The 57671-nt window shown below is 71.6% G+C and carries 44 protein-coding genes (1 of these 44 cut by a window edge); 27 read left to right on the top strand and 17 right to left on the bottom strand.

Annotated elements, in window-relative coordinates; all coding sequences use genetic code 11:
* Positions 1-192: 192 nt before the first annotated feature.
* From ACIP79_RS12525 to ACIP79_RS12500, 6 genes are all read left to right on the top strand, one after another.
* Entirely contained in the window at positions 193-666 is a 474-nt protein-coding gene (locus ACIP79_RS12525) for a hypothetical protein (RefSeq protein WP_383689879.1), read from the top strand.
* Positions 667-944: 278 nt separating this feature from the next.
* Positions 945-2279: an ergothioneine biosynthesis glutamate--cysteine ligase EgtA gene (egtA, locus tag ACIP79_RS12520; RefSeq protein ID WP_401222457.1), complete on the top strand. Its 1335-nt coding sequence runs from the start codon at positions 945-947 to the stop codon at positions 2277-2279.
* Complete coding sequence (egtB, locus tag ACIP79_RS12515) at positions 2276-3616, top strand: ergothioneine biosynthesis protein EgtB (RefSeq protein ID WP_401222456.1); 1341 nt, start codon at positions 2276-2278, stop codon at positions 3614-3616. Before egtA ends, egtB begins: the two co-directional genes overlap by 4 nt.
* Positions 3616-4407 (top strand): ergothioneine biosynthesis protein EgtC, encoded by a 792-nt coding sequence (gene egtC, locus ACIP79_RS12510; RefSeq protein ID WP_387178329.1) that lies wholly within the window; start codon positions 3616-3618, stop codon positions 4405-4407. Before egtB ends, egtC begins: the two co-directional genes overlap by 1 nt.
* The gene (gene egtD, locus ACIP79_RS12505; RefSeq protein ID WP_401222454.1) at positions 4404-5366 is read left to right on the top strand and encodes an L-histidine N(alpha)-methyltransferase; all 963 of its coding nucleotides are present in this window, start codon (positions 4404-4406) and stop codon (positions 5364-5366) included. Before egtC ends, egtD begins: the two co-directional genes overlap by 4 nt.
* 113 nt (positions 5367-5479) lie before the next feature.
* Positions 5480-5695: a dodecin gene (locus ACIP79_RS12500; RefSeq protein WP_401222453.1), complete on the top strand. Its 216-nt coding sequence runs from the start codon at positions 5480-5482 to the stop codon at positions 5693-5695.
* A gap of 243 nt (positions 5696-5938) precedes the next feature.
* On the opposite strand, the gene ACIP79_RS12495 is transcribed toward ACIP79_RS12500, so the two are convergent.
* A complete protein-coding gene (locus ACIP79_RS12495) occupies positions 5939-6430 on the bottom strand; it encodes a hypothetical protein (protein ID WP_401222451.1) in 492 nt (163 codons plus the stop codon).
* 236 nt (positions 6431-6666) lie between these two features.
* On the opposite strand from ACIP79_RS12495, the gene ACIP79_RS12490 reads away from it, so the two are divergent.
* Genes ACIP79_RS12490 through ACIP79_RS12480 form a run of 3 tightly spaced genes read left to right on the top strand, consistent with a single transcriptional unit; the run spans position 6667 to position 10856 of the window.
* Positions 6667-8070 carry a glycoside hydrolase family 43 protein gene (locus ACIP79_RS12490; RefSeq protein ID WP_401222449.1) on the top strand — a complete coding sequence of 468 codons (1404 nt, stop codon included), beginning with the start codon at positions 6667-6669 and terminating at the stop codon, positions 8068-8070.
* A gap of 26 nt (positions 8071-8096) precedes the next feature.
* Positions 8097-9473: a glycoside hydrolase family 43 protein gene (locus ACIP79_RS12485; protein ID WP_401222447.1), complete on the top strand. Its 1377-nt coding sequence runs from the start codon at positions 8097-8099 to the stop codon at positions 9471-9473.
* A 33-nt stretch (positions 9474-9506) separates the two neighbouring features.
* Positions 9507-10856 (top strand): jacalin-like lectin, encoded by a 1350-nt coding sequence (locus ACIP79_RS12480; protein WP_401222445.1) that lies wholly within the window; start codon positions 9507-9509, stop codon positions 10854-10856.
* 34 nt (positions 10857-10890) lie between these two features.
* Here the strand turns inward: ACIP79_RS12480 and ACIP79_RS12475 are convergent, their stop codons facing one another.
* Complete coding sequence (locus ACIP79_RS12475; protein WP_401222444.1) at positions 10891-11442, bottom strand: RNA polymerase sigma factor; 552 nt, start codon at positions 11440-11442, stop codon at positions 10891-10893.
* Positions 11443-11645: 203 nt separating this feature from the next.
* Here ACIP79_RS12475 and ACIP79_RS12470 point away from each other — a divergent pair, with 203 nt between their 5' ends.
* Complete coding sequence (locus tag ACIP79_RS12470) at positions 11646-12362, top strand: PH domain-containing protein (protein ID WP_401222442.1); 717 nt, start codon at positions 11646-11648, stop codon at positions 12360-12362.
* Positions 12363-12392: 30 nt separating this feature from the next.
* On the opposite strand, the gene ACIP79_RS12465 is transcribed toward ACIP79_RS12470, so the two are convergent.
* Positions 12393-12758, bottom strand: coding sequence for a DoxX family protein (locus ACIP79_RS12465; RefSeq protein WP_401222440.1), 366 nt, complete (start codon positions 12756-12758; stop codon positions 12393-12395).
* 106 nt (positions 12759-12864) lie between these two features.
* On the opposite strand from ACIP79_RS12465, the gene ACIP79_RS12460 reads away from it, so the two are divergent.
* A complete protein-coding gene (locus tag ACIP79_RS12460) occupies positions 12865-13242 on the top strand; it encodes a winged helix-turn-helix transcriptional regulator (RefSeq protein ID WP_387178354.1) in 378 nt (125 codons plus the stop codon).
* Between the two features lie 8 nt (positions 13243-13250).
* Here the strand turns inward: ACIP79_RS12460 and ACIP79_RS12455 are convergent, their stop codons facing one another.
* On the bottom strand, positions 13251-14153 hold the full coding sequence (locus ACIP79_RS12455) for an expansin EXLX1 family cellulose-binding protein (RefSeq protein WP_401222439.1): 903 nt from the start codon (positions 14151-14153) through the stop codon (positions 13251-13253).
* Between the two features lie 388 nt (positions 14154-14541).
* On the opposite strand from ACIP79_RS12455, the gene ACIP79_RS12450 reads away from it, so the two are divergent.
* The gene (locus tag ACIP79_RS12450; protein ID WP_401222437.1) at positions 14542-15936 is read left to right on the top strand and encodes a serine/threonine-protein kinase; all 1395 of its coding nucleotides are present in this window, start codon (positions 14542-14544) and stop codon (positions 15934-15936) included.
* Positions 15937-16059: 123 nt separating this feature from the next.
* A complete protein-coding gene (locus tag ACIP79_RS12445) occupies positions 16060-16917 on the top strand; it encodes a DUF4232 domain-containing protein (protein ID WP_401222435.1) in 858 nt (285 codons plus the stop codon).
* A 4-nt stretch (positions 16918-16921) separates the two neighbouring features.
* Here ACIP79_RS12445 and ACIP79_RS12440 read toward each other — a convergent pair whose 3' ends face one another.
* Together ACIP79_RS12440 and ACIP79_RS12435 are read right to left on the bottom strand one after the other, a co-directional pair.
* Complete coding sequence (locus tag ACIP79_RS12440; protein WP_401222735.1) at positions 16922-18865, bottom strand: ricin-type beta-trefoil lectin domain protein; 1944 nt, start codon at positions 18863-18865, stop codon at positions 16922-16924.
* Positions 18866-19423: 558 nt separating this feature from the next.
* Positions 19424-20392, bottom strand: a complete 969-nt coding sequence (locus tag ACIP79_RS12435; RefSeq protein WP_401222433.1) for an aldo/keto reductase — start codon at positions 20390-20392, stop codon at positions 19424-19426.
* Positions 20393-20763: 371 nt separating this feature from the next.
* On the opposite strand from ACIP79_RS12435, the gene ACIP79_RS12430 reads away from it, so the two are divergent.
* The 9 genes from ACIP79_RS12430 (at position 20764) to ACIP79_RS12390 (ending at position 41862) form a co-directional block, all read left to right on the top strand.
* Positions 20764-21489 (top strand): dienelactone hydrolase family protein, encoded by a 726-nt coding sequence (locus tag ACIP79_RS12430; RefSeq protein ID WP_401222733.1) that lies wholly within the window; start codon positions 20764-20766, stop codon positions 21487-21489.
* 584 nt (positions 21490-22073) lie between these two features.
* Positions 22074-29153 carry an SDR family oxidoreductase gene (locus tag ACIP79_RS12425; protein ID WP_401222431.1) on the top strand — a complete coding sequence of 2360 codons (7080 nt, stop codon included), beginning with the start codon at positions 22074-22076 and terminating at the stop codon, positions 29151-29153.
* Positions 29154-29158: 5 nt separating this feature from the next.
* A complete protein-coding gene (locus ACIP79_RS12420; RefSeq protein ID WP_401222429.1) occupies positions 29159-33796 on the top strand; it encodes a beta-ketoacyl synthase N-terminal-like domain-containing protein in 4638 nt (1545 codons plus the stop codon).
* A complete protein-coding gene (locus ACIP79_RS12415) occupies positions 33786-34124 on the top strand; it encodes a phosphopantetheine-binding protein (RefSeq protein WP_401222427.1) in 339 nt (112 codons plus the stop codon). The genes ACIP79_RS12420 and ACIP79_RS12415 overlap by 11 nt, the downstream gene beginning before the upstream one ends.
* A 2-nt stretch (positions 34125-34126) precedes the next feature.
* A complete protein-coding gene (locus ACIP79_RS12410; protein WP_401222425.1) occupies positions 34127-34924 on the top strand; it encodes an alpha/beta fold hydrolase in 798 nt (265 codons plus the stop codon).
* Positions 34925-36118, top strand: coding sequence for a glycosyltransferase (locus ACIP79_RS12405; RefSeq protein WP_401222423.1), 1194 nt, complete (start codon positions 34925-34927; stop codon positions 36116-36118). It begins immediately after the preceding gene.
* On the top strand, positions 36115-38346 hold the full coding sequence (locus ACIP79_RS12400; RefSeq protein ID WP_401222421.1) for an ABC transporter transmembrane domain-containing protein: 2232 nt from the start codon (positions 36115-36117) through the stop codon (positions 38344-38346). The genes ACIP79_RS12405 and ACIP79_RS12400 overlap by 4 nt, the downstream gene beginning before the upstream one ends.
* A gap of 83 nt (positions 38347-38429) precedes the next feature.
* Positions 38430-39473 (top strand): LLM class flavin-dependent oxidoreductase, encoded by a 1044-nt coding sequence (locus ACIP79_RS12395; protein ID WP_401222419.1) that lies wholly within the window; start codon positions 38430-38432, stop codon positions 39471-39473.
* A gap of 40 nt (positions 39474-39513) precedes the next feature.
* The gene (locus tag ACIP79_RS12390) at positions 39514-41862 is read left to right on the top strand and encodes an ATP-binding cassette domain-containing protein (RefSeq protein ID WP_401222417.1); all 2349 of its coding nucleotides are present in this window, start codon (positions 39514-39516) and stop codon (positions 41860-41862) included.
* On the opposite strand, the gene ACIP79_RS12385 is transcribed toward ACIP79_RS12390, so the two are convergent.
* The 5 genes from ACIP79_RS12385 to ACIP79_RS12365 form a co-directional block, all read right to left on the bottom strand.
* A complete protein-coding gene (locus tag ACIP79_RS12385) occupies positions 41850-42656 on the bottom strand; it encodes a lysophospholipid acyltransferase family protein (RefSeq protein WP_401222731.1) in 807 nt (268 codons plus the stop codon). The genes ACIP79_RS12390 and ACIP79_RS12385 overlap by 13 nt on opposite strands.
* Before the next feature lie 248 nt (positions 42657-42904).
* Entirely contained in the window at positions 42905-43675 is a 771-nt protein-coding gene (locus ACIP79_RS12380; RefSeq protein ID WP_383685428.1) for a GNAT family N-acetyltransferase, read from the bottom strand.
* Between the two features lie 261 nt (positions 43676-43936).
* On the bottom strand, positions 43937-44686 hold the full coding sequence (locus tag ACIP79_RS12375; protein WP_401222415.1) for a succinate dehydrogenase/fumarate reductase iron-sulfur subunit: 750 nt from the start codon (positions 44684-44686) through the stop codon (positions 43937-43939).
* Positions 44683-46632: a fumarate reductase/succinate dehydrogenase flavoprotein subunit gene (locus tag ACIP79_RS12370; protein ID WP_401222414.1), complete on the bottom strand. Its 1950-nt coding sequence runs from the start codon at positions 46630-46632 to the stop codon at positions 44683-44685. Before ACIP79_RS12370 ends, ACIP79_RS12375 begins: the two co-directional genes overlap by 4 nt.
* A 2-nt stretch (positions 46633-46634) precedes the next feature.
* On the bottom strand, positions 46635-47306 hold the full coding sequence (locus ACIP79_RS12365; RefSeq protein ID WP_401222412.1) for a succinate dehydrogenase: 672 nt from the start codon (positions 47304-47306) through the stop codon (positions 46635-46637).
* A 120-nt stretch (positions 47307-47426) separates the two neighbouring features.
* Between ACIP79_RS12365 and ACIP79_RS12360 the strand changes: the two genes are divergently transcribed.
* Entirely contained in the window at positions 47427-48311 is an 885-nt protein-coding gene (locus ACIP79_RS12360) for a LysR family transcriptional regulator (protein WP_401222410.1), read from the top strand.
* A gap of 81 nt (positions 48312-48392) precedes the next feature.
* On the opposite strand, the gene ACIP79_RS12355 is transcribed toward ACIP79_RS12360, so the two are convergent.
* The 4 genes from ACIP79_RS12355 to ACIP79_RS12340 form a co-directional block, all read right to left on the bottom strand.
* Entirely contained in the window at positions 48393-49256 is an 864-nt protein-coding gene (locus ACIP79_RS12355) for an SDR family oxidoreductase (RefSeq protein ID WP_401222729.1), read from the bottom strand.
* Positions 49253-51388, bottom strand: a complete 2136-nt coding sequence (locus tag ACIP79_RS12350; RefSeq protein WP_401222409.1) for a putative bifunctional diguanylate cyclase/phosphodiesterase — start codon at positions 51386-51388, stop codon at positions 49253-49255. The genes ACIP79_RS12355 and ACIP79_RS12350 overlap by 4 nt, the downstream gene beginning before the upstream one ends.
* Entirely contained in the window at positions 51385-52197 is an 813-nt protein-coding gene (locus ACIP79_RS12345; protein ID WP_401222407.1) for an SAM-dependent methyltransferase, read from the bottom strand. The genes ACIP79_RS12350 and ACIP79_RS12345 overlap by 4 nt, the downstream gene beginning before the upstream one ends.
* Before the next feature lie 409 nt (positions 52198-52606).
* Positions 52607-53542 carry an SCO0930 family lipoprotein gene (locus ACIP79_RS12340; RefSeq protein WP_383685416.1) on the bottom strand — a complete coding sequence of 312 codons (936 nt, stop codon included), beginning with the start codon at positions 53540-53542 and terminating at the stop codon, positions 52607-52609.
* 281 nt (positions 53543-53823) lie between these two features.
* On the opposite strand from ACIP79_RS12340, the gene ACIP79_RS12335 reads away from it, so the two are divergent.
* From ACIP79_RS12335 to ACIP79_RS12325, 3 genes are all read left to right on the top strand, one after another.
* Positions 53824-54417, top strand: coding sequence for a hypothetical protein (locus ACIP79_RS12335; RefSeq protein WP_401222405.1), 594 nt, complete (start codon positions 53824-53826; stop codon positions 54415-54417).
* 15 nt (positions 54418-54432) lie between these two features.
* A complete protein-coding gene (locus tag ACIP79_RS12330) occupies positions 54433-55197 on the top strand; it encodes a hypothetical protein (RefSeq protein ID WP_401222403.1) in 765 nt (254 codons plus the stop codon).
* A gap of 237 nt (positions 55198-55434) precedes the next feature.
* Positions 55435-55968, top strand: coding sequence for a hypothetical protein (locus ACIP79_RS12325; RefSeq protein WP_401222401.1), 534 nt, complete (start codon positions 55435-55437; stop codon positions 55966-55968).
* An 87-nt stretch (positions 55969-56055) separates the two neighbouring features.
* Here ACIP79_RS12325 and ACIP79_RS12320 read toward each other — a convergent pair whose 3' ends face one another.
* Positions 56056-56544: a hypothetical protein gene (locus ACIP79_RS12320; protein WP_401222399.1), complete on the bottom strand. Its 489-nt coding sequence runs from the start codon at positions 56542-56544 to the stop codon at positions 56056-56058.
* A 332-nt stretch (positions 56545-56876) separates the two neighbouring features.
* Between ACIP79_RS12320 and ACIP79_RS12315 the strand changes: the two genes are divergently transcribed.
* On the top strand, positions 56877-57542 hold the full coding sequence (locus tag ACIP79_RS12315) for a class F sortase (protein ID WP_401222397.1): 666 nt from the start codon (positions 56877-56879) through the stop codon (positions 57540-57542).
* Positions 57543-57582: 40 nt separating this feature from the next.
* Here the strand turns inward: ACIP79_RS12315 and ACIP79_RS12310 are convergent, their stop codons facing one another.
* Positions 57583-57671, bottom strand: partial view of a polysaccharide deacetylase family protein gene (locus tag ACIP79_RS12310; RefSeq protein WP_401222396.1) — the 3' end only. 757 nt of this gene lie beyond the right edge of the window; 89 of the gene's 846 nt are visible here — the last part of the coding sequence; the start codon falls outside the window, past its right edge — the gene reads right to left on this strand; the stop codon is at positions 57583-57585.

Here is a 57671-nt window from a genome sequence, read left to right as displayed (position 1 = left end):
CCGCAACGGGGGCGACCGGGGACGGCGGTCACGGGCCCGAGGGCCGTGGACGTGCCGCTGTCCGGGACGGTCCGGTGTCGTGATCCAGCGGAGATTTCGTGAAATGCCGGAGGTGGGCGTCCGCGTGAGCGGAGCATGTCACGTGCGGCCCTCCCTGGGCCGTTTGGTGGCATCTCACCGCAGGAGTCGCGAATGAAGCGTTTGAGGAGAACACAGCTGCTGGGCCTCGGCGTCATGGCGCTGATGGCCGGCCTGGTCGCAGCCCCCACCGCGTACGCGGCACCGGGCGAGGCAGCCGCCGCTCCCGCGGCCGACGAGTGCAGCGGTACCTGGGACAACAAGACGTACTGGGCCAAGAGCCCTTCGGGGCAGAGCGGGGGCGGCTACGCGCGCACCTACTGGAACAACTCCACCAAGCACAACTGCGTGAAGTTCTGGTCCAGCCCCTACGACGGCCTGGCGTCGAACATCAAGCTCTACCTCTTCGACGAGGGCGGCGACTACTCGGCCGACCCGCCGCAGGAGCACCCGCAGAACTACCACTACTACGCCGGGCCGCTCTCCACCTGGTACGACTCCACCGGCCAGTGCATCCGCGTGAGCGGCTCGCTGGTCCGGGGCGGTGTGACCTACCGGCTCGACACCGGCAGTATCCGCTGCGGCTGATCCGGGCGGACCCGCGCCCAGGGCGTCACCCCCGTACACGCCCTGGGCGCACCCCCGCGGTCTCCCCCGTCGTGCCCGTGAACGCATCGTGAGCGATGCTGGTCCTGCGACGCAACAGAGTTTCCAGGGCTTGCAAAAGGTGTTTCCCGGTCCGGAAGCCGACGTTTTGCACCCTTGTGCGAACAGGTGTACGTGGTCTTGGGTAGGACGAGCACGACCGGTCCGGCCCAACAGAAGCCCGGGCCGGCGGCATGGTGAGATCTCAGGAGGATCCTGACATGTCCGATTCGGTGAGTGACTGTACGGAGCACCGCTCCGCCGTCACCGAGGCCGAGGTGGAGGCGCTGGTCCGAGGCATCTGCTTCAAGACCGGCCCGCCCCGTTATCTCGGCGTAGAAGTGGAATGGCTCGTCCACGAGCTGCGGCGACCGCGGCTCCCGGTGACACCGGAACGACTGGAAGCGGCCTACGCCGCACTGCGCGACCTGCCCCTGCGTTCGGCGCTCACGGTCGAACCCGGCGGACAGCTGGAGCTCAGCTCCCTCCCCGCCACCTCCCTGATGGAGTGCATCGGGACCGTGTCGGCCGACCTCGATGCCGTACGCGCGGTACTGCGCGAGGCGGGTCTCGGCCTCAGCGGCTACGGCCAGGACCCCTGGAACCCCCCGACCCGGTTCCTCCATGAGCCGCGCTACGACGCCATGGAGCGCTGCCTCGACCGCGCGGGTCCCGAGGGCCGCGCCATGATGTGCACCTCCGCCTCCGTCCAGGTCTGCCTGGACGCCGGTTACGAGGAGCCGGGCCCGCTCGGGCACGGGCGCCGCTGGTGGATGGCACACCAACTGGGCGCGGTCCTGGTGGCCGCGTTCGCGCACTCGCCCATGGCCAAGGGTCAGCACACCGGCTGGCGCTCCACCCGGCAGTCCCTGTGGACCGCCATGGACCCGGGACGGTCCAACGCGCCCGACCTCGGGACCGAGCCCCGCGCCGCCTGGGCCCGGCGGGTGCTGGACGCGCCGGTGATGTGCGTACGGGCGCCCAGCGGGCCGTGGGACGTGCCGGAGGGTCTGAGTTTCCGGGCGTGGACGCGCTCCGACAACCCGCCCGACCGCACCGACCTCGACTACCACCTGACGACCCTGTTCCCGCCGGTGCGCCCACGCGGCCACCTGGAGCTCCGCATGATCGACGCGCAGCCGGGCGACGACGGATGGATCGTCCCGCTCGCCGTCACGGCGGCCCTGTTCGACGACGCGGAGGCGGCCGAGGTCGCCTACCGGACCGTCAAGCCCCTCGCGGAGCGCGCGGGTTCGCGGCCCGCACCACGCAATCCGCTGTGGCGGGCCGCCGCGCAGCACGGCCTGGACGACCCCGAGCTGCACGAGGCGGCCGTCATCTGTTTCGACGCGGCGGCCGAGGCGCTGCCCCGGCTCGGCGCCACCACCGAGGTCCGCGACGCCGTCGCGGAGTACATCGACCGCTTCGTGGCCCGGGGCCGCTGCCCCGCCGACGATCTGCTCACCCAACTCCAGGGCCGGTCGGAGGATCAGCTCCGCGATCAGGCCCACGGCCGGCTCAACGGTCAGTTCCACGGGAAGGACACCGGCTCATGACCGCCCCCGAATCCGTCACGGAATCCGCGCCACCCACGGACCCGGAGTCGCTCAGGGAGCGCGCCCTCGACGCGCTGACCACGGCCCGTGCCCGCACCGCGCTCCTCACCTCGTGCGTCGAGGAGCCGGACCTCACCGCCCAGCACTCACCGCTGATGTCCCCACTGGTCTGGGACCTGGCGCACATCGGCAACCAGGAGGAACTGTGGCTGCTGCGGGCGGTCGCGGGGCGTGCGGCGATGCGGCCCGAGATCGACGGCCTCTACGACGCGTTCGAGCATCCGCGCGCCGAGCGGCCCTCGCTCCCGCTGCTTCCGCCGGGTGAGGCCCGCCAGTACGCCGCCGAGGTGCGCGGGCGGGCGCTGGACATCCTGGAGAGCACCGCGTTCGGCTCCGACCGGCTGACCGAGGCGGGCTTCGCCTTCGGGATGATCGCGCAGCACGAACAGCAGCACGACGAGACGATGCTGATCACCCATCAGCTCCGCAGGGGACCCGCGGCCCTGACGGCGCCGGACCCGGCGCCCGTGCCGCGGTTCACCGGCCCCGCCGAAGTCCTCGTCCCGGGCGGCCCGTTCACCATGGGCACGTCCACCGAGCCGTGGGCGCTGGACAACGAGAGGCCCGCGCACCAGCGGGACGTCCCGTCGTTCTTCATCGACACGACACCGGTGACCAACGGCGCCTATCAGGAATTCATCGCCGACGGCGGTTACGGCAACGCCCGTTGGTGGGCCCCGGAGGGCTGGGACCACATCCGGAAGCACGGCATCGAGGCGCCGCTGTTCTGGCGCCGTGAAGCCGGGCAGTGGCTGCGCCGCCGCTTCGGCGTCACCGAGATCGTGCCGGCCGACGAACCGGTGCTGCACGCCAGCTGGTACGAGGCCGACGCGTACGCCCGCTGGGCGGGGCGGCGGCTGCCCACCGAGGTCGAGTGGGAGAAGGCGGCCCGCCACGACCCGGAGTCCGGCCGCTCCAGGCGCTACCCCTGGGGCGACGCCGACCCGGGCCCCGAGCACGCCAACCTGGGCCAGCGCCACCTGCGCCCGGCCCCGGCCGGCAGCTACCCGGCCGGTGAATCACCGTTCGGCGTACGGCAGTTGATCGGCGACGTGTGGGAGTGGACGTCGAGCGAGCTGTCGCCCTATCCCGGGTTCGCGGCCTTCCCGTACAAGGAGTACTCGGAGGTGTTCTTCGGCCCCGAGCACAAGATCCTGCGCGGTGGTTCGTTCGCGGTGGACGCGGTGGCCTGCCGGGGGACGTTCCGCAACTGGGACTACCCGATCCGGCGGCAGATCTTCTCCGGATTCCGCACGGCCCGTTCGGGGGACGCCTGATGTGCCGTCATCTGGCCTACCTGGGCCCCTCGGAGGCGATGGGCAGCCTGCTCGTGGAACCGGCGCACAGTCTGTTCCGGCAGTCCTGGGCGCCCCGCCGCCAGCGGCACGGCACGGTCAACGCCGATGGTTTCGGGGTGGGTTGGTACGCGGAGGGCGACCCGGTGCCGGCCCGCTACCGCCGTAGCGGACCCATCTGGGGCGACCAGTCGTTCGCCGACCTGGCCCGTGTCGTCAGAACCACCTCGTTGCTCGCGGCGGTCCGGGACGCGACCGTCGCGGGCGCCGACGGGGAGGCCGCGGCGGCGCCGTTCGCCGCGGGCCCCTGGCTCTTCAGCCACAACGGCGCCGTGCTCGGGTGGCCGCGGTCCCTGGCCCCCCTGGTCCCTAGCCTGCCCGTCGTGGAACTGCTGTCGCTGGAGTCGCGCTCCGACTCGGCGCTGGTCTGGGCACTGCTCCTGCAACGGCTGCGCGAGGGCGACGACGAGAGCCAGGCGCTGGCCGACACGGTCGTCGAGGTGGCCGAGGCCGCGCCCGGGTCCCGGCTCAACCTGCTCCTCACCAACGGCGACTCGATCACCGCGACGGCGTGGGGCGACACCCTCTGGTACCTCACCGAGCCCGGCCGGGGCACGGTGGTGGCCTCCGAGCCGTACGACGAGAACCCCCACTGGCGGGAGGTGCCGGATCGCACGCTGCTCTCCGCGACCCGCGAGGACGTCCTGCTCAGCCCGCTGAAGGACCCGCACGACCAGCCTGCATCCGCACCTCCGAAGGAGCTCCGCACGTGAGTCCGTTCCTTCTCACCCGCACCCTGGCCGAGGACGCCACGGAGGCCGCCCTGCGCGCCGACGTGCTGCACGGTCTGACCCACACCCCGAAGACCCTGCCGCCGAAGTGGTTCTACGACGCGCACGGCAGCGAGCTCTTCGAGAAGATCACCGAGCTGCCCGAGTACTACCCCACCAGGGCGGAGCGCGAGATCCTGATCGCCCGGGCCGCCGAGATCGCCGGGGCCACCGGCGCGCGCACCCTCGTCGAGCTGGGTTCCGGATCGTCGGAGAAGACGCGCCACCTGCTCGACGCGCTGCCCGGCCTGCACACGTACGTGCCCGTCGACGTCAGCGAGTCCGCCCTCACCCAGGCCGGGCACGCCCTGATCGCCGAGCACCCGGATCTCAGCGTGCACGCGCTGATCGCCGACTTCACCGGCGGTCTCGCGCTCCCCGGCACCCCGGGACCGCGGCTCGTCGCGTTCCTCGGCGGCACGATCGGCAACCTGCTGCCCGCCGAACGCGCGGCGTTCCTGGCCTCCGTACGAACCCTGCTGTCACCCGGGGACGCGCTGCTGCTCGGCACGGACCTGGTCAAGGACGAGTCGGTGCTCGTCGCGGCGTACGACGACGCGGCCGGGGTGACCGCCGCGTTCAACAAGAACGTGCTGAACGTCGTCAACCGCGAACTCGGCGCCGACTTCGATCCCGACGCCTTCGACCACGTCGCCCTCTGGGACGCCGAGAACGAGTGGATCGAGATGCGGCTGCGGTCGCGCGCCGAGCAGACCGTGAAGCTCCCCTCCCTGGACCTCACCGTCGACTTCGCGGACGGCGAGGAACTGCGCACCGAGATCTCGGCGAAGTTCCGCCAGGAGGGCGTACGCGGCGAACTGGCCGCCGCGGGCTTCGAGTTGGCCCACTGGTGGACGGACGAGGAGGGCCGTTTCGCACTGTCGCTGAGCACCGCCGGATAGCGGCGGGCGCCCGTGTCATCCACGGTGCGCTCCCACACCTCGCGGTCCGCCGCGCCGTGGGGCACCGTGGAATGACGCGTGGCACACCCGCCACGGCCGAGAGGAGCACCCGCATGTCCGACCACACGTACCGGGTCACCGAGATCGTCGGCACCTCCCACGAGGGCATCGACCAGGCCATTCGCAACGGCGTCGCCCGCGCCTCGCAGACCCTGCGCAACCTGGACTGGTTCGAGGTCACCCAGGTCAGGGGCCAGATCGCGAACGGCCAGGTGGAGCACTACCAGGTCGGCCTCAAGGTCGGCTTCCGCCTGGAGGACGGCGACTGACCGACGCGCCCCGGCCACCGGGTGGGACCAGCGAGGCGCGCCCCACGCATCGGAGAGTGACCGCGCGCCCTTGACCACACAGGGCGTGCGTCCCTCGGCCCCTTGGCCACAAAGGGCGCCCCTCGGCTGCCAGGGGGAAAGCCCTGCGGCAGGACGCCGCCCTCTGACACTCCTGGAAAACGCCGGTCCAGGAACCCGCCGGCCACCAGGGCAGGCCCTCCGGTCCGGGAGCCGGCGGACACCTCAGGTCCGCCCCTCCCGCTCCTGCGCGTCCCGCAGCGCCGCCGACGCGCCGGTCCACCGTGCCCGTACGACCCTGAAGCCCGCCCGTTCCGCGTCCTCGCAGACGAGTTCGTCGTCGTCCACGAGGACGCGGATCTCGTGGTCGCGGGCGAGCCGGCGGAGGATCTCCAGCTTGGTGCGGCGGGCCGGTCTGCGGTCGTCGTCACGGCGCATCCAGAGGCGGCCCTCGGGGAGGCCCTGTGCGGCCAGCCAGCCGAGCGTGTCGCGGCGGCAGCGCTCGGGCCGCCCGGTGAGGTAGACCACCTCGCACTCCGCCGCGCTCTCCAGCACCAGCGCGACTCCCTCGGTGAGCGGCGGGTCCCGCGGCGCGGCCGCGAAGAACGCGTCCCAGTCCCGCGGCCTGCGCTCCAGGAACCGCTGCCGGTGCGCCGAGTCCGCGAGGGTGCCGTCGAGGTCGAACACGGCGAGTGGTCTGCTGCTCTTCTGCGTCACGCGGACCAGCCTAGGCAGGGCCGGCGGCGCCCGTCGCGCCATGGCTGCCGACACCGCAGGTGAACACGGCCAACTTCCGCCCCCGCGGGCCCTGTTCACATCAGCAGCAAGCCCTTACCGTAATGCCTCGCACAGCATGTCGCACAGCATTCGGTATTTCGAACAGTCGGAGTGAGTGACGGGACACCACCGCTCCGGCACTCCGGCATGCGGAGATCATCGTGAAGGAGCCGCACATGATCACTTCAGACACGCCCGCGCAGCCCGTCCCGCCGTCCCGGCGGAGCCTGTTGCGGGCCATGGCCGCCCTGCCCGCCACCGCACTGGTCCTCGGCGCCCTGCCCGGAACGCTCGGCACCGCCGCCGCGGCGGCCCCCGCCCGGGGCTACGCCACCCGCTACACCATCGTGCCGTTCCTCAACAGCAACGACGGCACCGTCAACGTCTACGAGTCCGACGACGCGACCGACTTCAGACTCCTCAAGGCATCCGCGTACACCCCGCCCAGCAACCGGATCCGGGACGCCAGCGTCTTCCGGCACACCGACGGCTACTACTACGTCACCTACACCACGCACACCTGGCAGGACACCAGCACCACCATCGGCTTCGCCCGCAGCTCCGACCGGCTCAACTGGACCTTCCTGTACGACTACCCGGTCCCCGTCGCCAACCTCTCCCGCGCGTGGGCGCCCGAGTGGTTCGTCGACAGCGACGGCAGCGTGAACGTCATCGTGTCCTGCTCGATCACCAGCAACGAGTGGAACTTCACGCCGTATCTGCTGCGGGCGACCAACTCGGCGCTCACCTCGTGGAGTTCGCCCGTCGCGCTGGCCGGTATCGGCGCCAACCACATCGACACGTTCATCGTGAAGCTCGGTTCGACCTATCACGCGTTCACGAAGAACGAGACGACCAAGTACATCGAGTACGCCACCGCCTCCAGTCTCACCGGCACGTACACCATCCGCAGGACCGGCGACTGGGCCGGCTGGGGCGGTACCCGTGAGGGCGCCGCCCTGGTCCAGCTCGACAACGGCGGCTGGCGGATCTTCTTCGACGGCTACGGCGACGGCAGTTACTACTTCAGTGACAGCTACGACACGTTCGCCACCTGGAGCGCCCCGAGGAAGCTGCCGGTCGTCTCCGGCACCGCCCGGCACTTCACCGTCCTCAGGGAGACGGTCGCCGGTGGCGTGACCCTGCCGACCGCCGTCAGCCGCTCCCTCCGGTCGGGCAACTACACCACCCGCTACTGGCAGGAGCAGTCCGCCCTGCTCAACCTGCCCGTGGTGACCGGCTCAAGCACCACCGCGGAGAAGCAGGCAGCCACCTTCACGATCGTGGCGGGCCTCGCCGACGCGAACGGCTACTCCTTCCGCGACGCGGCCGGCAACTACCTGCGGCACTGGGACTTCCGCGCCCGCTTCGACGCGAACGACGGCACGTCGACGTTCGCCAGGGACGCCACGTTCATCGCCAGGACCGGCGCGTCGACCGGCTCCGTCCGCCTGGAGTCGTACAACTACCCGGGCCACTACCTGCGCCACTACAACTACCAGCTCCGCGTGGACCTGACGGCCGGCACCGACCTGTTCCGCCAGGACAGCTCCTTCGTCTCCGCGGCGGCCTGGGCATGACCGGCCCGGCGAGAGAGAGGACCCGGATGAACAACAGCCTGAACCCGTCCCGCCGCGGTGTGCTGGGAGCGATGGCCGCCGTCACCGGCAGCCTGGTCACAGGTGCCCCTACGGCCCGCGCGGCCACCGGACCCGCTTACGTCATGGGCTACTTCACCGAGTCCCCGGACTGGCTCGGCGCCGACTACGGCCTCCATCTGGCCGTCAGCACCGACTCGCTCCGGTGGACCCCGCTGAACCAGAACAATCCCGTCGTGACACCGACCGCGGGCACCGGCGGTCTGCGTGACCCGTTCATCATGCGCAAGCAGAACGGCACCTTCGTGGTGATCGCGACCGACCTCAAGGGCACCGACTGGAGCCTGCAGAGCCAGTACATCCACGTCTGGGACTCGGCCGACCTGCGTTCCTTCACCGGCTACCGACGGCTGAAGCTGCACGACATGGCCACCCACAGCTGGGCTCCCGAGGCCTTCTGGGACGCGGGGCGCGGCCAGTACGGAATCATCTACTCGGCCGTCAACTCCAGCGGCCACAACGTGATCATGGTGAACTACACCGCCGACTTCGTCACGGCGACCGCCGCGCAGGTCTTCTTCGACCCCGGCTACGACGTGATCGACGGCGACCTGGCCGTCGGCGTGAACGGCGTCAACTACCTCTACTTCAAGAGGGACCAGACGCTGGTGGGCGCGAGATCCGCCTCCCTGAACCCGGGCAGCTTCACCGTGTTCAGCACACCGGTCTCGCACGGCGGCACCGAGGCCCCCACCCTCGTGCGGTCCCAGACGTCGGGCGACTGGTTCCTCTGGGGCGACACCTACACACCCAACGGCGTCTTCTACGCGTGGCGGTCCGGCAACCTCGCGGCCGGCACCTGGACGCCCGTCGACCAGCGCCTCTACACGCAGCCCCTGAACTCCAAGCACTGCACCGTGGAGGAGATCACGGGGACCGAGTACGACAACCTCGTCACCCGGTACGGGACACCGGCCTGGAACCGGCTGAAGTCCTACAACTACCCGGACCGGTACGTGCGTCACTCCAACTACGTGGGCCGGATCGACGCGTACCCCTTCGACCCGTACACCGACTCGCTGTGGAAGCTGGCACCCGGTCTCGCCGACGGCTCCGGGGTCTCCTTCCAGTCGGTCAGCCACCCGACCCGCTATCTGCGGCACGTGAACTACCAGCTCCAACTGGCCGTGGACGACGGGACGTCGGCGTTCGCCCAGGACGCCACCTTCATCCGGACCGCGGGGCTGGCCGACACCGCATGGTCATCCTTCCGCTCCTGGAACTACCCGGACCGTTACCTCAGGCACGGGAACTTCGTCCTGCGCATCGATCCGATCTCCACCGCCACCGAGCGGTCCGACGCCACGTTCTCGGTCGGCCACTGACGTCCCCCCTCACCCCCAGGAGACACCCCGACCATGCCTCCCCTCCGCAGAGCCCTCGCCCTCACGGCGGCGACCGCCGCCGTCCTCGGCGGGCTCACCACCACGGCCACCCCCGCGGCCGCGGCCGACTCGGGCACCTTCACCGTCCTCACGTACAACGTCTCCGGCCTCCCGGCGATCATCAACAGCGCGCCGACACCCCGCGAGTCCGCCACCACGGCGATCGGGCAGCGGATCGCCTCGTACGACATCGTGCACGCGCAGGAGGACTTCAACTACCACTCGTACCTCTACGCCGCCGACACCGCGCACGCCCACCGCACCGCCACGAGCGGCGGCGCCGGCATCGGCAGCGGTCTCAACACGCTGTCGAAGATCTCCTACGACGCCGACGACTTCGAGCGGGTCGGCTGGAACTCCTGCCAGATCGACTCGGGCGACTGCCTGACCCCCAAGGGCTTCACCTTCATGCGGGAGCGCCTCGCCGAGGGGGTCTACGTCGACTTCTACAACCTGCACACCGACGCCGGTGTCAGCGACGGCGATCTGGCGGCCCGGGCGGACAACCTCAACCAGCTGACGGCGTTCGTCCGGAGCCACTCCAAGGGCAACGCCGTGGTGGTCATGGGCGACACCAACACCCGCTACACCCGGTCCGGCGACACCATCGCCGAGTTCGCCGCCGCCAACGGCCTCACCGACACCTGGGTGCAGCTGGTCCGCGGCGGCACCCCGCCCGCGAAGGGCAGCGACGCGCTGGTCTGCGACCAGACCGGCGCGACCGTGCCCAACTCCTGCGAGGTCGTCGACAAGATCCTCTACCGGGGCAGCAAGCTCGTCTCCCTCAACGCCACCCGCTACAACAACGAGCACGCGAACTTCCTGTCCTCCGACGGGCTGATGCTCTCCGACCACGACCCGATCACCGCCGGCTTCAGCTGGTCGCGCAACGCCGCCTTCCAGTCGAGCGACCAGTTCGGCGGGCCGCACGGCGAGCACTTCAACGACATCGACAGCGTGCCGGCCGGCGCCCGCGTCACCAGCGTCTCGCTGCGCGGCGGTTCGCGCGTCGACCAGTTGTCGCTGACGCTGGACAACGGCACGACGCCGGCGCACGGCGGCACGGGCGGCACCCTGTCCTCCCTCACCCTCGGCAGCGGCGAGTACCTCACCTCGGCGCAGCTGTGCCAGGGCGTGAAGGACGGCCGGACCAGGATCTTCTCCACCAGGTTCACCACCAGCCTCGGCCGCACCCTGGCCGGCGGCACGACCACCTCCGACTGCGTGACCCGTACCGCGCCCGCGGGATGGCAGATCGCCGGCTTCCACGGACGTACGGGCACCGAGGTCGACAAGATCGGCTTCCTCTACACCCGACGCTGACCGTCCTCCGGCTCCGTGGGCGTGGGCCGGTCCTTCACGAGGCGTCCGCGAGCCAGGGCCTGACCTGCTTGCGGGCCTCGTGGAGGCGTGACTTGAGGGTGCCCAGCGGGACGCCGACGCGCTCGGCGATGTCGGCGTAGTCCAGCTGGCAGATGTCCCGGTAGACCAACGGCGCCACCAGGTGCGGGTGTTCGCGCTCCAGGCGTTCCAGTGCCTCCAGGAGGTCCACGCGGGAGCCCGCGATCACGCTCGTGGTACGCGGATCGACCTGCTGGGCGGCGTCGATCTCCACCGGCTGTTCGGCCGCGCGGCGCTTCAGCTCGCGGTACTTCTGGCGGGCGCAGTTGGCGACGACCGTGCAGAGCCAGGTGCTGAAGCGGCTGCGGCCCTCGAAGGTGGTGATCTTGCACGCCACCTGGAGGAGGACGTCCTGCGCCGCCTCCTCGGCGTCCTCGCGGCACGGCAGGAAACGGCCGCAGCGCCTTACGACCTCGGGCCGCAGCTCCCGGAGCAGCGCGTCGAGCGCCTCCTCGTCACCGGCTGCCGCGTGCCGGGCCAGTTCCTCGGTGTCCGCCGCGTCCTGCACCGCGTGCTCCCCTCGGGGTCGTTCGGAGGTCGCCGTCGATGGTCGCACGCCCGCTCCGGAACGGTTCGGCCGGTATCGGCGAAGCCTGTGTCGCACTATGGTCACCAAGTCCCAATGGGCCCTCGACACAACGGAGTTGGGGCTACAGCATGGTGGCCCATCGGTGACTCGGCGGGTGAAGTTCGCCGAACTGGGGGTTGGCTGTGGCATACGAACGTCTACCGCGCGAGTACCGGATGAAGCGGTCCCGGACGCACCTGTTCCTCTGGGTGATCGGCGCGGGCACGCTGGCCATGGTGGTGGCGCTGCTGCCCGACGACGACCTGCCCACCACGTTCACCTATCCGTTCCTCCTCGCGTGGGTGGCGCTCATGGGGTGGCTCTTCCACGCCACGCTCCGGTGCTCCACCACCGCGGACGTCAAGGCGCTCCACGCACGCGGCATGATCAGGCGCCGGCGGCTGGCCTGGGAGGACATCCAGAGCATCAGGGCGGAGCCCAACCCGGCGTCCGCGATGCAGAGCGGTGCGCCCAACGTGCTGGTGCACGCCTATGACCGCAACGGCGCCAAGGTGCTGCTGCCGTACGTCGACGACCTCCATGTGAGCGTCGAACGCGAGGTCGGACTGCTGCTGGAGGTGTGGGAGGAGCTGCGTGGCGAGGACTGGGCGCCCGACCCGGCGGCGGCCGTGCTCATCGACCGGCGCGACGCACGCCAGGCGGCCCTCATGATGGGGTTCGCCGCCGTGATGGTGTCGTTCATCCCGCTGACCGTGCTGATGCTGCTGCCGCTCTTCGTCGATGTGCCCCAGTGGCTGGAGTCGGTCCTGGCTCCGTTCGTGGTCATGGGCGTCGGGGTGCCGCTGATCTTCGTGCTGACCGCGCTCGTCTCGTACCGCGGCCGTCGTCCCAGCGGCTGACGGAAGCGCGCCCGAGCGGGCCCCGCACGGTCAGAGCCAGCTGGTCCCCAGCCACACGGCCACAGCCGCGAGCGCCAGCAGCACGATGTTGAGCCCGATCTCCCGGACCTCGCCCCGGGACAGGTGCAGCGCCATACCCCCGATCTGCACCAGGACCAGACCGGCCGCCGCCGCGACGGCGAGCGGGACCGCGATGCCGGTGAGGGGCGGCAGGAGGAGACCGAGCGCGCCGAGAACCTCCAGGACGCCGATGAGTCTGACGAGAGGCAGGGGCACGGTGTCGACCCAGCCCATCATGGGACGCAGCTCATCCGGCGACTGCAGGATTTTCTTGCCTCCCGCGTAGACGTAGAACACGGCGAGAAGCGCGGCGACGATCCAGTACGCGACCTGCATGAATGACCCCCTGGGTGGGTTACGAACCGTAAGTGGCCTCATGATGTGTCACTGGCGGAAGGCTTACAAAAGGCACAGGGATGTGCCCAAGGCACAGGGAGTTGTCATGTCGCGGTACGAGCACACGTGCATGATCCGGGGAGACGGCGGCCGGGCGATCCGGGCGGTGCTCGACCGGATCTGCGACAAGTGGACGATGCTCGTCGTGGCCACCCTCGACGAGGGGCGGCTGCGCTTCACCGAACTGCACCGGAGCATCCCCGGCATCTCGCAGCGGATGCTCACCCTGACCCTGCGCCACCTGGAGCGGGACGGACTCGTCTCCCGCACCGTCTACGCGGAGGTCCCACCGCGCGTCGAGTACGCCCTCACGACCATGGGCAAGAGCCTCATCCAACCCGCCCTGACCCTCGCGAGCTGGGCCATCGAGCACAACGGACAGATTCAGGCGAGCAGGGAGACGTACGACGATCCCGCCACCTGACCCGGGGGTCAGTGCCTGGCGAACTGGGCACGCGTCGGCTGCGTGACGTCCGACCGGACGCCTATCCCGTCGATGGTGAGCCGTTCCCCGAAGATGTCGGTGACCCGGATCGCGCCGCCGCAGCCGGCGCCGTCCTCGGAGAGGAAGTAGTTGTAGCCGGTACGGGACAGCCGACGCCACGCGCCGCCGGCCGAGACCTCCAGCCGGGCGACGGGGTTGCGGTGGCCGATCACCTGGATACCGCACCAGTACTGGCTGGACCCCGTCTTGTACCGGACGGACATCACGCCGGGACTGCCGGGGCTCGCGAGCTGCCAGGTTATCGGGATCAGTCCGGCGTCGGGGTCGGCGAGCTCGGCGAAGGCCTCCGCGCTGAGGTCGATCTGTCCGGGCGCGCACTCCCCCGGACACTCGTTGGTGATACGGACCGTGACGGAACTCCCGTTGGCCGCACGGACGTTCACGTACGCCCCGCAGGCCTTGGCGGACTCGTAGTCGGTGGTGTTCATCGCCGCGGTCATGACGTCACCGCTCGGGTCGTACATGCACGCGCCACCACCGTCCGCGTCGTAGAAGGTGGCGACTCCCTTGTAGGTGACGCCTGGCCGTATGCGTCCCGCCAGCGCGGCGCCGGCGGGCACCGGCTGCGGGGCGGCGGTCGCCGAGGGCTTCGGCGACGCACTGGTCGCCGAGCGCCGGGGGCTCTTCGCGGACGGTTTCACGGAGGGGGTCGGCGTGCCGCTGGACGGGCCGGGGGAAGGCGTCGTGGGCCGGACGCTCGTCGGGGTTCCGGCGGTGGGCGTGGCCACGGAACGCTCGGAGTCGCTCTCCCGGTCGGAGAGAAGCACCGCGACCAGGGACACGACCACGACCACCGCGGCCGTGGCTACGAACAGCCAGCGTCTGTGCACCGGACCTCCTTGACGGCCACCAACCGTTGCCGCGAGTCACGGGCGCAGCGATCGTGCCAGAGCCTCGGGTGTGGCGGCAAGCCCGGTATACGTTCGTCCGGCGGCCCCAACCAGTCTTGCACCGGCCCGCCTTCGCCGAGTCGGACAGGAATCGTGCCGGGTCCGGACCGACGGTCCTCGGCTCCGCGGGCGGGACCACGGTCCGGCAGGATCGGCCGCCGACCTGGCGGGTAGGCTTCAAGAGCCCGCCCGTCGCCAGGAGCAGCAGCCCTTCCGTGGTCAGCGGCCATCGTGCCGCGCTCATGGCATCCGCCCCGCCTGGAGTGCACATGCCCGCTGGTGAACCCACGAGGCGGCCACGGACGCGAGGCCCTGGGCTGGGGCGTCCGTGCTGAGGGATCCCCTGGAGCGGATCGGCCGCTACCGCCTGGACCGGCGTCTGGGCGCCGGCGGCTTCGGCGTCGTCTGGCTCGCCCACGACGACGTCCTGGAAGCGCCCGTCGCCGTGAAGGTGCTGACCGAGAACTGGGTCGACCGGCTGGACGTCCGTGAACGCTTCCTCTCCGAGGCCCGGCTGCTGCGCCGCGCGGACTCGAACCGGGTCGTCCAGGTCTACGACATCGGTGAACTCCCGGACGGCAGGCCCTACTTCGTCCTGGAGTACGCCGACGGAGGCACCCTCGCCGACCGGGTCACCGCCGGACCGCTGCCGGTCGCCGAGGCCCTGCGGCTGACGGCGCTGGCGGCGCGCGGGGCGGCGGCGCTGCACGAGGCCGGCATCGTGCACCGGGACATCAAGCCGTCGAACGTCCTGCTGCGCTCCTCCCCCGGCGGTTCCCACCGCGTCCTGCTCGCCGACCTGGGCCTCGCCAAGAGCCTGGCCCAGGCGTCCGGCCTCACCCTGGCGGCGGGTTCTGCGGGGTACACGTCGCCCGAGCAGGCCGAACCCGGTTCCGGCATCGACGCGCGGGCCGACGTCTACAGTCTGGGCGCCCTCGGCTACCACCTCGTCACCGGCTCAGTCCCAGGACCGCCCGGCAAGGTCGTACGACCGGACCGGCTCCGCGGGGACCTGCCCCTGGACGTCCGGCGGGCGCTGCTGCGGGCGATGGAACCCGACCGCAAGCTGCGCTGGCCCAGCGCGTCGGCGTTCGCGGCGGAACTCGACCGGCTGGCGGCCGAGGTGGACTCGGCGGCCGGCCGGTCGCCCCGCCGCCGACGAGCCGTGCGCACGGGCCTCGCCGCCGCGGTAGCGATCACCGCGGTAGCGATCGCCGTGAGCGTCACCTCCGTGGTACTCACCCGCGACACCCCTTCGGAGACCGTCCGGGTACGGGACGGCTCGGGCCGGATCACGGCCGAGGTGCCCCGCGCGTGGAGCCGTCAGCTGCGCGACTCCGGATGGAATCCGAAGACCCTCGGTCTGCGCGACGGAACGGAACCCGGGCTGGCCATCGCGGACGACCTGGCGAGCTGGCAGGACCTGCGCTCCGGGGTCGACGGCGCGTTCATCGGTCTCAGCGAACAGGGCGATGTCACCGCCGAGGTCCGCGCGATCACCCACCCGGAGTGCCATTTCGGCGGCACCCGCACGTACACGGGCGCGCGCTGGCACGGTCTGATCCGGACCTGGGACGGCTGTCCGGGCGAAGCGGGCTCCCTTACGGAGGCGGGGCTCACTCCGACCGGCGGCGGGCAGCCGCAGGTGTACGTACAGATCCGGCAGGACAGCGGCGACGACGCGACGGAGCGGGTCCTCGACTCCGTGCGGGTCGCGGGCTGAATCGAATCGCCCACGGAAGCCGCGAACTTTTCGGCACTTCGGTGCATCGGACACTTATGACGGGGCAGGTGGCGCCGTGCGCACGCGTCGAGACGCGTGCGGTGACGATCAAGGAGTGGTGAGATGGCGACCTTCCGGCATGGCACGACAGAATCGAACCTGACGGGCGTGGACCCGACAGACGCGAACCTGACGGGCGCGGACCTGACGGGCGTGGACCTGGCCGACCCGGACCCGACGGGCGCGGTTCGCGCACGGCGTTTCCGCGGACAGCGTCTCCGCGCACGCCGTTCCCCGGCCCCCGCTCGGCTGGCGGCGCTGGTGGCGGGCCTCGCGATGGTGGGCCTGCTGTCCGCCTGCGGTTCCGACAGCAGCGCGAGCGGTACGGCTCAGACGCTTCCCGGCACGGCCGATCCCGTCTCGGGTGACCGGACCACGGCCGCCGGCGCGAGCACCGCCGCGAGTCCGTCCGACGACGCGACCGACGCCCCCGCCACACCCGCTTCCGGCACGAGCACGTCGGCGTCCTCCGCGCCCTCCACGTCGGGCGGCGGGGCCTCCAGCACCCGCTGCCACACGTCCGAACTGAGCGCGTCGATCGGCCGCAACGACCCCGGCGCCGGGCAGGAGAACTTCCCGGTCAACCTGACCAACACCTCGCAGCGGACCTGCACCCTGCGCGGCTTCCCCGGCGCGGCGTTCGTCGACGCGTCCGGCAAGCAGCTGGGAGCCGACCCGGAACGCTCCTCGGAGTCACCCACCACGGTGAAGCTCGCGCCGGGGAAGCAGGCGTGGGCCGGTCTGACGTTCTCCAACCCGGAGATCAGCGGGGCCCGTACGGCGACTCCCGCCGCGCTGCTGGTCACACCGCCCGACGAGAAGGACTCCCTCAAGGTGAAGTGGACCCAGGGCAAGGTGCCCGTCTCGGGTAACTCGTCGAGGTCGTCCCTGACGGTACTGCGCCCCGGCACCGGTTCCTGACGGGTCAGCGGCGGCCTCCCCCATAGCTGCCGTCGCCCCCGTAGCCATAGCCGTAGCCGTATTCGCCCCCGTAGCCGTAGCCGGGATCGCCGTACCGGCCTTCCCCGTAGCAGTAGTTGTAGGGGGAGGAGCAGTAGTCGTACGTCGGAGAGGGCGACGACGACGGGGCCGGCTCGGGGTTCGCGGGCGCCGGTGTCGCCGACCGCTCGGGGGTGGTTCTCGGCGACGGAGTCCTCGAAGGAGTGGGAGCGGGGTCGTCGACAGGTGCGTCGGACTCGCTGTCGGACTCGCTGTCGGCACCCCAGTTGACGACTTCCAGCTGGAGCGAGGGCGAGGTGGTGTCGAGAGTCCAGCGCTGGACCGCCTTGTTCTCGCGGACCTTGAGGACCAGAGCCGCTTCCTCGTCGGTGGACGCGGGGGTGAGGGCCAGGTCCTGGTTCCAGCGCGGGACGAGGGCGCCCTGGCGGGTGAAGTCGTAGCGCACGTTCTTGGTGCCAGGCTGCGATTCGCCCGTACAGAGGGCCAGTTTCACCGAGTAGCCGAGGTGGGAGTCGAGGCAGAGGTCGGGGTCGGCGACGTTGCGCAGCAGCCCGTCCTCCTCGTACGTCCACTGCTGGACCGACTTCGCGCCGCACGAGGTGAGTTCGGTCTCGGCGCCCTTGACGAGCCTGCCGCCGACGACGCCCACACACAGCCCGTTGGCGTTGTTGCGCAGCCGGCCTCCGACCATGCCGTTCCCTTCGTCCCCGGAGCCTATCCAGGAAGGGTTCTTGCCGGGCGCCTTGTCCGGGCCCGAACCGGACGTCCCCGAGGTTCCGTCGGCCATGTCCTGGCCGCCGGAGCTCAGTTGGGCCCACAGGATGAGCGGGATCAGGACCAGGGCGCTCACGGCCAGGACGGCGAGGGCGACGTTGCGGCGCCGCGGGGAACGCCGGTGGGCCTTGTGCGTCGACGGGCGGGAGTCTTTTCGGGTGCGGGCGCGCGGTGCCGTCCGAGGGGGCATGCTCGGGGGTCGCGGGGCGTCGGCCGGAAGATTCAGGTATACCGGTGGGGCGTCGGCAGGAGGGTTCGGATACTCCGTGGAGGCGTCGGCCGGGAGGTTCGAGTACTCCGTCGGTGCGGCTGCCGGGGGCCCGGGACTCTCGGTCACCTCGACGATCTCGGTGGTGCGTCCGCGCCTCGTCCGCAGATAGGCACCCGCGCCCCAGCCGAGCACGGCTTCGGCCAGTGGGAGGGCGAGTACACCGTTGAACCGGTCCAACTGGTCGGCGGCGTGGCGGCAGTGCTCGCATCTGGACATGTGGCGCCGGAGATCGGGGTCGAGGTCGGCGCCTCCGCGTCTGAGGGACACGTCGAGCATGCGGCTGTAGTGGCGGCACTCCTCCGCGGGGGCCAGCTCGCGGTGGATCTCCAGGCAACCCTCGCGCAGGCGCTCGCGGGCCCGGCGCAGTTCCACTACGGCGTCGTCCTCAACGATCCCCAACAAGGCGGCGGGTACGCGCAGTTGCTCCGCCTCCGCCTCGGTGTGCCAGAGCAGGCAGCGGGCCGGTTCCGGGAGCCGCTGGAAGGCCCGCGCCAGCAGGCGTCTGTTCTCGGGTGGAAGGAGCCGGGCCGCGGCCCGCCCGCCGCCGTCCGGGCCCGACCGCATTCCGGGTTCGAGCAGTCCGGCGCGCTGGTCCGTCAGCCACTCGGCGGCTATGCGCCGTACGGTCACCAGCAACTGCGGGCGCCATGCGGCCGTCGGCCCCGTCTGCCGCAGGGATTCCCCGAAGAGTCTCGTGAATGTGGCCGTCGTGAGCATTCCGGCGGGGCGCGTACCGATCGTGCACAGTCGCGCGTAAGAGAAGACGGGTTCCCAGTGCCGATCCAGTAGTTCACCGACCGGATAGTTCGCCGGCGCGTTCCCCAGACTCTTCTTCAGCTCGTCGGCAAGCCGCTCGTCCGACACCTCGAACAAGCGAGCTAGTCTTGGGGAATTGGGCAATGGTGCGTCATTCACGTCCGCTTTCCTCCCAAAGGTAACGCAGGAAAAAGTCCATACCAATGGGTATGTAGCCCACCCGTCGAGGCCGGGGGGACTACCCATGGGGGGTCGCACCGCGTACGGCCACCTCAGGCGGCTCTCGTGGAGCGAGGGGCGGACGAGTGCGCCGTACGCGCACAGAAGGAAGCGATATTGTCTGCACGCCGACAACGCCCACCTTTGCACAGAGTGACGAGTCGAAACAAGCAGTCTCGTGATTTTCCGTTTACCGCCATGAGCCCGGATATTGACGAAAGGTCAGCCGAGGGGGTCCACAAATGAATTTCGGATTCCCGGCGCGACCCGGTCTGCCTCGTTCGAGCCGGCCACACCGTTCGCCGGACGATCACGTCCGCCACCCGATAGACATCGGCGCGCTCATTGCCGTATCGACATGCTCATGCAATGCGGTGGGGCATTGGGAGCGCTCCCAATGCCCCATTCCTTTAGCTCGTCGGCGGCCCGGCGCCGCGGCGCGCGCCTTCAGTGGCCGCTGATCGCCCGTGGCGTGTACGGCCGCTCCAGTTCCTCGGTCTCCTTCTCCGTCAGTTCCACGGAGAGCGCGGCCACCGCGTCCTCGACGTGCAGGGGCTTCGTGGCACCGACGACGGGCGAGGCCACCGTGCTCTGGTGCAGCAGCCAGGCGAGGGCGATCCGGGCGCGCGGCACGTCGCGCGCGGCGGCGATCCGGGCGACGGCGTCGACGATCTCGTGATCGCCGTCCGGGTAGAGGTTCCTGCCGTACTCGTCGGCCCGGCTGCGCGCGGTCGTGATGTCCCAGTCCCGGGTGAGCCGGCCGCGGGCCAGCGGACTCCAGGGCAGGACGCCGACGCCCTGGTCCGCGCAGACCGGGAGCATCTCGCGTTCCTCCTCGCGGTAGAGCAGGTTGTAGTGGTTCTGCATGGAGACGAACCGCGTCCAGCCGTTCAGCCTGGCCGTGTACTGCGCCTTGGAGAACTGCCAGGCGTACATCGAACTCGCCCCGATGTAGCGGGCCTTGCCCGCCTTGACCACGTCGTTCAGGGCCTCCATCGTCTCCTCGACGGGGGTGGCGGGGTCGAAGCGGTGGATCTGGTAGAGGTCGACGTAGTCGGTGTCCAGCCGGCGCAGGCTGTTGTCGATCTCCGTCATGATCGCTTTGCGGGACAGCCCGCGGGAGTTGGGGCCCCCGTGCATCGCGCCGTTGACCTTGGTGGCGATGACGACCTCGTCACGGCGCGCCAGATCCGCCAGCACCCTGCCGACGATCTCCTCACTGGTGCCGTCCGAGTACACGTTCGCGGTGTCGAAGAAGTTGATCCCGGCGTCCAGCGCCTGGCGGATCAACGGTCGTGCCGCCTCTTCGTCGAGGGTCCACTCGTGCACTCCGCGATCGGGAAGCCCGAAGCTCATGCAGCCCAGGCAGATCCGCGACACGTCCAGGCCCGTCGAACCGAGCTTCACGTACTGCATGCTCACTCCTGCTCTCCATGCCGGTGGGGGTGAGGCCCGGCGCGGCAGCGGTGCTCGGACCGCGGTCAAGACCTTCTGAAGAGCCATTCCCGGTCGCGGACGCCTTAGGCCCTTGTCGTCGCGGACGCCTCGGACCCTGTGCGGAACGGCCAGGGACATCCGGCAACGGAGCCTCCGAGAAAACCCGTTGGCGGATCACGGCGACCGCTGCTACTTTCCCGGAGGCCGTGCGAGAGAACCAGGAGGTGGTACCCGTGAACCAATTGTCGACATGGGTGCTCCCCTCCGGGGTCACGGTCGGACGATAGGTCGTCCGGGAGCGCCGCTCACGAGCGCTTCCGAAAGGCACGACCATGCACTTCACGTCCAGCATGCACTTCACGTCCGAACAGCGCCTCGACGACGGCGTCCTCGAACGGGAGTTCACCCTCGGGGAGATCCCCGGCACCCTGTGGACGCCCGAATCCGCAACCCCGGCTCCACTGGTCCTGATGGCCCACAACAACGGCCTGCCCAAGGCCGAGCCCCGGCTGGTGGCCCGCGCCCGGCGAACCGCGGCGCACGGCTACGCGGTGGCGAGCATCGACGCCACCGGGTGCGGTGACCGCCCCCGCTCCGCCGCGGCCGAGCAGGCCCGCGCCGACCTCCGCCAGGCGATGCGGGCCGGCGACCCGGTCGAGGAGATCTTCGAGTCCCTCATCGGCCCCATGATCGAGAACGCGGTCCCGGACTGGCTGACCACTCTGGACGCCCTCCTCGAACTGCCCGGGATCGGCGGCCCGGTCGGGTACTCCGGAGGGTGGGCCGCCCTCGGTATTCGACTGACGCTGGTCGAGCCGCGCATCGTGGCCGCGGGCTTCTTCGCCGGGGGGTACGTGCCCCGCGCCCAGCGCGAGGAGGCCAGGCAGGTCGGCGTTCCGCTGCTGTTCCTGCTGCAGTGGGACGACGAGGGCAACCCCCGGCAGCGGGCCCTGGACCTCTTCGACGCCTTCGGCAGCAAGGAGAAGACGCTGCACGCCAATCCGGGCGGGCACACCGGCACCCCGTGGTTCGAGCTGGAGGACGGACTCCGGTTCTTCGACCGGCACCTGAAGTAGGACGGGCCGCCCAGGCCGGCGGATGTCCGTCCGCCGGCCTGGGCGCGGGTTCGGAACAAGAGCTTGATCTCGTTTACCGCCGCGTCACGCCGACCCCCGGGACAAAGATGCCGTCGAGGGGGCGGAACAGGACCGTTCCGGACATTGCGAAGGCGACCATAAAAGCCGAAGTGTCGGATCCCACCCTTTTAAGGAAGGGCGAGTTTCGGTTATGTGAAGAAAAACTTGTTCCACATTCAATTTGACTGACCGAAAACAATCCCTTGCCCGGCGAACCGGCGGGTACTAGTTTCTGACGGTATGTCAAGTCAGCTCGGGGGCAGGCGAGTTGGGACAGAGAGGGGCAAGAGCGAACGACTGACCAGCTCCACGTGTGCTCCTGGTGGAAGCCTGGTTACCAGTTGGTAAGACAGCTTCCCGGGGCTGTGTCGCGGACGTTAAATAACGCATGCCCGCGGCCCTTTGGGTGTTTGACTTTCACAAGGGTGCGCAATGACTATGAGCGGGCCGCGCACCGAAGTCGCTGCGCGTTCCAGCGCTCTCCCCCCACTCACCCTCACCCTTGTGTGATTTGGAGCGTTCGCGTGCCTGTGCCGAATTTCGCTACTTCCGGGCTGTTCGCTGTCGAAGACATTGTCATCGCCGTCAACCCGTTCGCCGTCGCGTCGGCACGGCTCACCGCCGCCGCCGTGCGCGCCGGTGGTCTGGGGGTGCTCGACCTCACCTCGGGCGGGCGCCGCGCGGCGGAACAACTCGCGCTCGCCGAGGAGTGGTCGGCCACCGGATTCGGCGTACGGCTGGCCGACACCGCCGCCTTCCCCGCACGGGACCTCCCCGCCGCCGTGCACACGGTCCTGCTGACCACCGACGCCGCGTGCACGCCCGCCGAGTTCCCCGGCCGCCGTGTGCTCGTCGAGGTGACCGGTCGCGAGCAGGCCGTACGAGCCGCGGCGGCAGGGGCGCACGGGCTGATCGCCCGGGGCCACGAGGCCGGCGGCCCGATGGGCGAACTGAGCACCTTCGTCCTGGTCCAACAGCTCCTCGACGATGCCGAGCTGGACCTGCCGGTCTGGGCCTGCGGCGGCGCGGGACAGCACACCGCGGCGGCCGTCGTCGCCGGTGGCGGCGCGGGTGTCGTCCTGGACACCCAGCTCGCGCTGCTCACCGAGGCCGAGGCCGAACTGCCCGCGGGCACCGCCACCTTGCTCGCCGGGCTCGACGGGTCCGAGACCAGCGTCGAGGACGGCCGCCGCGTCGTACGCCGCCGCAGACCCGGCACCGTGCCCGCCGAGGAGGACTCCGCGCCGCCCGAGATCGGCCAGGACGGCTTCCTCGCGGCCCGCTTCCGGGACCGGTGGGGCACCGTCCACGCGGCCGTGCGCGGCGTACGCGACGCGGTCCTCGACGCGCTCGGGAACGCGGGCCCCGCGCTCACTCCCGACGGCGCGGACAGCCGGCTCACGGGAACCCGACTCCCCGTGGCCCAGGGGCCGATGACCAGGGTGAGCGACCAGGCCGCGTTCGCCGCCGAGGTGAGCCGCGCGGGCGCGCTGCCCTTCATCGCCCTCGCGCTCTCCGGCGCCGACCGGACCCGCGCCGTCCTGGAGGAGACCCGGGACGCGCTCGGCGACCGGCCGTGGGGGGTCGGCGTCCTCGGATTCGCCGACGAGGACATCAAGGCCGCCCAGCTCGACGTCGTACGGGAACTGCGCCCCTCCCACGCCATCATCGCGGGCGGCCGTCCCGCCCAGGCCGTCGCACTGGAGGACGTGGGCATCTCCACGTTCCTGCACGTGCCCTCGCCCGGCCTGCTGAAGCAGTTCCTGGAGGCGGGCGCCCGCAAGTTCGTCTTCGAGGGCGCCGAGTGCGGCGGCCACGTCGGACCGCGCAACAGCTTCCCCCTGTGGGAGGCACAACTCGGTGTACTCGAAGACTTCCTGGCGGGGAAGAGGACCGCCGATGCCGCCGAACTGCGACTGCTGTTCGCCGGCGGAGTGCACGACGAACGGTCCGCCGCCATGGTGACCGCACTCGCGGCGCCGCTCAGCGCGCGGGGTGCGGCGGTGGGCGTACTGATGGGCACGGCGTATCTGTTCACCGAGGAGGCCGTGTCCGCGGGAGCGGTGCTGCCGCTGTTCCAGCGGCAGGTCGTCGACGCGCGGAGCACCGACCTCCTGGAGACCGCTCCCGGGCATGCCACCCGCTGTGTGAGCAGCCCGTTCACCGACGAGTTCGCCGCCGTCAAGGAGGACCTGGCCGCGCGCGGGACACCCGGCCGGGAGGCCTGGGAGCAGTTGGAGCGACTCAACGTCGGGCGGCTGCGGCTGGCGAGCAAGGGCATCGAGCGGACCGGGGGCGCACTGAGCGCCGTCGGTGAGGAACGGCAGCTCGCCGAGGGGATGTTCATGGCCGGCGAGGTCGCCGTGCTGCGCTCCGCGGTGACCACCGTCGACGCGCTGCACACCGCGGTCACCACCGGCGCGGCGGACTTCCTCGCGGAGCGGCTGCGCGGTCTCGGCATCGAGGACACGGCCGCCCCGCCCGCCCCCGAGCCCCTCGACATCGCCATCGTCGGCATGGCCTGCATGTTCCCCGGCGCTCCCGACCTCGCCACCTTCTGGGCGAACGTGCTCGCGGGCAAGGACGCGGTGACCGAGGTGCCCGCGACCCGCTGGGACGCGGACCTCTACCACGACCCGGCCGGCGCGGGTGAGAAGACGCCGTCCCGCTGGGGCGGATTCCTCCCCGAGATCCCCTTCGAGCCACTGCGGTACGGGATTCCGCCCGCCTCTCTGCCCGCGATCGAGCCCGTGCAGTTACTGGCTCTCGAAGCCGCGCACCGCGCACTGGAGGACTCCGGTTACGGGAGCCGGCCCTTCGACCGGGCCCGCGCCTCGGTCGTGTTCGGCGCGGAGGCCGGCAGCGACCTGTCGAACGCCATGACGCTGCGTTCCGTGCTCCCCGCCTATCTCGGGGTCCTGCCGGCCGCGCTCGACGAACAGTTGCCGCGGCTGACCGAGGACTCCTTCCCGGGCATTCTCGCCAACGTCATCTCCGGCCGGATCGCCAACCGCCTCGACCTCGGCGGCGCCAACTACACGGTGGACGCGGCCTGCGCCTCCTCACTCACCGCGGTCGACGTGGCGTGCAAGGAACTGGCGTCCGGCACCAGCGACCTGGTGTTGTGCGGCGGCGCCGACCTGCACAACGGCATCAACGACTACCTGCTCTTCGCGTCCGCGCACGCCCTGTCGCCCTCCGGCCGCTCCGCCCCCTTCGACAGCACGGCGGACGGCATCGCACTCGGCGAGGGCGTCGGCTGCGTCGTGCTGAAGCGGCTGTCCGACGCCGAGCGTGACGGCGACCGGGTGTACGCGGTCATCAAGGGGGTCGGCAGCGCCAGCGACGGCCGGGCGCTCGGACTCACCGCGCCCCGGCCCGAGGGCCAGTACAACGCGCTGACCCGGGCCTACCGCAACGCGGGCATCTCACCCGCCGAGGTGGGTCTCGTCGAGGCGCACGGCACCGGCACCGTCGTCGGGGACCGCACCGAACTCGGCTCCCTCACCAAGGTGTTCGAGGACGCCGGTGCCCAGCCCGGAGGTTGCGCGCTCGGCTCGGTCAAGTCGCAGATCGGGCACACCAAGTGCGCGGCCGGACTCGCCGGGCTCATCAAGACCTCGCTCGCCCTGCACACCGGTGTGAAGCCGCCGACCCTGCACCTCACCGAGCCGAATCCGGCCTGGGACGAGCGGAGCAGCCCGTTCGCCTTCCTCACCGAGGCCCGCCCCTGGACGGCCGCTCCGGCCGAACGGGTCGCGGGAGTCAGCGCCTTCGGCTTCGGCGGCACCAACTTCCACGTCGTGCTGCGCGCCCACCAGGACGGGCCGCCGCCCGCCGCGTCGGCCCAGCGGTGGCCCGCCGAGCTGTTCACCTTCCGCGGTTCGGACCGGGCCACCGCCGCACGCGACGCGGCCGACCTGCTGGCGCTCGTGGAGGCGGATCCCGGGCCGTACGAGCCGTGGCGGCTGCGGGACTTCGCGCTGAGCGCGTCACGGCGGGCCGAGTCCGTGGCGGCTCGTGGCGCACGGGTCCGGATCGCGCTCGTGGCCGAGTCGACCGAGGAGCTTGCGGCGCTGCTGCGCCGGGCCGTGGCGGGTGAACACGCCCCGAAGGAAGGCCTGTTCGCGGCCGACGAGACGGAGCCGGGCGAACTGGCGCTGCTCTTCCCCGGTCAGGGCAGCCAGCGGCCCGGGATGTTCGCCGAGCTGTTCGTGGCCTTCCCCGAACTCCAGCGCGTCCTGCGGCTCGACGAGGAGACCGCCCGCGTCCTCTTCCCACCGAGCGCCTTCGACGACAAGGGCCGCGCCGAGCAGCAGGAGCGGATCACCGACACCAACTTCGCGCAGCCCGCCCTCGGTCTCACCGCCCTCGCCGCTCACCAGCTCCTCGCGCGGGCCGGCGTACGTCCCGCGATGGCCGCCGGGCACAGCTACGGAGAGCTGGCCGCCCTGGCGGCGGCGGGCGCCCTGGCACCCGAGGAGCTGCTGCGGGTCAGCCGTGAGCGGGCCGCCGCCATCCTGGCCGCCACCGGCGACGGTGACCCCGGCACGATGGCCGCCGTCTCGGGCGGCGAGCCGGAGGTCGCGGCGGCCCTGGCGGAGGCGGGACTCGCCACCTCCGTGGTGACGGCGAACCGCAACTCGCCCCAGCAGACGGTGATCTCGGGCCCCACCGAGGACGTGCTCACCGCCGTGGAGCGGCTGCGCGCGCAAGGGCTCGGAGCCAAGCGGATCCCGGTGGCGTGCGCGTTCCACAGTCCGCTGGTCGCCGCGGCGGGCGAGGCGTTCGCCGAGGTGCTCGCCGAAGTCCCCTTCGGCGCCACCGACTTCCCCGTGTGGTCCAACCGCACCGCGCGGCGCTACCCCGGGACGGCCGAGGGGATCCGGGCCGAACTGGCCGCCCAGATCGGCGCACCCGTCCGGTTCGCCGACCAGATCGAGGCCATGTACGAGGCCGGGGCGAGGATCTTCGTCGAGGCGGGACCCGGTTCGACGCTCACCCACCTGGTGGGGAAGATCCTCGGCGACCGGCCGCACCGCACGGTCGCGCTGGAGAGCGGTCCGCGCAGGGGGCTCACCGGATTCCTCGCCGCGCTCGCCCAACTGGCCGTCGCCGGGGCCGACATCAGGACCGCCTGGCTCTTCCAGGGCCGGGACGCGGTCCCCGCCGACGCCCGCGCCGTACGCCGCAGGCGCGCCGCCTGGACGGTCGACGGCCATCTGCTCCGCTCGGCGGACGGCGCGCTGCCCGCCGCCGCCCTCCACCCCGCCCGACGTGTCCCGGAGGCCCTCGTGACCCACAGCACGTCAGCCGGACCGGTGGCCGCGACCGGCTCCGAGGCACTGATCAGCGAGTTCCTGCGGACGAGCCGGGAGATGATCGCGGCCCAGCGGGACGTGATGCTGGGCTACCTGGGCACGGATCCGGGTGTACGGCCGGCCGCTCCCGCCCCGATCGCGTACGCGGACACCCCCGTCACCGTGACCGCGCTGCCCGCAGTCCCCTCTCCGCGTCCCGCCACGGAGGCGATATCGGCCGTGCCGACCGCGCCCGCGGGTGTCCCGGTGCTGTCGCTCGTCCTCGAAGTGATCGGCGAACGGACCGGCTACCCCGTCGACATGATCGAACCCGACCTCGACCTCGAAGCCGACCTCAGCGTCGACTCCATCAAACGCGCCGAGATCGCCGGAGAACTCGCCGGACGACTCGGACTCACCACGACCGGCGACACCGACGTGGAAGAGCTCGCGAAAGCCCGTACCGCCGCCGCCATCACCGCACTGCTCGAACGGGCCACCGGGCCCGGAACCGCTCCCGCCCCGGCTTCCGTCGCCATCGCCGGATCCGCCGTGCCGACCGCCGAAGCCGTCCTCGCTCTCGTCCTCGAAGTGATCGGCGAACGGACCGGCTACCCCGTCGACATGATCGAACCCGACCTCGACCTCGAAGCCGATCTCAGCGTCGACTCCATCAAACGCGCCGAGATCGCCGGAGAACTCGCCGGACGACTCGGACTCACCGCGACGAGCGACACCGACGTGGAGGAGCTCGCGAAGGCGCGTACGGCAGGGGGTATCGCCGCGCTGGTGACGGGCGTCGGGGGTGGGGAGGCCGAGTCGGGGCCGGTGGACCCGGTGGACATCGTCCCGGCCGGATCCGCCGCCGCTGTCGTGGTGGCTCCCAAGCGTCTCGTCATGCGGGAGTTCGACCTCGCGCCGGCCGGCCCGGCGGAGGGCGAACTGGCCGGAAGCAGCTTCCTGGTACTCGGCGACGGACCGGTGGCCGAGGCGTTGGCCGCGAGCCTTCCCGCACACGGCGCCGAGGTCCTGAACGCCGAAGAGCCCCCGGCAGGCCGCCGCTTCGACGGGCTCATCCACCTCGTCGCACCGGACGCCCCGCCCGTGCTGCCGTACGCCTTCGCCGCCTATCAACAGGTGCTGGCGGACAACCCGCGCTGGATCCTGGCGGCCGGGGCCTCGCCCGGACTGCGCGGATTCTTCCGGTCGGTGGCGCGCGAGTACCCCGACGCCGTCGCCCGGGTCGTCGAGCACTCCCCCGGCACCGCGCCCGAGGACGTCGCCGCCGATCTGGTCGCCGAGCTCACCGCGCCCGACCGCGAGCCGGTCGTCCTGCGTTCACCCGGCGCCCGCCGCGGACTGCGCATGGCCGAGGAAGGCCTTGGCCTGCTCGGCAGTACGGGCGCGGGACCGGCCGGTGACGGCGCCGCCGAGGCGGTGGCACTCGGCCTCGACCCCGATTCCGTCGTACTCCTGGTGGGCGGCGCGCGCGGGATCACCGCCCGCTTCGCCGCCAACCTCGCCGGGGCGAGCCGCTGCCGGATCGAGCTGTTCGGCCGGACCGCACTCCCCGACGGAGAGGAGGACCCCGCGCTCGCCGCCGCGGGCACCACGGGCGAGCTGCGTACGGCGCTCATCGCGAGCGGGCTGCGGGTCCCGGCCGAGATCGAGCGGGCGATCGGCCGGATCCAGGCCGAACGCGAGGTACGCGAAACGCTGCGCAAGCTCGCCGCGCTCGGCTCCCAGGTGCGCTACCGCGCCGTTGACGCCCTGGACGCCGACGCCGTGCGCGGAGCGGTCAAGGAGATCCACGCCGAGCACGGCAGGCTCGACGGTGTCGTGTACGCGGCCGGGGTGATCGAGGACAAGCTGATCGCGGAGAAGACCCCGGAGTCCTACGACAGGGTGTTCCGCACGAAGGCCGACGGGGCGCGCGAACTACTCGACGCCATAAGTGAGTTGCCCGACGGGCCACGGTTCGTGGTGCTGTTCGGCAGCATCGCGGCGGCCCTCGGCAACCGCGGCCAGTCCGACTACGCCGCCGCCAACGACGCCCTGGAGACCCTCGGTGCCCGCTGGGCCGGCGAGGGTGCGGGCCGCCGGGGGCTGACCGTGCACTGGGGCCCGTGGGCGCCCGTGGGCGACGGCAACCACGGCATGGTCACGCCCGAGCTGATGCGGCACTACGCGGGCCGGGGCATCCAGCTCATCGACCCCGACGAGGGCACCATGAGTCTGCTGCGCGAACTGGCCTGGGGCCCCGAGGGCGACACCGCCGTCGTCTACACCGCCTCCGGCTGGTGAACCGGATGACCGGAACACGCGCCGAGCCCATCGCCATCGTGGGGATGTCGGTGCTCTTCCCCGGCGCCCCCGACCTCGCCACGTACTGGCGGAACCTGGTCGCCGGCGTGGACGCCATCACCGAGGTCCCGCCCGGCCGTTGGGACGCCGACGAGCACTACGCGCCCGGCGCCCAGCCCCGCGCCGACCGTGTCTACTGCCGGCGCGGCGGCTTCGTGGACGAACTGGCCGAGGTGGACGTCACCGAGTTCGGGATCATGCCGGCCTCGGTGCCGGCCACCGAGCCCGACCAGCTCATCGCGCTGAAGGTGGCCGCCCAGGCCATCGCCGACGCGGGCGGCGCCGACCGGCTGCCCGCCGACCGGAACCGGGTCGGCGTGGTCCTCGGCCGCGGCGGCTATCTCACCCCGGGCCTGGTCAGGCTCGACCAGCGGGTCCGCACCGCGAGCCAGCTCGTGCGGACCCTGGGCGAGCTGCTTCCCGACCTGGGCGCCGACCAACTGGAGGCGGTACGGCAGGCGTTCACCGACCGGCTCGGGCCCGAGGCGCCCGAGTCCTCGATCGGCCTGGTGCCGAACCTCGCCGCGTCCCGGCTGGCCGGGCGGCTCGACCTGCGCGGCCCCGCGTACACCGTGGACGCCGCCTGCGCCTCCTCGCTCATCGCCGTCGACCACGCGGTGCGCGAACTCGCCGACGGGCGTTGCGACCTGATGCTCGCGGGCGGTGTGCACCACTGCCACGACATCACCTTCTGGAGCGTGTTCAGCCAGCTCGGAGCCCTCTCGCCGAGCGAGCGCATCCGGCCCTTCCACAAGGGTGCCGACGGTGTGCTGATCGGCGAGGGCACCGGCGTCGTCGTCCTCAAGCGGCTTGCCGACGCCCAGCGGGACGGCGACCGGATCTACGCCGCGATCACCGGGACCGGCGTCGCCTCCGACGGACGTACGACCAGTCTGATGGCCCCCGACTCGGGAGGCCAGGTCCGCGCGGTCCGGCAGGCCTGGGAGGCCGCCGGGCTCGACCCGGCCGCGCCCGGCTCGATCGGGCTCCTTGAGGCGCACGGCACGGCGACCCCGGCCGGTGACGGCACCGAACTCACCACCCTCGCCGAGGTGTTCGGACCGCCACCGGAGGAAGCGACCGCGCGGCGGCCGGCCGCCGTCATCGGCTCGGTGAAGTCGATGATCGGCCACACCATGCCCGCCGCGGGCGTCGCCGGGCTCATCAAGGCCGCGCTCGCCGTGCACCACGCGGTGCTGCCGCCCACCCTGCACTGCGAGGACCCGCACCCGGGACTTGCCCGCACCCGTTTCGTCCCCATCGACACCGCCCGCCCCTGGCACACCGACGCGGGGCAGCCCGTACGCCGCGCCGCCGTGAACGCCTTCGGGTTCGGCGGCATCAACGCGCACGTGGTGCTCGAACAGGTCGCGGCCAGGCCCGTGGTGGAGGTCTACGAGCCCGAGCGGGTCCTGCGGCTGACCGCGCCGACCCCCGAAGCGATGGCCCGACTGCTGGACCGCGACGACGCCGCGCTCCTGGCGGCCGGTCTCGACGAGCGTGCGGCCGCTCCGGGCTCGGATCCGGTCCGTCTCGCCGTCGTCGGACCCACGACGAAGCGGCTCGCGCTGGCCCGGAAGGCGGTCTCCAAGGGCAGGGGCTGGCGCGGCCGCAACGACGTCTGGTTCGTACCGCGCCCGCTGCTGGGCCCCGGCGGCGGGAAGCTGGCCTTCGTCTTCCCGGGCCTGGAGGCCGAGTTCACCCCCAACTCCGCCGACCTCGCACGGCACTTCGGGCTGTCCGCCGTCGCCGACGCCACCGTGGGCGACGTGGGCCGCCAGGGCGCCGGCGTCTTCGAACTGGGCCGCCTCCTCGACGCCGCGCTGCGCCGACTGGGTGTCGTACCGGACGCGCTCGCCGGACACAGCCTCGGCGAGTGGACGGCGATGGCCGCCGCCGGAATCCACGCGCCGGAGGAGGTCGACGCGTTCCTCGCCGGCTTCGACCCCGACTCCCTGAACGTTCCCGGCCTCGCCTTCGCCGTGATCGGCGCGCCCGCGGAACAGGTGCTGGCGGAGCTGTCCGGCCGCGACGACGTGGTGCTCTCCCACGACAACTCCCCCAACCAGTCGATGATCTGCGGCCCGGAGCCCGCGGTCGGCGAACTCGTCGAACGGTTCCGTTCCCGGGCGGTGATCTCGCAGATCCTGCCGTTCCGCTCGGGCTTCCACACCCCGATGCTTGAGCCGTATCTCGGTCCCATCAGGGCGGCGGCGGAGGCCTACACCCTGCACCCGGCCCGGCTGCCGCTCTGGTCGGCGACGACCGTCGCCACCTACCCGGCCGAACCCGCCGCGATCCGCGCCCTGTTCACCCGTCACCTGCTGGAACCCGTCCGTTTCCGGCCGCTGGTGGACACCATGTACGCGGCGGGCTTCCGCGCCTTCGTACAGCTCGGGGCCGGACAGCTCGGCTCGCTCATCGGCGACACCCTGCAAGGGCGCGACCACCTCGTCGTCCCCGCCCACTCGCCGCACCGGTCGGGGCTGCCCCAACTGCACCGGGTGGCGAGCGCGTTGTGGGCCGACGGGGCGTCGCCGGAACTCGCACCGCTGCTCGGCGCCGGCAGCGCCGCCGACCGCCCGGCCGCTCCCGGGCGGGCACGGCACCCCGTCAGGCTGGACCTCGGCGGCGCGACGGTCTCGCTGGACGCGGAGACCCGTCGGCGGGTCGGCGCGGCACTTCGGCTGACGCCCGCTGCGCAGGGGGGCCTGGACTTGGCTGGGGCCGGTGCCGGTGCCGGTGCCAGTGCCGGTCCCGGTGCCAGTGCCCGTGTTGGGCTCGGCGTTGGCGAGCAGGACTTGCTGAGCCGGGAGTTGACCGCTCTGCTGCGCGACGCGACCGCGCTCGCCTCCGACGTGGTGACGGCGAGCCGCCGCAGACCGGGCCCACCCACGGCCGCCCCCTCGCCCCCCACAGGCGGCCACTCGGCCCGCGCAGCTGACCCCTCGACCTCCGCGGTCGGCCCCTCGACCCCCGCGGTCGGCCCCTCGCCCCGCGCCGACGCGGCTCACGCACCCGTCCAGCCCCACCCCGCGCGCCCCTTGGACGCCACCCTGCACGTCTCCGTCGAGTCCATGCCGTACCTCCTCGACCACTGCTTCTTCAAACAGCCCGAGCGGGCCCACCCCGCCGACCGGTGGCCCGTCGTCCCCGGTACCACGGTGATCGCCCACCTCATGGAGTTCGCGGAGCGGGCCGCGCCGGGCCGTCGCGCGGTGGCCGTCCACGACGTACGGCTGCATCAGTGGGTGACCGCCACTCCCCCGGTCGACATCCCGGTGCGGATCGTCCCGGAGGGTCCGGACCGGGTCACCGCGTCGTTCGGACCGTACGCGAAGGCCGTGGTCGAACTCGCCGCCGATCAGGCGCGGTTCACCCCGGCCGTGCCGTGGACCTTCCCGGCCGGGCAGGAGCGGAAGCCCGACATGACGGCGGCGGAGCTCTACACCCGCCGATGGATGTTCCACGGCCCGCGGTTCCAGGGCGTGCGCGAGCTGACCGCGGTCGGCGACCGGCACGTCCGCGGGGTGATCGTCACCCCGCCCGCGCCGGGCGCCCTGCTGGACAACGTGGGCCAGCTCCTCGGCTACTGGATCATGTCCAGCCTTCCGGTGCGCACCACCGTGTTCCCGGTCGGGATGAGGGAGATCCGCTTCCACGGACCGCATCCGGCCGCCGGCGAACGGCTGGAGTGCCTGATCAGGATCACGTCCGTCACCGACGCCACCCTCGAAGCGGACATGCAGCTGGTCCACCAGGGCCGCGTGTGGGCGGAGTTCACCGGCTGGCAGGACCGCCGCTTCGACAGCAATCCACGGATCCGCGCGGTGGACCGCGAACCCGAGCTGCACACCCTGTCCCTGGCGCAGCCCGGCGGCTGGGCGCTGGTCCACGAGGAGTGGCCCGATCTGGCCACCCGTGAACTGATCATGCGGAACGTCCTGGCAGGTGAGGAGCGTGAGCAGTACGCGGCACACGCGCCGCGCGGCCGGCGGCAGTGGCTGCTCGGCCGGATCGCGGTCAAGGACGCGGTGCGGCGCCTGCTGTGGGACGGCGGCGCGGGTCCGCTCTTCCCCGCGGAGGTGCGGGTCGGAAACGATCCCAGCGGGCGCCCGTTCGTCACCGGGGGCTACGGCAGAACGCTGCCCGCCCTGCACGTCTCCCTCGCGCACCGCGGCGAGACCGCCGTGGCGATGGCGAGGTCCGAGGGGCCCTGCGGCATCGACATCGAGGAGGTCACCGACCGCCCCGAGGGCACCCTCGTCGTCGCGCTCACCCCCCACGAGCGCGAACTGCTCGGGACGCTCTCCCGACAGGCCCCCGAACGACTCTGGTTCACCAGGTTCTGGGCCGCCAAGGAAGCCGTTGCGAAGGCGCGCGGCACCGGACTCGGCGGCGAGCCCAGGCAGTTCGAGATCACCGCGGCGGACAGCGCCCTGCTGACCGTACGCACCGCGGGCGAGGAGTACCTCGTGCGGCATCGCGAGCTGACCACCCCCCAGCCGTCCGGCAGCCCCGACAAGCGGTACGTCGTGGCCTGGACGGCCGTCAATGATCAGGAGAACGCGGATGACCACTGAACTCAACGAACCCGAAACCGCCGCGCGCCCGGCCGCCCCCGACGAGACGACCGCACTCGCGGACATCTCGGCCATCCTGCGCACCGTGCTGGAGGAGTACGGGCTCGAAGACGCCGACATCACCCCGGACACGTCCTTCCACGACGACCTCGAACTGGAGAGCATCGACCTCGTCACGCTCTCCGCCCAACTGCGCGAGTTCTACGGCGAACGCGTCAACTTCGCGGCGTTCATAGCCGATCGCGGCCTGGACGAGATCATCGCGCTGACCGTCGGCGATCTCGTCGGCTACGTGGTGGACTCGCTCGCCGTCGCGGAGGTGGGCTGACGATGCCCACGATCCGGGTGAACGGCCTCGACGTGCACGTCCAGCGGCTCGGCCGCACCAGTGACGCGCCGCGTCCCGTCGTCGTCCTCATTCACGGCCTGCTCATCGACAGCCTGGCCAGCTACTACTTCAGCCTCGCCCCGCACCTCGCCGAAGAGGGCATGGACGTCGTGATGTACGACCTGCGCGGCCACGGCAAGACGTCCCGGCCGCCCACCGGTTACCTCATGGAGGACTTCGTCACCGACCTGGACGAACTGCTGGACGCGCTCGCCGTCGACCGTCCGGTCCACCTCGTCGGCAACTCCTTCGGCGGCGCCGTCGCCTACGCCATGGCCGCCGCCCACCCCGACCGGGTCGCCAGCGTCGTCGCCATCGAGGCGGAACCGCCGGCCAGGCCCTGGGCGCGGAGCATGTACGAGGGTCTGGTGCAGGGCAGTTCGGTGGTCGAGCAGGTCACCGAGTGGCTGCGGGAGAACCCGGGCGAGCGCAACGCCCGGCCGTTCCGGGCCGCCGGGAAGATGCTCGACGAGACCACCGTCGCGCAGGAGATCCCGCGGAGCCGTCTCATCGACGAGGACCTGTCGGCGATCCGGTGCCCCGTCTTCGCCCTGTACGGCGGCGCGTCGGTGCTCGCCGCGCAGGCCGGCGCGATGGAGGCGGCCCTGGAGGACTGCCGTGCCGTCGTGCTGCCCGACAGGGGGCACTCCGTGATGGTGGAGGCCACCAAGGAGACGTACGCCCTGGTGCGCGACTGGCTGTTCCGCCAGGAGACGCGCGCGCTGCGGGAGGCCCGCTAGATGGGCAGGTTCCTGTTCGTGGTGCCGCCGCTGGTCGGGCACGTCAACCCGGCGGTGGGCACCGCGGCGACGCTGGCCGCGCGGGGTCACGACATCGCCTGGGCGGGCCATCCCGAGCTGGTGCGGAGCCTCGCGGGAGCCGACGCCGTCGTCTTCCCCTGCGAGGTGCCCTCGGGCGTGCCGGCCCGGCCCCCCGAGCTGAAGGGTCCCGCCGCCTTCCAGTTCCTCTGGGAGAGCTTCCTGATCCCGCTCGCGGACGCGATGGCGCCCGGGGTGCGGGCCGCGATCGAGGCGTACGGTCCCGATGTCGTCGTCAGCGACCAGCAGGCGGTGGCGGGTGCGCTGGTCGCCGAGTCGCTCGGGCTGACCTGGGTGACCTCGGCCACCACGTCCGCCGAGCTGGTCGATCCGCTGGCCGGGCTGCCCAAGGTCGCCGCGTGGCTGGACGGCCTGCTCGCGGGACTGCGCGGACGGATCGCGGGCGGGGCGGGCGGAGCGGACCCCCGCTTCTCGCCGCACGGCGTACTCGCGTTCACCACGCGCGCACTGCTCGGACCGGTCCAACTCCCCGACCGGGTCTGGCTGGTGGGCCCGTCGGTGGCCGCCCGCCCGGCGCGGCCCGACGACTTCCCCTGGGACTGGCTGGACGCCTCCGCGCTGCCCACCGTGCTGGTCAGCCTGGGCACGGCGAACACCGACGCGGGTGCCCGGTTCCTCAACACGGCCGTGGAGGCGCTCACCGAGAGGGCGGACCGGGTGCGCGCCGTGCTCGTCGATCCCGGCGGGGTCGTGGAGGGTCCGGTCGCCGACACCATCCTGCTGCGCCCGCACGTGCCCCAACTCGCGCTGCTGGAACGGCTCGACGCGGTCGTCTGCCACGCCGGCCACAACACCGTCTGCGAGGCGCTGTGGCACGGCGTCCCGCTGGTCGTCGCCCCCATCCGCGACGACCAGCCGATCGTGGCGGGCCAGGTCGTCGACGCGGGCGCCGGTGTGCGGCTGCGGTTCGGACGGGCCGACGCGGCGCGGATCGGCGCCGCGGTCGAGGCCGTGCTCGATCCCTGTGGCGGTCACCGCGAGGCGGCTGCGGCGATCGGGGAGTCCTTCCGGGCGGCGGGCGGCAGCGCGGCCGCCGCCACCCGGCTCGAATCACTGCCGGCCGTACCGGCCACGACCGGAGCACGAGGCACATGACCGAGAACAACCCGTCCGTCGCCCACCCGGGCCCGGCCGAGAACGCGCCCGCCGCCCGTCCCGCGGACACCGCGTCCACCACCCGAGCAGATCACGCGCCGAACGCCACCTCTGCCGCCCGGCCGGGCGACACGCCGACCGACGCCACCACCGTCCGCACATGCGGCACGACAGGCGACGGGACCATCTCCCGCGCGGACGACAGAGCAAGCGCCACCATCACCGCTCACACGGATGCCACGACGAACGACACCACAGCCGTCCGAACGGCCGGCACAGCAAGCGACGCGACCAGCACCCGCGCGGAGGACACGACAGGCGACCCGACCACCGCCCTTGCCGAGTCCTCACCCCAGGCCGCCACCGGCCCGGGACCGCAAACCGATCACCCCGGGGCGCCGCCCAGCACCTGCCCTGCCCCGCAGGACGCCCCACCCGGCGCAGCCACAGGCCGCCCGCTCCCCTCGCCCGGAGCGCCCGCCGCCCAACCGGGCGTGCCCGTCGGTACGTTGGCCGCGTTGATCGGGTATGCCCGCCCGCACTGGCGGGTGTTGCTGCTCTCTCTCGGGCTGACGCTGCTGGCGAGTGCGTCGGGCCTGGTGCAGCCGAAGTTCGCGCAGGAGATCCTGGACCGGCTCGACGAGGGGGCCGGGGTGGCCGCGCAGGTCGGGCTGCTCGCCGGGTTCCTGGTGGCCGGCGCCCTGCTGACGGGGATCAACGCCTGGCTCCAGCAACGGACTTCGGAGCGGGTGGTCCGGCAGGTCAGGAGCGGCCTGGTGCACAGGCTGATCCGGCTGCGGGTCTCCGAACTCGACCGACGGGCGCCCGGTGACCTCATCGCCCGTGTCACCTCCGACAGCACGCTCCTCAAGAGCGCGGCCACCGAGGGCCTCATCATGACCGTCAACGGCGTGCTGACCTTCGCCGGGACCCTGGTCATGATGGCGACACTGGACGTACGCCTGCTGGGCGTCACCTTCCTCGTGCTGGCCCTGGTCGGCGTCGTGATCACGACGGTCCTGCCCCGGATCAGGGCCGCGGTGGCCCGCTCGCAGACCTCCGTCGGCGCGGTCGGCGCCGTCCTGGACCGCACCCTCGGCGCGGCCCGCACGGTCAAGGCCAACGGCGCCGAGGGCCGCGAGACCCGCGCCGCCGAGGAGGCGGTCGACGAGGCGTACGCGGCCGGACTGGTCGGCGCCCGCTACGGCGCCGTCGTCGCCATGGTCGGCGGCGCCTCCATCCAGACCGCGTTCCTCGTGGTCCTCGGCGTCGGCGGCGCCTTCGTCGCGAACGGCACCATGGCGGTCTCCGAGCTGATCGCCTTCCTGCTGTACGTGTTCTTCCTGGCGATCCCGGTCTCCCAGCTGGTCGGCGGCGCCGCCCAGCTCCAGCAGGGTCTCGGCGCGGTGGGCCGGATCCAGGAGGCGGCCGGACTCCCGGTCGAGGACGACATCGACTCCCCCGCCGCCCCCGCCCCCGGCCCACCGCCGGACATCGAGCTGAGCGGGGTCGAGTTCACCTACCCGGGCCGCGCCCCGGCCCTGCGCGGCGTGAGCTTCACCGTCCCCGGCGGCACCCAGACCGCGCTCGTCGGCCTGTCCGGCGCGGGCAAGACCACCCTCTTCTCCCTGCTTCAGCGCTTCTACGAGCCGACCGCGGGCAGCATCAGGATCGGCGGCCAGGACATCTCCGCCCTGACCCGCGGCGAGGTGCGGCGCCGGATCGCGTACGTCGAGCAGGACTCCCCGGTGATGTCCGGCACCCTGCGGGAGAACCTGCTCTACGCCGCCCCCGCCGCCACCTCGGGGGAACTGGACGAGGCCCTGGCCGTCACCCGTCTGGACGCACTGGTCGCCCGCCTGCCGATGGGCCTGGACACGGCGGTGGGCCCCCGCGGCGTCACCCTCTCCGGCGGCGAGCGCCAGCGCCTGGCCATCGCCCGCGCCCTGCTGCGCCGCCCCCAGGTGCTGCTGCTCGACGAGGCGACCGCCCAGCTCGACGCCCGCAACGAGCAGGCGCTGAGCGAACTGGTCCGCCGCACCGCAGGCCGGTGCACCGTCCTCCTGATCGCGCACCGGCTCTCCACGGTGACCGGGGCCGACCAGATCGTGGTCCTTGAGCACGGTGACGTCCGCGCGACCGGCACCCACCACACCCTCGTGGACGACGACGACCTCTACCGCGAACTGGCGTCGACCCAGCTCCTGGCGGCCGAGCCCCAGGTGTGACACCGGCGGGACGGGAAGCCCAGGCGGAGATCCGTGGTTGACGTCCATGACGACGACAGCGACCGATCTCCGCCGGAGCAGCCATGCCGAGCCCGCAGCAGTACCCCACCGCACCGGGGCCGCGCCCTGAAGCCGTCCGCTTCTCCGTGCTCGACCGCTCCCGCACCCGCGAGGGCCACGACGCGCCCGAGGCCCTGCGGGACACCGTGCGACTGGCCCAGGACCTCGAAGGGCTCGGCTATCACCGGATCTGGGTCTCGGAACACCACGGCGTGCCGGGGGTCGCGGGCTCCGCGCCGACCGTACTGGCCGCCGCGGTCGCCGCCGCCACCCGCACGATCCGGGTCGGCACCGGCGGTGTGATGCTGCCGAACCACCAACCCCTGGTCGTGGCCGAGCAGTTCGGTGTCCTGGAGTCCCTGTTCCCCGGCCGCATCGACATGGGCCTTGGCCGTTCCGTCGGGTTCACCGACGGTGTCCGCAGGGCCCTCGGCCGGGACAAGGACGCGGCCGACACCGACGACTTCGCGGCGCAGCTCGCCGAACTCCTCGACTGGTTCCGCGGCACGTCGCCGACCGGCGTCCACGCGCGCCCCTCCGAGGGTCTGACCGTGCCGCCGTTCCTGCTCGCGATGGGCGAGGGCGCCACCATCGCGGCGCGGGCCGGCCTGCCCATGGTCATCGGCGACCTCAGGAACCGCGACCGGATGCGGCGCGGGATCGATCACTACCGCGAGACGTTCCGGCCCTCCGTCTGGGCCCGGGAGCCGTACGTCGTGATCTCCGGGACGGTCGCGGTCGCGGCGACTCCGGCGCAGGCGCGCCGCCTGCTGCTCCCGGAGGCCTGGTCGATGGCGTACTCCCGCACCCACGGCACTTTCCCGCCGCTGCCGTCCGCCGAGCGGGTCGAGGGCCTGGCGATGAGCGGCAAGGAGCGGGACATCTACGAGTCCGGGCTGACGGGGCAGATCGCGGGCACGGAGGAACAGGTCGCTCACGAACTGGAGACGGTGATCAAGGAGACCGGCGCGCAGGAGGTGCTGGTCACGACCAGTACGTACGACCGGGACGCCCTCCTCGACTCCTTCCGGAGGCTCGCCCGGGTGGCGGGACTCGCGGCGGCCTAGAATCGTGGGGTTTGCCCCGACACCCTCAGGAGTTCCGCCGATGTCCGGTCCCGACGGCCCGCACGACTCCTACGTCCGCGTACGCGGCGCCCGTGAGCACAACCTTCAGGGGGTGGACGTCGACATTCCGCGCGACGTCCTGGCGGTGTTCACCGGCGTCTCCGGTTCCGGGAAGTCCTCGCTCGCCTTCGGGACGATCTACGCGGAGGCCCAGCGCCGCTACTTCGAGTCGGTCGCCCCGTACGCCCGACGTCTGATCCACCAGGTCGGCGCGCCGAAGGTCGGGGACATCACCGGGCTGCCGCCCGCGGTCTCGCTCCAGCAGCGCCGCGCGTCGCCCACGTCGCGCTCCTCGGTCGGTACGGTCACCAACCTGTCCAACTCCCTGCGGATGCTCTTCTCCCGCGCGGGCGACTATCCCGAGGGCGCCGAGCGCCTGGACTCGGACTCCTTCTCGCCGAACACCGCGGTCGGGGCCTGCCCCGAGTGCCACGGTCTCGGCCGGCTCCACACCACGACCGAGGAGTCTCTCGTCCCCGATCCGGCGCTGTCGATCCGCGAGGGCGCGATCGAGGCCTGGCCGGGCGCCTGGCAGGGCAAGAACCTGCGCGACGTCCTGGACGCGCTGGGCCACGACGTGGACCGGCCGTGGCGCGAGCTGCCCGCCGAGGAGCGCGAGTGGATCCTGTTCACGGACGAACGGCCGGTGGTCACCGTGCATCCGGTGCGGGACGCGGGACGGATCCAACGCCCTTACCAGGGCACGTACATGAGTGCCCGGCGCTACGTCATGAAGACGTTCGCGGATTCGAAGAGCCAGACCCTGCGGGCCAGGGCCGAGCGCCACCTCGTCAGCGCGCCCTGCCCGGTGTGCGGGGGCACCCGGCTGCGTCCGGAGGCCCTCGCGGTGACGTTCGCGGGGCGGACGATCGCCGAACTGGCCGCGCTGCCGCTGTCCGAACTGGCCGGGTCGCTGACCGCCGACTCGGAGGCCGCCCGCGTCCTCACCGACGACCTCAGAGCCCGCATCGCGCCCGTCGCCGAACTCGGTCTCGGCTACCTGAGTCTCGACCGCGCCACCCCCACCCTCTCCGCCGGCGAGCTGCAACGCCTGCGGCTGGCCACCCAGTTGCGGTCCGGACTCTTCGGTGTGGTGTACGTCCTGGACGAGCCGTCCGCCGGACTGCACCCCGCGGACACCGAGGCCCTGCTCACGGTCCTGGACCGGCTGAAGGCGGCCGGCAACTCGGTGTTCGTCGTGGAGCACCACCTCGACGTCGTTCGGCGCGCGGACTGGATCGTCGACGTGGGCCCCCTCGCGGGCGAGCACGGCGGACGGGTGCTGCACAGCGGCCCGGTGGCGGCGCTGGCGGCGGTGGAGGAGTCGGCGACGGCCCGTTTCCTCTTCGACCGCTCCCCCGCGCCGGTACGCGAAGTACGCCGCCCGCACGGCCGGTTGAAGGTCGGCCCGGTCACCCGGCACAACCTGCACGGGGTCACGGCCGAGTTCCCGCTCGGCGCCTTCACCGCGGTCACCGGTGTGTCCGGCTCGGGCAAGTCCACGCTCATCGGCGAGGTGACGGAGGACCTGCCGGGCGTCGGACGTCTCGTCCGCGTCGACCAGAAGCCCATCGGCCGTACCCCGCGCTCGAACCTGGCGACGTACACGGGCCTCTTCGACACCGTGCGCAGGGTGTTCGCCGGCACGGACGAGGCGAAGGAGCGCGGGTACGGGGTGGGGCGCTTCTCCTTCAACGTCGTGGGCGGTCGCTGTGAGACCTGTCAGGGTGAGGGCTTCGTCAGTGTCGAGCTGCTGTTCCTGCCGAGCACGTACGCTCCCTGTCCCGACTGCGGCGGAGCGCGCTACAACCCCGAGACGCTCGAAGTGACGTACCGCGGAAGGAACATCGGGCAGGTGCTCGACCTGACCGTGGAAGCCACGGCGGAGTTCTTCGCGGACACTCCGGCGGTCGCGCGCAGCCTTCGGACCCTGCTCGACGTCGGGCTCGGTTATCTGCGACTGGGCCAGCCCGCGACCGAGTTGTCGGGCGGGGAGGCCCAACGGATCAAACTGGCGAGCGAGTTGCAGCGGGTGCGCCGCGCTCACACGCTCTATCTCCTCGACGAACCGACGGCGGGGCTCCACCCGGCCGACATCGAGGTGCTGCTGCGTCAGTTGCACGGTCTGGTCGACGCCGGGCACACCGTCGTGGTCGTCGAGCACGACATGGCGGTGGTCGCCGGCGCGGACTGGGTGATCGATCTGGGTCCGGGCGGCGGGAACGCGGGCGGCCGGATCGTCGCGGCGGGGACGCCTGTTGAGGTGGCACGGGCGGAGGGGAGCACGACCGCTCCCTATCTCGCCCGCGCCCTCCCTCAGACGCCGTAGGGGTGCGCGTGCGGGCCCGGTGACCGCAGCCCTCCCTGCGCGGCGCGGGCCAGCTCGCGGCGGTCGGCGTGGTCCTCGGGGGCGAGGACGGGGCGCAGGTCGAGTTCCGCGACCAGGGCGCGCGCCGAGACGACCCGCCACACCGAGGTGAGCAGGGAGTCGCTGCCGACGAAGGCGGGCGCGGTGCTGTCGGGTCCGCCGTCCAGCCGGTAGTGGATGCGCACCGGCTGGACCGGTACACCGGCGTCGAGCGCCGCCTGGAAGACGGCCCGCCGGAAGTGGCCCTGTGCCCGGCCGCACCAGGTGCTGCCCTCGGGGAACACCACCATCGTGGACCCGACGCGGAGGGTGTCCGCGATCCGCTCGACCGTCCGCGGCAGCGCGCGCAGCCGGTCGCGCTCGATGAAGAGCGCGCCGCTGCTGGCAGTGAGCGCGCCGACCACGGGCCACTGCCGGATCTCGGCCTTGGCGATCATCCGCCCGGGACGGACCGCCGCGATCAGCGGGATGTCCATCCAGGAGATGTGGTTGGCGACCACCAGCAGACCGCCCGCGGGAGGGGTGGCGCCGGTGACCCGCAGGCGCACGCCCGCGGCCCGCACCATCGTCCTGCACCAGAACCTGATCAGCCGGTCGCGGGGTGCCGCCGCGATCCGGCCGACGACCGGGATCAGCACGATCCCGAAGGTGAGCACGGACAGCAGGGTGGCCAGTCGCAGCGCGGCCCGCGGCACGCCCGCCCGCGACCCCGTGGAGTCCACGCAGAAGCGCGGGGTGCACGGGGCGCTGGGCAGCCAGGCGCTGGAGGGCGCCGGGACGGGCCGGAACGCGACCGGCCGTACACCGGCGCGGCGCGGCGCGGGCACCTTCGTGGGGGCGGCCGGGAACGCCGCCGTGGCGAGAGCGGGGTCGGCGAGTACCGTCGGGTCCCGGCGGGGGCGCAGGATCACGCCCACGCGGGTCGCGCGGATGACGCCGTTGCGAGTGGCGCCTATGACGCCGTTGCGGGTGGCGCTCATGACGCCGGTACGGGCGGCGCTCATCAGGCCGGTACGAGCGAGAGGAAGTGCCGCAGATAGCGCGGGTTGACCTTGCGCATCGACAGCAGCACGTACAGGTCGGCGACGCCGAAGTCGGGGTCGTGCGCGGGTTCCGCGCACACCCAGGCACCGAGCCGCAGGTAGCCGCGGAGCAGCGGGGGCAGTTCGGTGCGCGCGGGCCGGGCGACGCCCTCCGCGCTCCAGGGCAGCAGCGGCCGTACGCGGTACTCCTCAGGGGCCAGGTACTTGGCCTGGACCCGGTCCCAGGTGCCCGCGGCGAGCGCGCCGCCGTCGGCGAGCGGGATGGAGCAGCAGCCCGCCAGCCACTCGTGGCCGCCCTCGACCATGTAGCGGGCTATCCCGGCCCAGATCAGTCCGATGACGGCGCCGTCGCGGTGGTCGGGGTGCACGCAGGAGCGGCCGACCTCGACGAGCCCGGAGCGGATGCCGGCCAGCGGGCCGAGGTCGAACTCGTTCTCCGAGTACAGCCGTCCGGCGACGGCGGCCCGCTCGGGCGGCAGCAGCCGGTAGGTGCCGACGACCTGGCCGGTCACCGTGTCACGGACCATGAGGTGATCGCAGTACGCGTCGAAGGCGTCGACGTCGAGACCCGGCTGCGGGGTGTTCAGCAGGGCGCCCATCTCTCCGGCGAACACGTCGTGACGCAGTCGCTGCACGGCGCGGACGTCGTCCTCGTCTCGGGCGAGCGTGACGGTGTAGCGGGTGGGGGCGGTCGACAGTGGGGGGCTGTCGAGGGTGGAAACGCCGGTCATGGCACTCTCCTGGTCACGGGCCGGTTCGGCGGAGCGGTGGCAGGCCCGAACTGTTCGGTCTGCGCGCTCCTGTTCTTCCGACGCCGGTTGGCCTGCGCGTGACCTGTGCCGAGAGCCAGGATGTGAGGATGCTGAATGCCAGGAGACGGCCGGTGGGAGTGCCCGTACGGAATCGTTCCCTCCGCACGTGCGAGACGGGACCGGGGCTGAGCACCACCCCCGGTCCCGCCCGTCCGCACGTTGTCGGCGAACGTCCTACGGCTACCGCTTGCCCGCCTTGCGGGTCGCGCGCAGCCACTCCTTGTTCATGCTGGTGATGGAGACCAGCGGGATGCCCTTGGGGCAGGCGGTCGCGCACTCCCCGGCGAGGGTGCAGCCTCCGAAGCCCTCGTCGTCCATCGTGGCGACCATGTCGAGGACACGGGTCTCGCGCTCGGGCGCGCCCTGCGGCAGCACGTTGAGGTGGTTGATCTTCGCTGAGGTGAACAGCATGGCGGCGCCGTTGGGGCAGGCCGCGACGCAGGCGCCGCAGCCGATGCACTCGGCGTGCTCGAAGGCGAAGTCGGCGTCCGGCTTGGGAACGGGCGTCGCGTGGGCCTCGGGCGCGGCACCGGTCGGGGCGGTGATGTAGCCGCCGGCCTGGATGATCCGGTCGAAGGCGGACCGGTCGACGACCAGGTCCTTCACTACCGGGAACGCCGAGGCGCGCCACGGTTCCACGTCGATGGTGTCGCCGTCCCGGAAGGACCGCATGTGCAGCTGGCAGGAGGTGGTGCGCTCGGGGCCGTGCGCGTCGCCGTTGATGACGAGTGAGCAGGCGCCGCAGATGCCCTCGCGGCAGTCGTGGTCGAAGGCGACGGGGTCCTCGCCCTTGAGGATGAGTTCCTCGTTGAGGGTGTCGAGCATCTCCAGGAAGGACATGTCGGCCGAGATGCCGTCCACCTCGTAGGTGGACATCGCTCCGTCGGCGTCGGCGTCGCGCTGCCGCCAGACGCGCAGGGTGAGCTTCATGCGTAGCTCCGCTGAGTGGGGTGGACGTACTCGAAGACCAGGTCTTCCTTGTGCAGGACGGGGGCGTCGCCGGTGGCGGTGAACTCCCAGGCGGCGGCGTAGGAGAACTCCTCGTCCCGGCGGGCCGCCTCGCCGTCCGGGGTCTGGGACTCCTCGCGGAAGTGGCCGCCGCAGGATTCGGAGCGGTTCAGGGCGTCGAGGCACATGAGCTCGGCGAGCTCCAGGTAGTCGACGATCCGGTTCGCCTTCTCCAGCGACTGGTTGAACTCCTCGCCGCTTCCGGGCACCTTGATGCGCCGCCAGAACTCCTCGCGGATCTGCGGGATGCGCTCAAGTGCCTTGCGCAGCCCGGTCTCGGTGCGGGCCATGCCGCAGAACTCCCACATGAGTTCGCCGAGTTCGCGGTGGAAGGAGTCGGGGGTGCGGTCGCCGTCGACGGCGAGGAGCAGGCGCAGCCGGTCCTCGGTCTCGGCCAGCACCTCCTGGACGTCGGGGTGTTCGTCGGTGACCGGCTCGTGGTGGGGATGGCGGGCGAGGTAGTCGTTGATGGTCGACGGCAGCACGAAGTAGCCGTCGGCGAGGCCCTGCATCAGGGCCGAGGCGCCCAGCCGGTTCGCGCCGTGGTCGGAGAAGTTGGCCTCGCCGATCGCGAACAGGCCCGGGATCGTGGTCTGGAGGTCGTAGTCGACCCACAGTCCGCCCATCGTGTAGTGCACGGCGGGGTAGATCCGCATGGGCACGGTGTACGGGTCCTCGGCGGTGATCCGGGCGTACATGTCGAAGAGGTTGCCGTACTTCTCCTCGACCTTCGCCTTGCCCATCCGCCTGATGGCGTCGGCGAAGTCGAGGTAGACGCCCTGGCCGCCGGGTCCGACACCGCGGCCCTCGTCGCAGACGTTCTTGGCGGCGCGGGAGGCGATGTCGCGGGGCACGAGGTTGCCGAAGGCCGGGTAGACGCGCTCCAGGTAGTAGTCGCGCTCGTCCTCGGGGATCTCGTTGGCGGGACGGGTGTCGCCCTGGGCCTTCGGCACCCAGATACGGCCGTCGTTGCGCAGCGACTCGCTCATCAGCGTCAGCTTCGACTGGTGTTCGCCGGTGCGCGGGATGCAGGTGGGGTGGATCTGGGTGAAGCAGGGGTTGGCGAAGTAGGCGCCGCGCCGGTGGGCCCGCCAGATCGCGGTCGCGTTGGAGTTCATGGCGTTGGTCGACAGGTAGAAGACGTTGCCGTAGCCACCGCTCGCCAGTACGACGGCGTCCGCGAAGTACGTGTCGATCTTTCCGGTGATCAGGTCGCGGGCGACGATTCCGCGTGCCCGGCCGTCGACGACGATCACGTCGAGCATCTCGGTCCGCGCGTGCATCTCGACGGTGCCGGCGGCGATCTGCCGGGACAGCGCCTGGTAGGCGCCGAGCAGGAGCTGCTGGCCGGTCTGTCCGCGGGCGTAGAAGGTCCGGGAGACCTGGACGCCGCCGAAGGAGCGGGTGTCGAGCAGACCGCCGTACTCGCGGGCGAAGGGCACGCCCTGGGCGACGCACTGGTCGATGATCTCGACCGAGATCTGGGCGAGACGGTGGACGTTGGACTCCCGCGCCCTGAAGTCGCCGCCCTTGACGGTGTCGTAGAACAGCCGGTGGACGGAGTCGCCGTCGTTGCGGTAGTTCTTCGCCGCGTTGATGCCGCCCTGTGCGGCGATCGAGTGGGCGCGGCGGGGTGAGTCCTGATAGCAGAACTGGACGACGTGGTAGCCCTGTTCGGCGAGCGTGGCGCCCGCGGCGCCGCCCGCGAGGCCGGTGCCGACGACGATCACCGTGTGCTTGCGCCGGTTGGCGGGGTTGACGAGTTTCGCCTCGAAGCGGCGGGTGTCCCATCGCTCGTTGACCGGGCCTTTCGGCGCCTTGTCGTCGACGACCGGCTCACCGGTCGCGAAGTCCGCGTAGGAGGTCATAGTCAGCTCACCAATCCGGTCATGACACCGACGGGTACGGAGAGGAAGCCCACCGTCAGCACCAGGGCGAGCCCGTTGGCGATGGTCTTCAGGGCGCGGTCGCGGGACCGGCTGCCGGCGCCCAGCGTCTGTGCGGCGCTCCAGAAGCCGTGCCGGATGTGCAGGCCGAGGGCGAGCATCGCGACGATGTAGACGGTGTCGCCGTACCAGGTCGAGAAGGTGTCGATGACGTTCTGGTACGGGTGTCCGGCCTGGAAGCCGTCCGGGTGCACGGTGCCGGTCGTCAGGTCCAGGATGTGCCAGACGATGAACAGGCCGAGGATGATCCCGCCCCAGCGCATGGTGCGGGTGGCGTAACTGGCCCGCGCCTTCTTGTGCACGTACTTGCTGGGGCGTGCCCTGATGTCTCGGCGGCTCAGCTGGTAGGCGGCGGTGGCGTGCGCGACGACGGCCGCGACGAGCACCACGCGGATGATCCACAGCGCCCACTCGTAGTGCAGGAAGGGCTCGCCGAGGGTCCGCAGCCAGTGCGCGTAGTGGTTGAAGTCGCCCGGCCCGAAGAAGATCTTCAGGTTGCCGAGCATATGGACGACCAGATACAGCAGCATGATCAGGCCGCTGACGGCCATCACGGTCTTCTTGCCGACGGACGAGTCCCACACGGTGCGTGTCAAGGACGGTTTTCGATCCGTCCGCGTTGCCAGAGCCATGTCACAGCACGCTAGGGCCGGAGGGGCCGATCGGTCCAAGACATGGTCCGGCTCGATTCCATAGGCATGGCCTATCGTGGGTGTGTGCAGTTCCAACAGCTCCAGTACTTCGTGGCGGTCGCCGAGACCCGGCACTTCACCCGGGCCGCCGAAGTCGTCCATGTCGCCCAGCCGTCGCTCTCCCAGCAGATCAAGGCGCTGGAGCGCGAGCTGGGGGCGGATCTCTTCCTGCGGGCGCGCGGCAACATCACGCTGACGGACGCCGGGGAGGCGCTCCTCCCGCTGGCCCGCCGCATCCTCGCCGACGCGGACACGGCCCGGCACGAGGTGCAGGAGCTGGCCCAGCTGCGCAGTGGCCGGGTCCGCCTCGGCGCGACTCCGAGCCTGTGCACGGGCCTGCTCCCGGACGTGCTGCGCGCCTTCCACGACCGCTATCCGGGCATCCGGCTGCTGATCGAGGAGGGCGGCTCGCACGATCTCGTACGGGAACTGGCGCGCGGCGCCCTCGACCTCGCCCTGGTCGTGCTGCCCCTGCCCACCCCGTCCCCGGCGCTGACCACGGTGGAGCTGCTCCGCGAGGACCTGGTGGTGGTGTCGTCACCGGCCGCGCCCGCGCCCGGGTGGGGCCGCAGCACCGTACGGGTGTCCGACCTGGAGAGCGAACGTCTGGTGATGTTCCGGCACGGCTACGACCTGCGCGAACTGACGGTCGCGGCGTGCCGCGCCGAGGGGTTCGAGCCCGACTTCGCCGTCGAGGGCGGTGAGATGGACGCGGTCCTCGGCTTCGTCCGGGCGGGGCTCGGCGTCGCCGTCGTACCCCGCATGGTCGCGACCCGCTCCGGACGCGGACTGCGGGTGACCCCGCTGGCACGGCCCGGTCTCAACCGGACGATCGCGCTGGCCCACCGCAGCGACGTGGCTCCGCCCCGGGCGGCCAGGGAGCTCCAGCGGATGCTGCTGGAGCGCTGAGCGGCGGGGCGGCCGTCGGGCGCGGCGTGTGCGGGCGAGTCCTCCCGGGGCGCGCCGCGCGGCCTGGTGGGCCGGGCCCGTTCACCAGGTGGGGATGAGGCCGCCGTCGATGACGAAGTCGCTGCCCGTGATGTTGCTCGCACGGTCCCCGGCGAGAAGGACAACCAGGTCGGCGACCTCGGGCGGCTTGGAGAAACGTCCGGTGACGGTCGCGCCGGACGCCTGGGCGACCACGTCTTCGGGGGTGGTCCCGGCGGCGGCCGAGACCGATGCCACCACTCCCCCGCCGCCGAGCCACAGCTCGGTCTCCACCGGGCCCGGGCTCACGGTGTTGACCCGGACACCCTTCGGTCCGGCCTCCTTCGACTCCGACCTCCTTCGACAACGCCTTGGAGAACGCCTTGGAGAACGCCACCAGGGCGGCCTTACCCGCGCTGTGGTCGATGACGAGGGGTCGGGCAGAGTCGCGTCGACCGAGCCGATCGTCACGACGGAGCCGCGCTCGGCGGCCGGCATCGACGGCAGAACCGCACGGGTGACCCGTACGGCCCCGAGCAGGTTCAGATCGACCGTGCGCCGCCACTCCTCGTCGGTCACCGACAGGAAGCCGCCGGTACGGGCGGGGGCCGTACCCACGTTGTCGATCAGGATGTCGATCGGCCCGCCCGCCGCCTCGACCAGCCGCCCGGCGGCATCGGGTTCGGCGCGGTCGACCGGCACCCGGCTGACGTGCCCCTTGTCGACCAGCGCGTCGGGTTCCGGGGTCGTGCCATGGGAACCGGCGACCACCGTCGCCCCCGCTGCGGCCGGCGTCTCGGCGATCGCGAGTCCGATGCCCTTGCCGGCTCCGCGGTGACAAGGTCCGGCACGGTCCGGTCGGCCTCCCTCCCACGAGCACGCGGCACGGCCCCCTTCCGGGAGACCGCGCCGCGTGGGAAGGCTCAGCTGATCGCGTCGACCAGGGCCAGTTCGTGCAGCCGCTCCGGTGGGCCGGGGCGGGCGTAGTACCAGCCCTGGGCCGTGTCGCAGCCCAGTATCCGCAGTTGCTCGGCCTGGGCGCCGGTCTCCACGCCCTCGACCGTGACCGCGAGGTCGAGGCTGTGGGCGAGGGTCACGATGCCCTCGACGATCTTCAGGTCGACCGGGTCGGCGGGGAACTGCTGCATGCTCTGGGTGAAGGAGCGGTCCAGCTTGAGCACGCTGACCGGGAGCCGGCGCAGGTTGGCGAGGTTGGAGTAGCCCGTGCCGAAGTCGTCGAGCGCGATGTCCACGCCCATCTCGGCGAGGCGCCGCAACGGCTTGAGGAGGTCGTCGTCCGCGCCGATCAGCGCGGACTCCGTGACCTCCAGGCACAGCGCGTCCGGTTCGAGCCCGGCCCGCTCCAGGATGTCGACCGTGTCCTGGACGAGGCCGGGATGGGTGAGCTGGCACGGCGACAGGTTGACGTTGATGCGCAGTGGACCCGCACCGGTCTGCCGCTCCTGCCAGAGCCGGGCCTGCCGGACCGACTGCTCCAGGACCCAGCGGCCGAGCGGCACGATCAGCCCGGTGTGCTCGGCGAGCGGGATGAACTGGTCGGGGCCGAGCACGCCGTGCTGCGGGTGCAGCCAGCGCACCAGCGCCTCCGCGCCCCGTACGCCGCCGTCACCGAGGTGCACCAGGGGCTGGTACTCGATGAAGAACTCGCCCCGCTCCAGCGCGGCGGGCAGCGCCGTGGTGAGCCCGTGCCGGGTGATGGCGCGGGCGTCGGCCTCGGGGTCGGCGAGCTCGAACCGGTTGCCGCCCGCGGACTTGGCCCGGTACATCGTGATGTCCGCGCTGCGCAGCACCTCGGCGGGGCCGCGCTCCCCGGCAGGCCCCTCCACGACGCCGATGCTGCCGCGCACGGTCAGATCGCGTCCGTCGATGCTGATCGGGGTGACCAGCGCGTTCATGATGCGTCCGGCGAGTTCGTCGACCTCGCGCTCGGTGTCGGGACCGGTGGTCAGGGCCACGAACTCGTCTCCGCCGAGCCGGGCGACCATCTCGCCGGAGGCCGTCGCGCAGGACTGGAGCCGGTCGGCGACCTCGACGAGCAGCCGGTCGCCGGCCGCGTGTCCGAGGCTGTCGTTGATGGTCTTGAAGCCGTCGAGGTCGAGATAGCAGAGCCCGAAGCGCTGGCCCTCGCCCGCGGACAGCGCCTTCTCGAGGCGCTCGAAGAACAGGGTCCGGTTGGGCAGTCCGGTGAGCGCGTCGTGGGTGGCCTCGTAGCGCAGCCGCAGGTTCAGCAGCCGGCGCTCGGTGGTGTCCTCCATGAGCGCGAGCTGGTATTGCGGCTCGCCGTCCGCGTCACGCAGCAGGGAGACCGTCAGGTTGGTCCACAGGGCGGTGCCGTCGGGGCGGTAGAAGGCCTTCTCGACGTGGTAGTGCTCGCGCTCGCCGCGTACCAACTCCTCGTACAGGGGCCACACTTGAGGAGCGTCGTCGGGGTGCGTCCACTCCGGGACCCGGCGGCCCCGCATCGACTGCTCGGAGCCGCCGAACATGCGCAGCAGCGCTCCGTTGACCTGGAGGATGTTGCCGTCGAGGTCGGCGATGCCGATCCCTATGGCCGCGCCCTCGAACACCGCGCGGAAGCGGGCCTCGCTCGCGTGCAGGGCCTCCGCCACCAGACTGCGGGCGTTCAACGCGGCCCGGGAGATGGCTTCCTGCTCGGTCAGCGTCCGCTCCCGCAGCGCCTGCGCGAACCCGGCGGCCATGGCGTGCTGCAGGCGCGCCGAGCGGGCCCGCAGCGCCTCCTGGGGCCCGTCCTCACCGCAGTAGAGCACCAGATAGGCGTCGACGCAGTCGAGGGCGCGGCTCAGCGCCTCCGGGTCGGTGCAGTGCGCGTCGACGAGTGCCGCGCCGACCGCCTGGCCCTCGGCGGCCTCGAAGGTCCTGGCCAGCAGCGCCTGGCTCAACCTGCGTGCCAGCGGCAGCAGTTGCATCTCGAACTCGGGCCTGGTCAGCGACGTGGAGGTGACGGGGAAGACCGCCCGGCTCCAGATGGTCGCGAACCTGCGGAGTCTGTCCTCCGGCCCGTCCGGCTCGGCGGTCACGCCGTGCGTCCCACGCCGGCGAATCCGGAGAAGGAGAACGGATCCTCGTCCTCGGGTGCCGTGTCCGGCCGCCAGTTCGGCATCGGCACCAGTCCCGGTTCCACCATTTCGTACCCCTCGAAGAACCGCGCGATGTCCTCGCGCGAGCGCATGATCAGTGGGTTGCGGATGTTCTTGTACACGTCGACCGTGCCCTCGGCCTGCTCCTGGGGCAGCGGGATTCCCTCGAAGGAGGCATGCGTGACGACGAGCAGGCTGCCCGGCGCGAGCGCGTCGCGCAGCTCGGCCACAGCTTCGTACGGGTCGTCCGCGTCCTCCACGAAGTGAAGTATGGCAACGAGGAGGAGGGCGACCGGTCGGTTCAGGTCGATCAGTCGCTGAACCTCGGAACTCGCCAGGATCTCCCGGGGCTTGAGCAGATCGGCCGCCAGGACACCCGCGTCCTCGTTGCCCTCGAGGACGGCCTGGCTGTGCGCGACGGCCACCGGATCGTTGTCGACGTACACGACGTGCGCGCCGGGTCTGGACGCCTGCGCGATCTCGTGGACGTTGCCGAAGGTGGGGATGCCGGAACCGATGTCGAGGAACTGGGTGATGCCCTCCTCGGCCGCGAAGCGCACCGCACGGCGCATGAACGCGCGGTTCGCCTGCATGATCTTCGGAAGTCCCGGCATGAACTCCATCGCCTTGCGGGCCGCCTCCCGGTCGACCTCGAAGTTGTGCGAACCGCCCAGGTAGTAGTCGTAGATGCGGGAGACGCTCGGCACCGAGATGTCAATGCTTCGAGGGGCCCAGGCGGGACGCTCCATCTATCTCTCCAAGGCGTAGACGACGGCGTAGGCGATCCGGTGTTCGAGCTGAGGCTACTGATCGCCCGCCAAAGGAGCGAGCCAAAACGGAAATTGACCGTCCGTTCCCGGTCACTGCCTCCGGCAAGTGCCGAATTGGCGCCCTGTGAACGGCCTTCGAACACGCCGTCAGCCGTAACCGTGAAATCGCTCCGAAGCATTCCAAAAAGGCTCCGGGAGTCACCAAGAGTCGCCATGGATTCCCCCGCCCGGGGACGCCAAGCGGCCCGCCCCCTCCGTGCGGTACGGAGGGAGCGGACCCGAGGTCGCGCGCGCTGTTCTTCTCTTCCGGCACTCCAGCCTGTCTGTGTCCACTCCCTTCCACACTTCGAGGGTGTCGGGGTGAGGCGATCAGCCCTGGGGAGGTGATCTACTGCTTCGGCGCGCCGACCAGCTTTCCTTCGGGTGAGACGGCGTACCAAGTGCCGCCCACGCCCTGGCCGTTGGTGTCTCCGGGGGCCTCGTCGCCCGAGAAGGTGTAGATCGGCCAGCAGTCCAGTGCCATCTGCTTGATGCCGTCGGAGCGGGTGAAGGGCATGAGGCCGTCCGAGTCGATGTCGAGGCCCTTGACGTCGGGCTCCTCGACCGGCGCGACCGCCGGCCACTTCTCCAGGCAGGCACCCGTGCAGGCCGAGATCGAGTCGGGCCAGGCGGTGTCCTTGGTGAAGCGGTAGACCGTCAGGCCGTTCTTGTCGACGACGATCTCGCCGAGCTTCGCGTCCTTACGGGTCGACAGGCCGGGCAGGTCCGCAAGGGTCGCCTTCTTGCCCTCGGGCGAGGACGCGAACCAGGTGCCGCCCACGGCCTGGCCGAGGGTGTCACCGGCCTTCTTGTCCTTGGCGTAGCGGTACATCGGCCAGCCGCCGACGGTCAGTTGCTTGGTGCCGTCCGGGCGGGTGACCTCGCCGAGGAGCGCCGCGTCCACACCGGTGGCCGCCGTGGCGCCGTCCGCCGGAACCGGCGGCCAGGCGGTGGCGCAGTCGCCCTCACAGGTCGTCTTCGGCGGTTCCGCCGTGTCCTTGTCGAAGCGGTACAGGGTGAGTCCGGCGCTGTCGGTGATGACCTCGCCGAGCTTCGCGTCCTTCGCAACGGCGAGCGCGCCCGCGGACTTCGCCTGGGTCGCGGCCTGGGCACCGACCCCGGCGGCACTGGGGCTGGACAGCCCGTAGTCCCCCGCGGCCGCGGTGGCGCCGACGTTCTGGCCCACCGTCGACTGGGTGCCCTGTTCCTGACCGCACGCCGTCGTGAGCGCCAGCATGGCCGCAGCTGTCGCTACGAGCGAGGCGCTCCGCCAGGAGGTCTTCATTTGGTAACTCCCGCTGTTGGCATAGATGTTGCGGCGCCCTGCGGCACCGCGCATGGCCATAGGTACGGGCGGGACAGGCGGGAATGTTCAACCGCCTCTCAAATTTCTTTACGAACCCTGTGACCCGGCGGTGGGTTCACTCGACACATCGCGCAACTGTTCCCCTTCTCGGGCGTTTACCGCTCGACACGTCAAACCGCCCGGACGCGGACATCCTTCGTTCGGGCTAACCCCTCCCCAGTGACTCCTACGAGGACGCGGAACAACCGATGATCGCCGTCGTGCATGGACCCAAGCGGACCCGGTCCGCCCTCGTCATACGGGCATTGGCGCTGCTGACGCTGGCCTGGATCCTCGGCGGACCCGCGGGGGGCCCGGCTGTCGCCGACTCCTGCGCGTACGCCTCCGTCGGCCCGGACGGCACCGACGCCGTGGCGGTCGCCGGCGACGGCTACTGCAGCCCGAGCCCGAAGCCCACCCCGACGCCCAAGCCCACCCCCAAGCCGCCGCCTCCCCCCGAACCCACTCCTACGCCGACGCCCACGCCGGCGCCCGAACCACCGCCGCCACCGCCCCCTCCGCCACCACCGCCGCCACCACCACCGCCGGCGCCACGACCGGCCCCACCCGAGCCCGTACAGGCGCCGCCGCCCCCCGCACCCACGCCCACACCGAAGCCCACCCCGACGCCCACACCCACACCCACACCTGCTCCGAGCGTGCGACCCAAGCCGCCGCCGTCCCCGGTGAGTTATCCGGCGTACCGCGCCCAGACGCGACGGCACACGCCGCGCAGTGGCCCGTCGCTGGTCTCGCTCACCCTGCTGATCACCGCGCCCGCGGTACTCGCCGTCGCGGCGCTGCGCCCGCGCTGACCTCTGGAGGCACCCTTGTCGGAATGGCTTGTTCTCGCCCTCGCGATGGCCGCCGCGTGCGTCGTCGTGCTCATCGTGACCCTCGTAAGGCATCGCGCGGCACGCGAGGACGAGGATCCGTCCGAGACTCCGGACGTCATCGAGTACATGACGATGATGATCGGTGTGGTTTACGCCATCGTCCTCGGGCTCGCCATCGCCGGTGTCTGGGAGGCGCGGAGCGTCGCCCAGGACCATGTACAGACGGAGGCCCAGGCGCTGCACGAGATCTCGGAGCGGGTCCGGGTCTACCCGCCCGACGTCCGTGACCGCATCCGCGGGGACATCGACAATTACGTCGATTACGTCGTCACCACCGAGTGGAAGACCATGGCGAACCAGGGCCGGGTGACCGACAAGGGCGGCCGGCTCTTCGACCGCATCCGTGCGGACGTCACCGACTACGAGCCGACGTCGGACTTCGAGGCCCAGGCGTACCAGCCGCTCGTCGACCAGGTCACCGTGGCCGACGGGGCACGGAACGCCCGTGCCGGTTCGACGGGGGCGACCATGCCCGGCGTGGTGTGGTTCGGTCTGATCACCGGCGGAGTGGTCACCATCGGAATGGTCTTCGCGCTCCAGATCAGGAGAACGGCACGTGAGCTGATCCTCGCCGGACTCTTCTCCTCGCTGATCGCCTTCCTGCTCTTCCTCATCTGGGACTTCGACGCGCCCTACAGCAGGGGGATCGCGGCGTCGGCCGAGCCCTTCACCTCACTGTTCCCCAACCTGCCCGGCTGACGGGCTCTCCACAGGAACTCCGGGCCGGGGCTCCCCGGCGGGGGACGGACGCCACGCCGCGTCCGTCCCCCTTCTGTATGCACTCCGTCCCCTGTGCGGCCCACACGGTTGCCCCATTCGCACGACTGCGATCGCGCCCGGGCCCACCCTTTCCTAGCGTTTCGGACATCGAGGTGCATTTCTGGCGCGAGCGGAAAAGGTCCGCAGCAAGGCTCCTCGGGGACCTGGAGGCTCACCATGCGCGCGATACGCGTCGCTTCGGCCGCACTGCTGGGCGTCACCGCCCTGACCTTCTCCGCACCCGCCGCCGTAGCCGGCGACGAGGACCACAACATCACTCCGTTCGGTTTCAGCGTGCAGCCGTCGACCATCGCCGCCGGCGGCCAGGTCTCCCTGCTGCTGAAGAGGGACGGGGGCTGTTCGGGACGCGCCACGGTCACCTCGGGTGTCTTCGACACCGTCACCATCCACAGGAACCAGTCCTCGGCGACGGCCATGGTCGACTGGGACGCGAAGCCGGGCGCCGTGTACGAGGTGACGTTCACGTGCGACGGCGTGAGCGGCAACACGGACCTCACCATCGCCGCCGGCCGTCACAACGACCCGACCCACCACCCCGTCCCCCTGCAACGGGGTGTCAGGGCCGGTGTCGGCGGCACCGTCGGCGGCTTCGACCTGAAGGAGATCGGCCTGGGAGCCGCGCTCATCGCGGGTTCCATCGGGACGGCCTGGTACATGACGCGCCGCCGTACCGCGTCCGACGACTCCTGACTCCGCCGCACAGCCCTTCGCCCCGGACCCTGTGCAGAGGGTCCGGGGCGAAGGGCTGTCACGTGCGGTCTCCTGAACGGCGGCCGGTCAGATTCTCCTCTCCGACCTGCGCCGCATCCAGAACACCCCGCCACCGACGGCGGCCGCGGCCACGAGTCCGCCGCCGATCGCCATGTCGGTCGGCGTGGCACCGCTGGTGGTGCTGCCGCCGAGACCGCCGCGGACCCCACCGATGACGGTGAACGCCGCGGGACGGGTCAGGGTGCCCGTCCCGCTGCAGTTGACCGAGATGTCGTACGAGCCCGGCCGGGCGTTACGGTCGATGGTCGCCGTTCCGCTCGACGTCTCGTTGCTGCCGTTGATCGAGGACAGCGTCGCCTGCCGGAACGCCGGGGACGTCATGGTGCCGCCTCGGGGGCACCCGTCGACGGTCACGGTCAGCCTGCCGCCACTGGCGATGACGCTGGGCATGGCGACGATGTTGCTGGGGTTGTTCCATGCCGCGGCCATCGGAGCTGCGAGCCCCACGGCGGCGACCGCGGCGGCACTGACCGCCAGGGCACGAGTTGTACGCATGTGATCCTCCGCGGAAGACGCCCCGGGAACCGTCCCCGGTCGATCGGCGAGAAAGCGCCTCCCAGACAGACCCTCAGATGCCGTGCGCGGGGCCGCATTTCGAGAATGGTCCGTCCTGGTGAGAGGACACGCCGAGAGAATTCCACACAATCGGATATTGCCGCAGGTCACGGACCGTCAGAAAATTCCTGGCCTCGGCAACTCGGATGGCTCACGAAGGGCGTACTCCACCACCCGTTCGCCTTTGCCCCGTCGCCCGCCGGGCGTGCTGCACTTAGCGTTCTCATATGCGCGACGGACGCGGCGACGGCCGCGTCGAGAGGGGATTGCGAATGTCTGCGTCCGAGCTGGCCGAAGAGGAGGAGAGGCAGAAGAAGCGCGCCCCATGGGGCGTGATAGCGCTTGTTCTGCTGACCGGCCTCGCGCTCATCCGGAATGGTTCCGGTGAGTTCGACGTGGGCCCGCCGCAGCCCGCCTCGGCGGCGGCGGCGGACAGCGGCCGGTCCCAGGGCGGCACCTTCTCGAACCTGCCGACCCCGCTGCCGTACTCCGTGGCCGACCGGGTCAGGATCCCGTCGATCCGCGTCGACGCCCCGATCATGCCGGTGGGTCTGGACCTGGACGGTTGGGTCGACGCCCCGCCGCCGGACGACCCGAACCTGGCCGGCTGGTTCACCGGCGCCGTCTCGCCAGGCGAGAAGGGCACGGCCGTGATCGACGGCCATGTGGACAACACGCGCGGGCCCGCGGTCTTCTACGGGCTCGGAGCGCTCAAAAAGGGAAACCGGATCGAGGTGCAGCGCAAGGACGGGAAGACCGCCGTATTCGAGATCTACGGCATCGAGGTCTTCGCGAAGAACAACTTCCCCGGCGACCGCGTGTACGCAAGCAAGGGATCCCCCGAATTGCGGGTCATCACCTGCGGGGGCGGATTCTCCAAGCAGCACGGCTACGACGGGAACGTCGTGGTGTTCGCCCGCCTGGCCGAGGTTCGCTGAGCGTTCCCGGACCGGGCGGGCGAAAGCCCGTGGAACCCCGCTACGCGTAACGCCGACGCGGCACGGTGAGGTGATAGCCGGAATCCAGCAGGCGCGGCAGATAGTCACGCAGCGCCCGTACGCTCTGCG

This window comes from Streptomyces sp. NPDC088747 (assembly GCF_044751025.1).
GTDB lineage: Bacteria > Actinomycetota > Actinomycetes > Streptomycetales > Streptomycetaceae > Streptomyces.
This window is presented reverse-complemented; position numbering and strand designations above follow the sequence as displayed.

Bases quoted from the DNA above. Each gene is read 5' to 3' on its own strand.
- ACIP79_RS12465 (WP_401222440.1), bottom strand. From the start codon at position 12,758: ATGCAGGTCGCGTACTGGATCGTCGCCGCGCTTCTCGCCGTGTTCTAC.
- ACIP79_RS12405 (WP_401222423.1), top strand. From the start codon at position 34,925: ATGGGCAGGTTCCTGTTCGTGGTGCCGCCGCTGGTCGGGCACGTCAAC.
- ACIP79_RS12435 (WP_401222433.1), bottom strand. From the start codon at position 20,392: ATGCAGTACGTGAAGCTCGGTTCGACGGGCCTGGACGTGTCGCGGATC.
- ACIP79_RS12490 (WP_401222449.1), top strand. From the start codon at position 6,667: ATGATCACTTCAGACACGCCCGCGCAGCCCGTCCCGCCGTCCCGGCGG.
- ACIP79_RS12395 (WP_401222419.1), top strand. From the start codon at position 38,430: ATGCCGAGCCCGCAGCAGTACCCCACCGCACCGGGGCCGCGCCCTGAA.
- egtA (WP_401222457.1), top strand. From the start codon at position 945: ATGTCCGATTCGGTGAGTGACTGTACGGAGCACCGCTCCGCCGTCACC.
- ACIP79_RS12415 (WP_401222427.1), top strand. From the start codon at position 33,786: ATGACCACTGAACTCAACGAACCCGAAACCGCCGCGCGCCCGGCCGCC.
- ACIP79_RS12370 (WP_401222414.1), bottom strand. From the start codon at position 46,632: ATGACCTCCTACGCGGACTTCGCGACCGGTGAGCCGGTCGTCGACGAC.
- ACIP79_RS12340 (WP_383685416.1), bottom strand. From the start codon at position 53,542: ATGAAGACCTCCTGGCGGAGCGCCTCGCTCGTAGCGACAGCTGCGGCC.
- ACIP79_RS12445 (WP_401222435.1), top strand. From the start codon at position 16,060: ATGGCGACCTTCCGGCATGGCACGACAGAATCGAACCTGACGGGCGTG.
- egtB (WP_401222456.1), top strand. From the start codon at position 2,276: ATGACCGCCCCCGAATCCGTCACGGAATCCGCGCCACCCACGGACCCG.
- ACIP79_RS12320 (WP_401222399.1), bottom strand. From the start codon at position 56,544: ATGCGTACAACTCGTGCCCTGGCGGTCAGTGCCGCCGCGGTCGCCGCC.
- ACIP79_RS12460 (WP_387178354.1), top strand. From the start codon at position 12,865: ATGTCGCGGTACGAGCACACGTGCATGATCCGGGGAGACGGCGGCCGG.
- ACIP79_RS12375 (WP_401222415.1), bottom strand. From the start codon at position 44,686: ATGAAGCTCACCCTGCGCGTCTGGCGGCAGCGCGACGCCGACGCCGAC.
- ACIP79_RS12500 (WP_401222453.1), top strand. From the start codon at position 5,480: ATGTCCGACCACACGTACCGGGTCACCGAGATCGTCGGCACCTCCCAC.
- ACIP79_RS12410 (WP_401222425.1), top strand. From the start codon at position 34,127: ATGCCCACGATCCGGGTGAACGGCCTCGACGTGCACGTCCAGCGGCTC.
- ACIP79_RS12480 (WP_401222445.1), top strand. From the start codon at position 9,507: ATGCCTCCCCTCCGCAGAGCCCTCGCCCTCACGGCGGCGACCGCCGCC.
- ACIP79_RS12420 (WP_401222429.1), top strand. From the start codon at position 29,159: ATGACCGGAACACGCGCCGAGCCCATCGCCATCGTGGGGATGTCGGTG.
- ACIP79_RS12430 (WP_401222733.1), top strand. From the start codon at position 20,764: ATGCACTTCACGTCCGAACAGCGCCTCGACGACGGCGTCCTCGAACGG.
- ACIP79_RS12390 (WP_401222417.1), top strand. From the start codon at position 39,514: ATGTCCGGTCCCGACGGCCCGCACGACTCCTACGTCCGCGTACGCGGC.
- ACIP79_RS12485 (WP_401222447.1), top strand. From the start codon at position 8,097: ATGAACAACAGCCTGAACCCGTCCCGCCGCGGTGTGCTGGGAGCGATG.
- ACIP79_RS12525 (WP_383689879.1), top strand. From the start codon at position 193: ATGAAGCGTTTGAGGAGAACACAGCTGCTGGGCCTCGGCGTCATGGCG.
- ACIP79_RS12345 (WP_401222407.1), bottom strand. From the start codon at position 52,197: ATGGAGCGTCCCGCCTGGGCCCCTCGAAGCATTGACATCTCGGTGCCG.
- ACIP79_RS12400 (WP_401222421.1), top strand. From the start codon at position 36,115: ATGACCGAGAACAACCCGTCCGTCGCCCACCCGGGCCCGGCCGAGAAC.
- ACIP79_RS12325 (WP_401222401.1), top strand. From the start codon at position 55,435: ATGCGCGCGATACGCGTCGCTTCGGCCGCACTGCTGGGCGTCACCGCC.
- egtC (WP_387178329.1), top strand. From the start codon at position 3,616: ATGTGCCGTCATCTGGCCTACCTGGGCCCCTCGGAGGCGATGGGCAGC.
- ACIP79_RS12315 (WP_401222397.1), top strand. From the start codon at position 56,877: ATGTCTGCGTCCGAGCTGGCCGAAGAGGAGGAGAGGCAGAAGAAGCGC.
- ACIP79_RS12380 (WP_383685428.1), bottom strand. From the start codon at position 43,675: ATGACCGGCGTTTCCACCCTCGACAGCCCCCCACTGTCGACCGCCCCC.